This is a genomic window from Pseudomonas donghuensis (genome assembly GCF_000696345.2).
GTDB lineage: Bacteria > Pseudomonadota > Gammaproteobacteria > Pseudomonadales > Pseudomonadaceae > Aquipseudomonas > Aquipseudomonas donghuensis.
In genome coordinates this window covers 2,095,001-2,151,760 of the sequence record NZ_CP071706.1, presented here as the reverse complement: position 1 = coordinate 2,151,760, position 56,760 = coordinate 2,095,001, and the positions used below count along the sequence as shown (strand labels likewise).

Here is a 56,760-nt window from a genome sequence, read left to right as displayed (position 1 = left end):
ATTCCGGGCCGACCGTGAGCAGCTTGCTCAAGGTATCGGTGCCGGCGATTTCTTCGTTCTGGTAACCACCGGCAAAACGCAGTTTGTCGGTCAGCGGCGGGTCGAGCGGGATGTCGTACCACAGGCCGACGTTCTGCCGTGGCGCCGACAGTTCGGTTTCCCAGCCGTAGCTGTGACCTTGCGGGTTGACCCAGTGGCGAGTCCAGTTGGCCTTGCCGCGCGGCCCGACGTCGGTCGAAAAACCCAGGCCCAGGCCCATGGTCCGCGGTTTGCGGGTGTCGAGCTGAACGGCCACCGGGATGCTCTGCTCGATAGCGGCAGTGGGCGCGGCATCGACCCGTACGCCTTCGAAGTAGCCGCTCGACTGCAGGGCATTGTTGAGCTCGGCGATCAGCTCGGAGTCGTAGGGCGTGTCAGCCTTGAACGGCACCATGCGGTGCAGCAGGTCTTCATCGAGCGGCGTATCGCCAGCAAAGCTGACCTTGCCCAGGCGGTAGCGCGGACCACTGTCGTAGATCAGCTCGATATCGGCAACGCCAGCCTGGGGGTCGACCGCCAGGCGCTGGCGGACGAAGCGGCCACTGAAAAACCCGTAGCGCGAGGCCTGGTTCTGGATCAGGCGCTTGGCGTCTTCGTAGTGGCCATGGTTGAGCACCGCGCCTGAGCGCAACGCCTTGCTGTCGGGAATGCGGAAGGCCTTGAGTTCACTGGCCGGGCCATCGATGCGAATGGTCACATCACGCAAGTGCACCGGCTCGCCTGGGTCGATCGTCAATACCAGCTGCGGGCCCTTGTCGGCCTTGGCCGGCGGTTTGACCTCGCTGTCGATCTGCGCCTGGTAATAGCCCAGGGCCTGGGAGGCCTTGCGTGCCTGCTCGACTGCGCCGCGACTGAAGCGCAGCAGCGCCTCTTCATCGCGTTTACCAAGGCTGCCGATATAGCCTTCGACATTGGCCTTGAGTTCGTTATTGGCAGGTTTGACCCGGACAACCAGCTCGCTTTGCGCATACGCGCCGATGCTGGCAACCCATAGAATCAAACCGCAGGTAAATCGTCCTGAATACGTCATAGGCGCGGATGCTACCAGAGCTTGGCGGCAGCATGGAGCCCGAGGTTTTCCTCACTGCTACGCAATTCAGGCCGATACCTGCTGTGACGACTGCGGATTGGGGTGAAAGAACACGTGTTCGCGGACCGGGCCTACAGCGATCTCGCCAATTTCCTGGTAGCCCTGACGCTGGTAAAACGCCAGGTAGTGCTCGTTGCCGGTGTCCAGCACCACGCCTTGGGAATGCTCATCCACGGCACACCAGTCGTGCACAGCCTGTAACAACTGTTCGCCGTAGTGCTTGCCCTGAAACTGCGGGTGGATCCCCAGCAGCGGCAGTACATGCACCGCGTCACTGGGCAGACAGGCCGCCAGCGCAGCCTGGTAATCCAGGTAGCGGCGGGTACAGCGAAACCCGGTGCTGAGCACCATGCGCATGCGCCAGGCCCAGCTTTCGGTGATGCCCAGGCGCCGCTGCGGCGGGGCAATCAGGGCGATGCCGATCAAGCGGTCTTCAACCAGCAGGCCAATGGCGGGTAAATCCTGGAGAAAATGCTGCTTGACCCGCTCGCGCACGGTGGCGCGAATACGCTGGTCGAACCCGGGACGCTGGGCCTCGAACAGAAAGGCAAAGGTCGGTTCGTGGCGATAGGCGTGATACAACAGGGAGCGCGCCTCGCGGCTGTAGCCGCCATCGAGCAGACGGACTTCAGCCGGTGCGGCAGTCGATTCGGGCATGCTGGCAAACCTCCGGAAATGGGCATTCATTGCCTTTGAGGTGTGCGGGGTGCCAACGTTCACCTCGTGCCACAGGTTAGCAACCTCTCGAGTGGATCGCCATGCTGGCCGACGTCGCCGATGTCGGCTAGGATCCTGGGTTTTACCAGGATTGTGCTGCCCATGAAGATCGTCTCGTTCAACATCAATGGCCTGCGTGCCCGGCCCCACCAGTTGGCGGCGTTGATCGAAAAGCACCAGCCCGACGTCATCGGCCTGCAGGAAACCAAAGTCAGCGACGAGCAGTTCCCGCTCGCTGAGGTCCAGGCTCTGGGCTACCACGTGCACTTTCATGGCCAGAAGGGCCACTACGGCGTCGCCCTGCTCTCGCGCCAGGCGCCACTGAGCCTGCACAAGGGCTTCAGCACCGATGAAGAAGAAGCCCAGCGACGCTTCATCTGGGGCACCTTCGCTGATGCCGATGGCACCCCGATCACCATCATGAACGGCTACTTTCCCCAGGGCGAGAGCCGCGACCACCCAACCAAGTTCCCGGCCAAGCAGCGCTTTTACAGCGACCTGCAGACACTGCTCGAGACCCAGTTCCAGAACGACCAGCCGTTGCTGGTGATGGGGGATGTGAACATTTCGCCGGAAGACTGCGACATTGGCATCGGCGCCGACAACGCCAAGCGCTGGCTGAAGACCGGCAAATGCAGCTTCCTGCCGGAAGAGCGCGAGTGGATGGCGCGTCTGAAGAGCTGGGGCCTGGTCGACAGCTTCCGCCACCTGCACCCGGAAGTGGCTGACCGTTTCAGCTGGTTCGACTACCGCAGCCGCGGCTTTGAAGACGAGCCCAAACGCGGCCTGCGCATCGACCTGATCATGGCCTCCCAGGGGCTGCTGCCACGGATCAAGGATGCCGGGGTCGACTATGACCTGCGCGGGATGGAAAAACCTTCGGACCACGCGCCGATCTGGCTTGAGCTGGGCTAGTTCAGACGCAGCCCCTGTGGGAGCAGCTTGCCAGCGATGAGACCCGGCTGGCCAAGCACGGTATCAGCCGTGGAAAAGCATCGCCGGCAAGCCGGCTCCCACAGGATTGGGCGCAGGTTGGCAAAAACGCTGTCATCTTTTGGTCACCCTTCCGTCTTAATCTCCCGGCACACCCTTTGCCCATGAGTGCCAGACGGCATGTTGCGCCACCTCTCCCTGCTTGTGCTTTGCCTGTTCCCGCTGATTGGCGCCGCTGCCCCGCAGGCGCAATTGCGTATCCAGGGCTCCAACACCATCGGTGCCGCGTTGGCACCGGCGCTGGTCACAGGCTTGCTCGAGCAACAAGGCGCCAGTGCCATCAGCATCGTCAGTGGCGACGCCGCCAACGAACGCCAGGTCCGTGCCCGAGACAGTAACGGCCAGGCCTTGCGCATCGATATCGCCGCCCACGGATCCAGTACCGGTTTTACCGCACTCAAGTCCGGCCAGGCGGAACTGGCTGCCTCCTCCCGTCCGATCAAGCCGGTTGAGCTGAGCGAGCTGCAAGCCCTGGGTGACCTCAACAGTGCCGCCGCCGAGCAGGTCATTGCCCTGGATGGTGTCGCGGTGATCGTCCACCCCGACAACCCGTTGCCGCAGCTGACCACTGTCCAGCTGGCACAGGTTTTTTCCGGGCAAATCCGCAATTGGGAGCAATTGGGTATCGGCAGCGGCCCCATCAACCTGTACGCCCGCGATGACCGCTCCGGGACCTTCGAAACCTTCAAGGCCCTGGTGCTCGACCCGGCACAACACCCCCTGGCCGACACTGCCCGGCGCTTCGAATCGGCCGAGCAACTGGCCAGCCAGGTGCTCGGCGATCGCCAGGCCATCGGCTTCAGCAGCCTGGCCACGGTGCATGGCGCCAAGGTCGTGGCGATTGCCGACGGTGCGTCCCAGGCCATGCTGCCGACACCGGCCCTGGTGGCCAGCGAAGACTATCCGCTGTCGCGACGGTTGTTCTTTTATCTGCCGCCCGGTCAGGCCAATCCACTGGCCCGCGCCCTGGTCGAGTTCGCCCAAAGCGCCCAGGGCCAGGCCATCGTTACCCATAACGGCTTCGTCGGCCAGCAGGTGCAGAGCATCAAGGTACAGCCACGCAAGGAGATGCCCCGCCGCTACCTTGACCTGGCCAGCGATGCCCGGCGCCTGTCGGTGAATTTTCGCTTCCAGGAGGGCAACGCCAGCCTCGACAACAAGGCCCTGCGCGATGTGCAACGGGTGGTCCAGTACCTGCAGGCGCAGCACAAGCTGGCCAACAAGGTGGTGCTGGTGGGGTTTGGCGATGCCAAGGATGACCCGCAGCGCGCCGCCCTGCTCTCGCGGCTGCGAGCCATGGCGGTGCGTCGGGAACTGGCCCGCAGCGGCGTTGAACTGCGCGAGATCATCGGCCTGGGCGATGAACTGCCGGTGGCGGCCAACACCGCCGAACAAGGGCGGATCCGCAATCGCCGCGTCGAGGTGTGGGTCTACTGAGCTGCCGAAGGCTGGCCTGGGCAAACAATTGTTACAGGCTCGATTGGGCGCTCACCCTCCCCGGGGCTAGGCTTGTCCTTAGTGACGCCGGGCCCCTCTGACGGCTGCCAAGCCGCCATGTCGGAGTCACTGTTGCTCAGCAACGTCGACATCAAGGAGGGGCTCATGGCAGCTCTACAGGTATTTCTCGATAACGACTTCCTCGGCACCAGCCTGTGGTTCTGGCTGGCCTTTCTCGGCATCGTCCTGACCCTGCTGGTGCTGGACCTGGGCGTACTGCACCGCAAATTGCACGAAATCGAAATGCGCGAAAGCCTGCTGCTGTATGCCGGCTACTTCAGCGTTGGCGTGCTGTTCGGCGTATGGCTGTGGTTCGAGCTGGGCGCGCAGAAGGCCCTGGAATTCTATACCGGCTTTCTCATCGAGCAGTCGTTGTCGATGGACAACGTGTTCGTCATGGCAATGATCTTCAGCTTCTTCGCCATCCCCCGCCGCTACCAGCACCGGGTGCTGTTCTGGGGCATTCTCGGGGTAGTGGTGCTGCGGGCGATCATGATTGGCCTGGGCAGTGCGCTGGTGCAGGAGTTCGACTGGATCCTCTATGTGTTCGGTGCCTTCCTGCTGTGCACGGGAGTGAAAATGCTGTTCTCCGGCACAGAACCCCACCCGGACCTGGCGAACAATCCGGTGCTCAAATTCGTCCGCCGACACCTGCGGGTCACCGACGAGCTGCACGGCCCGCGTTTTTTCGTGCACATCACCCCGGCCGGGCAGAGCAAGGCGCTGCGCTATGCCACGCCGCTGTTCCTGGCCCTGGTACTGATCGAGCTGGCCGACCTGGTGTTCGCCGTCGACAGCGTGCCGGCAATCTTTGCCATCACCCAGGACCCGTTCATTGTCTACACCTCGAACATCTTCGCCATTCTCGGGTTGCGGGCGCTGTACTTTGCCCTGGCGGCGCTGATGCACCGCTTTATTTACCTCAAGTACGCCTTGGCGCTGGTGCTGGTGTTCATCGGCGGCAAGATTTTCTACCACGGCCTGATCGGTGCCGTGCCGCCGATGCTGTCGCTGGGGGTGACCATTGCCCTGCTTAGCGCTGGGGTGTTGTGTTCACTGTACTCGACCCGTTCGCGGGGCAAGCCCGCCCCAGGAAAAGAGACGGGCTTGCGCGGCAAGCATCAGTGACCGCTACGGAGCAGTTCCCTGGGCACGTACTTGCCGATCTCGTACTTGCCGATCGCCGCGCGGTGCACTTCGTCCGGGCCGTCGGCCAGGCGCAGGGTGCGCTGCATGGCGTACATGTAGGCCAGCGGGAAATCAGCCGAGACGCCGGCGCCGCCATGGATCTGGATTGCCCGGTCGATGACCTTGAGGGCCACGTTCGGTGCCACCACCTTGATCTGGGCGATTTCGCTGCGGGCGACCTTGTTGCCGACGGTGTCCATCATGTACGCGGCCTTGAGGGTCAGCAGCCGGGCCATGTCGATTTCCATCCTCGAGTCGGCAATCTTGTCGACGTTGCCACCCAGGCGCGCCAACGGCCGGCCGAAGGCGGTACGTTCCACCGAGCGCTTGCACATCAGTTCCAGGGCACGTTCCGCCATGCCGATCGAGCGCATGCAGTGGTGGATGCGCCCCGGGCCAAGGCGCCCCTGGGCGATCTCGAAACCGCGGCCCTCGCCGAGCAGCACGTTCTCGTAAGGCACGCGCACGTTCTCGAACAGCACTTCGGCATGGCCATGGGGCGCGTCGTCGTAGCCGAACACCGGCAGCGGGCGCACGATCTTCACCCCGGGAGTGTCGGTGGGCACCAGGATCATCGAATGCTGCTGGTGACGCGGGCCTTCCGGGTTGCTCAGGCCCATGAAGATCATGATCTTGCAGCGCGGATCGCAGGCCCCGGAAGTCCACCACTTACGACCATTGATCACCCACTCGTCACCGTCGCGCACGGCGCGGGCGGCCATATTGGTAGCATCGGATGAAGCCACATCGGGTTCGGTCATGGCGAACGCCGAGCGGATATCACCACGCAGCAGCGGCTCAAGCCATTGGCGCTTCTGTGCTTCATTGGCGTAACGCACCAGCACTTCCATGTTGCCGGTGTCCGGCGCCGAGCAGTTGAACGGCTCGGGGCCGAGCAGCGAGCGGCCCATGATTTCCGCCAGGGGGGCATACTCGAGGTTGGTCAGGCCCGCGCCCAGCTCCGACTCGGGCAGAAACAGGTTCCACAAGCCCTCGGCCTTGGCCTTGGCCTTGAGCTCTTCCATGATCGCCGTCGGCTGCCAGCGATCGCCTTCGGCAACCTGGCGCTCGAACACCGCTTCGGCGGGATAGACATAGGCCTCCATGAACGCCGTGACACGTTCACGCAGCGCCTGGACCTTGGGTGAATAGGCGAAATCCATGGGCAGTACCTTCAGTAGAAAAGGGATCTGATATCGATCCTAGATCAGCAGGCAAAATCCACCTAGTCTATTCTCAGCGTGTATAAACATTCATAACCGATATATGATCCACGAATAACACCAATAAGAGCAGCGCCCATGAACCTGAGCAAGGTCGACCTGAATCTGTTCATCGTCTTCGATGCCATCTACACCGAAGCCAACCTGACCCGGGCCGGGCAGATTGTCGGCATTACCCAGCCGGCGGTGTCCAACGCCCTGGCGCGCCTGCGCGAAACCTTCAATGACCCGCTGTTCGTGCGCACCGCCCAGGGCATGGTGCCCACGCCGATGGCGCAAAACATCATCGGCCCGGTGCGCAATGCCCTCTCGCTGCTGCGCGTGTCGGTGCAGGAGAGCCGCATCTTCAACCCGCTGCAGGCCAACAAGACCTTTCGCATCAGCATGACCGACCTCACCGAGGCGGTGATCTTGCCGCTGCTGTTCCAGCGCCTGCGCCGCCTGGCGCCGGCGGTGGCGATCGAAAGCTTTTTGTGCAAGCGCCGGGAAACCACCAAGGAACTGGCCGCCGGGCGCCTGGACTTTGCCGTCGATGCGCCGCTCAACACCGACCCGCAGGTGCGCCACGTCAAACTGATGCAGGACCGTTACGTCTGCGCCATGCGCCAGGGCCATCCGCTGTTCAAGGACCCGCTCAGCCTGGACGACTACCTGGGCATGACCCACATTCATATCTCCAGCCGGCGCAACGGCCTGGGTTATGTCGACCTGGCCCTGGGCAAGATGGGCGTGCAGCGCAAGATTGCCCTGCGCTCCCAGCATTACCTGATGGCTTCCCAGGTGCTGCAGCAGACCGACATGGTCATGACCGTTCCGGAGCGTTTCGCCCGTCGCCACCAGCTCAACCATGTCAGCCTGCCGGTGGATGTACCGCCACTGGAAACCCATCTGTATTGGCACGAAAGCACCGACCAGGACCCGGCCAACCGCTGGATGCGCGAACAGATCATCGAGCTGTGCCAGGGCGTGGTGGCGCAGGATGAGCGGGCGGCCAAGGCTGAGGTGCCGTTGCAGTGAACACAGAGCCATTGTGGGAGCCGGCGTTGCCGGCGATGCAGGGCATAGCCCTGCCAATCCCTGCTTGACGTATACGTCAACCTGCAATTAGCTTAGCTCCATGCCCTTTTACCGAGCCAAGCAATGAGCAGCCAGACCTACAGCATTTCCGACCTGTCCCGCGAGCTGGACATTACCACCCGGGCGATCCGCTTCTATGAAGAACAGGGCCTGCTCAGCCCGGAACGCCGAGGCCTGGAACGGGTCTACTCGGCCCGCGACAAGGTCAGCCTGAAGCTGATTCTGCGCGGCAAGCGCATTGGCTTTTCCCTGGCCGAATGCCGCGAGCTGATCGAGCTCTATGACCCTTCCAGCGGCAACCTGAAGCAGTTGCACAGCATGCTGGCGAAGATCGCCGAACGCCGTGCCCAACTCGAACAGCAACTGCTCGACATCCAGCAGATGCAACTGGAGCTGGATACAGCCGAGGAACGCTGCGAGCAAGCCCTGGCCGCGACCCTGAACAACCAGAAAAACAGCCATTGAGCCCTGAGGAACCCTGCCCATGTCATTGCCTGAAAAAGTCCGCCTGGTCGAAGTCGGCCCGCGCGACGGCCTGCAGAACGAAGCCCAGCCCATCAGCGTGGCCGACAAGGTCCGGCTGGTCGATGACCTGAGCGCCGCCGGCCTGTCGTACATCGAGGTGGGTAGCTTCGTTTCGCCCAAGTGGGTGCCGCAGATGGCCGGTTCCGCCGAGGTGTTCGCCAATATCCAGCAACACAGTGGCGTGACCTACGCAGCCCTGGCGCCGAACCTGCGCGGCTTCGAAGATGCGCTGGCAGCCGGGGTCAAGGAGGTGGCCGTGTTCGCGGCGGCGTCCGAGGCGTTTTCCCAGCGCAACATCAACTGCTCGATCAGCGACAGCCTGCAGCGCTTCGCGCCGATCATGGCAGCGGCGCGTCAACACGGGGTGCGGGTGCGCGGTTATGTGTCCTGCGTGCTGGGTTGCCCCTATGAAGGCACGATCAGCGCCGAGCAGGTCGCCCCGGTGGCCCGCGAGCTGCACGACATGGGCTGCTATGAAGTGTCGCTGGGCGACACCATCGGCACCGGTACCCCCGGGGCCACCCGGCGCCTGTTCGAAGTGGTCGGCGCCCAGGTGCCACGCGAGCAACTGGCCGGGCACTTTCATGACACCTATGGCCAGGCCCTGGCCAACGTCTATGCCAGCCTGCTCGAAGGCATCAGCGTGTTCGACAGCTCTGTTGCGGGCCTCGGCGGCTGCCCCTATGCCAAAGGCGCCAGCGGTAACGTTGCCAGCGAAGACGTGCTGTACATGCTCCAGGGCCTGGGCATCGACACCGGTATCGACCTGGAGCGCTTGATTGCCGCGGGCTTGCGTATCAGTGCGGTACTCGGCCGTACCACCGGTTCGCGGGTGGCACGCGCGCGGAACGCACGCTGAACACAGGCGGTAACAGCCCAATCACCCCCTGGGTGTTACCGCGCCCGCACTTTTCAGGGAAATTCCGGGTAACACGGAAACAAATCGACAGAATTTCCCGGGACCGTTTTTTGATAAAACCTTCAAACCATTGATTTTATTGGGTTTTAAAAAGTTGGCACGGCACCTGCTACATCTCAGGTACAAGAACAATAAAAAGTGCGACATACCCAATAAAAATAAGACGAAACGACTCTGACATAACAAGAACAACACGACAGAGGCGCAGCTAACAGATTTTTTTGGAGAGGATGTGCTTTCCAGGGGCTTGCCCCGCAACCGGACACAAAACAATAAAACTACCCCAAGGTAGCGCAGGTCACGGTTGGATCAGCAATGATGAAGGTAGATCAGCGCTCAAAAAAATACGTTTGCTCTTGATCCCGGATGGGGATCGCCAGTGATGCAGAGGCAACGGTCACCAAAAACAACAATAGGCCGCCCTCCAATAACAAAAATGAGAGCACGCAACAATCTTTGAGGGGAGCTTAGGCTCCCCTCAGTGCTTCCCGCCCTCACCGTTTTCGTCCTCGTCCTTCTCGAAGCGATTGACCACCAACGGCATCACCCCCAATACCAGCAAGGCCAGCACGGTGCTGATCACCGCCGTAGCTTCACGCCCCATGCCCGCTGCCACGCCGATCGCCGCTGTCATCCACAGGCCCGCCGCGGTGGTCAGGCCTTTGACATTGCTGACGTCCTGGTCGTGCCCCTTGAGAATGGTCCCGGCGCCAAGAAAACCGATCCCGGCGACGATCCCCTGCACCACCCGGCTCAATGCCGCATCGTCGGCCCCGGCCATGCGCGGCACCAGTACGAACAGCGCCGCGCCGAGGGCCACCAGCATATGGGTGCGTACCCCGGCGGCCTTGCCCTTGAGCTCGCGCTCAAAGCCGAGAATGGCACCCAGCAGCGCGGCCATGACCAGGCGCACTGTCACCTGGGTAAGCTGCTTGGCATCGGTGATGTCGGCAAACTCCGCCACCAGGGTAATCCAGACTTGATGCCACCAGGCGTCCATGGGCTTTGTCCGTGCAGGAGGGATTATTCGATGGACAACGGCCGCACCTGCAAGTGCGCCACTGACCGCTGATCGGTTGCCGCCAGCATCCCGTGCGCTCGCGCGGTCCCAAACATAGGACCCCAGCAACGAGGAAGCGGCCATGCCTATTGAAATTGACCAGACCAACCAGCGCTGCACCCTGATCGGCGATCACAACGCACGCATCGAGGGCGAAGCCACGCAGGTGCGGATCGTCACCGACGAAGCCCTGCGCATGTCGGTTGCCGAGCTCAACGGCGAACGCGTACCGATCACTGAACAAGAAGCCGACGCCCTGACTGTAGCGGGTGCGGTGGATGGTCGCAGGCACCTCAAGAGCACCGAGGAGGGCTCGATAATCTGAGGCCTGCAGGCTTTTTACGGAAAATCTGATACGGTTTTTATCGAAATAGCTGAGCCTGTTATGCAAACAGATGGGGCGCCATAGTGCTCTGGCCTGATCGAGGCCTGATGAGCGACGAACCATGAGCGATAGAATTCCCGTCCAGATCGTTGAAATTGCTGAGCCTTCCACTTTCAAGAAGAAGCCTGCCAGCAGCGACAGACAGATCCACACCCGTAGTTTCACCGGCTTGTTTCGTAACCTGCGCCTGGCGGGTGCGGGTTTTCTGTTTTTGCTGTTCTTCGGCACCGTCTGGTTGAACTGGGACGGTCGTCAGGCCGTGCTTTGGGACTTGGCCGACAGCAAGTTCCACATTTTCGGCGCCACTTTCTGGCCACAGGATTTCATCCTGCTCTCGGCCTTGCTGATCATCTGCGCCTTCGGCCTGTTTGCCATCACCGTGTTCGCCGGCCGAGTCTGGTGTGGCTATACCTGCCCACAGAGTTCCTGGACCTGGATCTTCATGTGGTGCGAAAAGGTCACCGAAGGTGAACGCAACCAGCGCATCAAGCTGGATGCCGCGCCGTGGAGCCTGAACAAACTGGCCCGGCGCTCGGCCAAGCACACCTTGTGGCTGGGCATCAGCCTGCTCACCGGGCTGACCTTCGTCGGCTATTTCACCCCGATCCGCCCGCTGGCCGAGGAACTGTTCACCCTGCAACTGGGCGGTGTCAGCCTGTTCTGGATTCTGTTCTTCACCGGCGCCACCTACATCAACGCCGGCTGGCTGCGTGAAGCGGTGTGCATGCACATGTGCCCGTATGCGCGTTTCCAGAGCGTGATGTTCGACAAGGACACCCTGACCGTCGCCTACGACCCGGCCCGTGGCGAGTCCCGCGGCCCGCGCAAAAAGGAAGTCGACCACAAGGCCAAAGGCCTGGGCGATTGCATCGATTGCCATATGTGCGTGCAGGTCTGCCCGACCGGTATCGACATCCGTGACGGCCTGCAGATGGAGTGCATCGGTTGCGCTGCCTGTATCGATGCCTGTGATTCGATCATGGACAAGATGGGCTACGCCCGCGGCCTGGTCGGCTACAAGTCCGAACACACCCTGCAAGGCGGGACCACCAACTGGCTGCGGCCGCGCCTGCTCGGTTACGTCACCGCCCTGGTGGTAATGATTGGCGCCCTGGTCATCGCCCTGCAGCAGCGGCCGATGGTGTCGATGGACGTGATCAAGGACCGTGGCCTGTTCCGCGAGAACAATGCCGGGCAAATCGAGAACATCTACACCCTCAAGGTCATCAACAAGACCCAGCAAGCCCAGCACTATCGCCTGCGCCTGCTCGATGCCGAAGGCTTCGAACTGCACGGCAAGACCGAGTTCAGCCTGGCAGCCGGGGAAATGAGCGACTTGCCGGTGTCGGTGGCGATGTTGGCCGACCGTCCGCAAAGCAGCTCCCAGGACATCAGCTTCGAACTGGTCGACACCGACGAACCGGGCATCCGCAGCGTCGCCCACAGCCGTTTTGTCGCGCCTTTGAACCGCTGATCCCATACACTGCCCGAGCATCCGAAACCTTTCGAGCCATGATGAAACGCTACGAGAAATTCGCCGACGACATTGCCGAACTGATTCGCTCCGGGGTCCTGGGCCCCGGCCAGCGCGTGCCGTCGGTGCGATACGCCAGCCAGACCCACGGCGTCAGCCCGTCCACGGTGTTCCAGGCCTATTACCTGCTGGAGCGCCGCGGGCTGATCCGCGCGCGGCCGCGCTCGGGCTACTTCGTCAACGCCCACGCGCCGCGTCAGTTCAGCGAGCCGCAGATCATCGAGCAAGCCAGCGAGTCCACCGAGGTGGATGTCAGCGAGCTGGTGTTCTCGATTCTCGACTCGATCAAGGACCCGCAAACCGTGGCCTTCGGCTCGGCGTTCCCCAGCCCCAACCTGTTCCCGCTGCCGCGCCTGGCCCGCTCCATGGCCAGCGCCAGCCGCGAGATGGACCCGCGCATGGTGGTCACCGACCTGTCGCCGGGCAACCCGCAGCTGCGCCGGCAGATTGCCCTGCGCTACATGGTCGGCGGCCTGATGCTGCCCATGGAAGAACTGCTGATCACCAACGGCGCACTGGAGGCCCTGAACCTGTGCCTGCAGGCGGTGACCGAGCCGGGCGACCTGGTGGCCATCGAGGCACCGGCTTTTTATGCCTGCCTGCAAATCCTCGAGCGGCTCAAGCTCAAGGCGGTGGAAATCCCCGTGCACCCGCGCGAAGGCATCGACCTCGGGGTGCTGGCCCAGACCCTGGCCAAGCACCCGGTCAAGGCCGTGTGGTGCATGACCAACTTCCAGAACCCGGTAGGCGCAAGCATGCCGGAGGAGAAGAAACAGCAGCTTGTGGAGCTCTTGCGCGAGCATCAGGTGCCGTTGATCGAAGACGACGTCTACGCCGAGCTGTACTACGCCCAGCAGGCACCGAAACCAGCCAAGGCCTTCGACACCGACGGCCTGGTGATGCACTGCGGCTCGTTCGCCAAGAGCCTGGCCCCCGGCTACCGGATCGGCTGGGTGGCCGCCGGGCGTTATGCGCAGAAGATCGAACGACTGAAGCTGATGACCTCGCTGTGCGCCTCGATGCCGGCCCAGGCAGCGATTGCCGACTACCTGCAGCACGGCGGCTACGACCGCCACCTGCGCAGGCTGCGCTACGCCCTGGAGGAACAACAGGCGGCGATGCTCGCGGCCATTGCCCGGTATTTCCCGCCACAGACCCGGGTCAGCCATCCAGCTGGCGGTTACTTCCTGTGGCTGGAGCTGCCCGAGCAAATGGACTCGCTCAAGCTGTTCCAGATGGCCCTGGCCCAGGGCATCAGCATCGCCCCGGGGCCGATTTTTTCGCCGACCCGGCGCTTTCGCAACTGCATCCGCCTCAACTATGGCAGCCCCTGGACCGAGCAATCGGAAAAGGCCATGGAGACCCTGGGCAAAATCGTCCGTTCGTTCTGAGCGGCGGTTGAACTTCGAGCGCGCTTGCTGCACCCTGCGCGCTCGAACGCCCAGGGATGGATGAGATGTACAAGCGACAGCATTTTCTTACGCCGCAGCGTTACCAACGCTTCCTGGAAAACTACCAGGAGTCCCGGGCATTCTTGCAGGACAATCGCCTGCAGGCCAACTCCGATGAACAGGAAGCAGTGTTCCGCGCCCGGCATACGAAAGGCTGGGCCTTTGACCACGTGCTGATCAGCTACACCGCTGGCGTCTCTATCGACACCCTGCCCGCCTTGCTTGCGGTGCTGATCGATGAGTACCAACAGCTGCAACACAAGATGGCCGTCTACACCGAGGCGCCAGACGTCGCCCCGCTGAATCTGGACGATGTCGAAGAGCATCACGAATGCATGCAGGTCATCAGCCTGTGCATCCTGCTCGGCCGCCACGACCTGCTCGAACGCTTCGTCGCGCTGATGGACAACGGCGGCTACGCCGAACAAGACACCCTCTATGAAGACCTGCTGAGCCGGGTACTGCCCGACCGTTACGATGTCGATGAGTGGTACCAGGATTACGCCACGCCGTTGGTGCAAACCATCTATGCCACCAGCCCCGAGCAAGCGGCCAGCCGCCTGCAGGGCTACTGCGAGCAATGGTACGAACACTTCCTGCACGCCAGCTGGTACGACACCCATGGCGACGATATAAGCGGCTACGTTGGCTACTGGTCGTTCGAGGCCGCAGCCGTGGCCCTGCTTTACAGCATCGATACCCGCGCACTGCTGCACGTGATCTTCCCCCATGACTTGCTCGAACACGCCCGCAAACTGCCGGTTTACCAAGCCATACGCTGGGAGTGCCTGGGCGACGCTGAAGACCCGCAGGAGGACGAAGAAGTTATCGACGAAGAGGACGACGAAGACAGCGACGATGACTTCGCCTACGACATCAAGGCTGCCGGCGTGACCCTGTCCGATGCCATCGACGCCGGCAACATCCCGCACCTGGCCCAGGCCCTTAACACCTATGACACGGTCGAGGCGATCCTGGCCCTGAACCTTGCTGGCAACGCTCAGGAGCAGGACGACGCCTATTTCGACCTGGCCCTGGCCCTGCTCGGCTGGGTACCCGGCCCCGGCCACGGGCTCAAGCGGGTGCTGCGCCTGGTCAATCGCGACCCGCAAAAACACGCCGAGCAGCTTTACGATTTGCTGCGCCATGTGCTGCTCAACTGCAAACTGAAGACCAGCCCGGATGCCCTGCTTGAAGAAAGCCTGAATGCCGAGGTGCTGCGTGCAGAGCTTGCGCAGATCATCATGGCGGTATGTGCCAGTGCGACCTTCCTGGCACTCGATGAGCAACGCCAGGCGCTGGTGCTGAGCGACCTGGAGCAGGCCGGCGAACACCTGGACGATCTGATCGAACGCATCGACGAACGCCTGATGCCGTGGCTTGCGGTGCAACGTAATAGCTCTGCCGAGGCTTCGGGCAGCAGCCTGCGCATCCCGGCGCAAACCAGCAAACCGCAGTCGCGGCGCGTCGACAGCCTGCGCGAGCACGGTACGGTCAGTACCCATCCGGCGGCCACCGATGCCGGCAAACTCAGCCGGGAGCAGATCAACCCGGCGGCCACCAGCAACTGGCTGGAGCTGAGCCTGGACGACGGCAAGCTGGGCGGGGTTCCCGGCGCGGCCTACAAGGTGATCTTCGCCGACGGCAGCATTGCTGAAGGCCATTTGAACAACCTCGGTCATATCCGCCTTGAGGGCGTACCCTTCGGCCCGGCCAAGGTGTATTACGGTGAAGACCCGCGCCCCTACCAACGCCAGCCGATCAAGGCGCTGGACAGCAGTGCAGCGCTGATCGACCGAGACCTGCGCAGCCTGGGTTTCATCCCCTCGAAACTCGACCGGGATGACCTGTATGCCGAAACCACCGGGCGGATTGCACCGTACTGCGAACTGAACGCCCTCTGGTGGGAATGGGCCAGCGCTCGCTACCACGGCCATTGATCCGCCCGACCTGCAGCCGCGCAGTTGTTGAGTGCTGCGCGGGACGCTACATTTGCCGCAGTCCCCAGGTCGGAACACGCGCATGCCGTCGAGCGAACTGCAGTCCCTGCGTCAGCAACTTGAGCAGTCAAAGCAGCAAAATAACCTGCTCAAAGCCCGGCTCGCCAAACGCAATGGCGCAGCCCCTGCACCTGTCGAGCAAGCCGAGGCCGATACCCAGCAGCGCTACCGCTTTCTGTTCGAGGCCATGGACGAAGGCTTTTGCATCATCGAGTTCTTCGACGGCCCCCACGGCCCGCTCAGCGACTACGTCCACATCGAAGCCAACGCCGCCTACGCCATGCATGCCGGGATCGACAACGTGGTAGGCCAAACCCTGCGGCAGCTGGTCCCCGATGAGGCCGAAGGCTGGATTGCCCGCTACGGTCCGGTGCTGCACAGCGGCAACCCGATCCGCTTTGAGCAAGAACTGGTGGCCACCGGCCGCCACTTGGATATCTGCGCCTTTCGCATGGAGCCGGCCAGTCGCAAGCAGGTCGCAGTGCTGTTCCAGGATGTGACTGCACGCAAGCGCGCCGAATCCGCCCTCAGGCGTCTCAACCAGGAGCTGGAACAACGGGTTGCCCAGGCGGTGGCAGAACGCAAGATCCTCACCGATGTGGTCGAAGCCACCCTGGCGCAGATCCAGGTGGTGGATCTGGACATGCGCTGGCTGGCTATCAACCGCGCTGCCCGCGATGAGTTCCAGCGGCTTTTCGGCCTGACGCCGAGCGTCGGCGACAGCTTGCCTGATCAAATGGCCAAGCATCCCGAGGACTGCGCCCGCGGCCTGCTGCTCTGGACACGGGCGCTCAAAGGTGAAGCGTTCGTCGAGATTGCCGAGTTTGGCGCAGGCGACCAGCACCGCCACTACGAACTGCGTTTCAGCCCGCTGCATGACCCGCACGGGCAGTTGATCGGCGCTTACCTGTTCGCCTACGACATCAGCGAGCGGATCCGTGAGCAAAAACGCCTGCGCAAGACCGAAGAGGCCTTGCGCCAGGCGCAGAAAATGGAAGCGGTAGGCCAGCTCACCGGCGGCATCGCCCATGACTTCAACAACCTGCTGACCGGTATCAGCGGTTCCCTGGAGCTGTCGCGCAACCTGATCGGGCGCGGCCGTCACCAGCATATCGATCCCTACCTGCGCACCGCCCAGGACGTGTGCAACCGCGCAGCGTCCCTGGTCCACCGGTTGCTGGCCTTCTCCCGGCGCCAGACCCTGGAACCGCGCACCATCGATGTCAACCGCCTGGTCAGCGGCATGACCGAACTGATCCGCCGTAGCGTCGGCCCGCATATCGAGATCGAGTTGTTTACCGCCAGCGCTACCTGCCGGGCCAGCATCGATTCATCGCAACTGGAAAACGCCCTGCTCAACCTCTGTATCAATGCCCGCGACGCCATGCCGGGCGGTGGCCGGATCACCATCGAAACCCGCCATCTGCAGGCCGATGACCAGATCGCCGCGCACCTGGACCTGCCCCCCGGTGACTACCTGGCCCTGAGCGTCAGCGATAACGGCAGAGGCATGTCGCCGCAAGTGCTGGCACGCGCCTTCGACCCGTTCTTCACCACCAAGCCGGTGGGCCAGGGTACGGGCCTGGGGCTGTCGATGGTCTATGGTTTCGTGCGTCAGTCCGGTGGCCAGGTGCGGGTCTATTCGGAGCCTGGCCAGGGCACCAGCGTGCACCTGTACCTGCCGCGCCTGGACAGCGCCAGTTTACCCGCCAGCGAGCCGCTGCCGGCTGCCCGCACGCCGCGTGGACTGCGCGACATGACGGTGATGCTGGTCGATGATGAAGCAACCATTCGCATGCTGGTGGGCGAGGTACTCAGCGACCTGGGTTACACCAAAATCGAATTCGGCGACGGCCACAGCGCCTTGGCGGCACTGCAAAACGGCGCGGCCATTGACCTGTTGATCAGTGATGTCGGCATGCCCGGCGGTATGAACGGCCAACAACTGGTGGCGGCCGCCCGCCAGTTGCGGCCCGGGTTGAAAGTGCTGTTCATCACCGGCTACGCCGAACAGGCGGTGCTGGGCGGCGGTGTGTTCGAGCCGACTACCCGGGTGCTGAGCAAGCCGTTCAGCCTCGATACCCTGGCCCAGCGTATCGAGGAGATGATCGGCTGATCAGCGCCCACCCCCCAGGTCAAGGAAACTGCCAGTGGAGTAAGAGGCTTTGTCTGACAGCAGCCAAAGAATCGCCTCGGCCACTTCTTCTGCCTGCCCGCCCCGGCCCATGGGAATGCCCGGCGCCAGCTTGCTGACCCGATCCGGGTCGCCGCTGAGCGCATGGAAGTCGGTGAAGATGTAACCCGGGCGCACGGCATTGACCCGCACACCTTCACCCGCAACTTCCTTGGCCAGGCCCAGCGTGAAGGTGTCCAGCGCCCCCTTGGAGGCGGCATAGTCGACGTACTCGTTGGGCGAACCCAGCCGTGCCGCTACCGATGAAACGTTGACGATGCTGCCGCCCTGCCCGCCATGGCGGGTCGACATGCGCTGCAGCGCATGCTTGGCGCACAGCATCGGCCCGACCACGTTGGTTTTCATCAGCTTGAGCAGGCGAAACTCCGACACTTCCTCGACCCGGCTCTTCTGGCCGATGGTGCCGGCATTGTTGACCAGTGCGGTGACCGGCCCGAGCTCGGCATCCACGCGCAGAAACAGCTGGATGATCTCATCCTCGACACTGACATCGGCCTTGACCGCGATGGCTTCGGCGCCCAGCTCGCGGACCTCGGCCAGCACCCGCTGGGCAGCCTCGTCATCGGTCAGGTAGTTGATGCAGATACGGTAACCGGCGCGTGCGGCCAGGCGCGCGGTGGCGGCGCCAATGCCGCGGCTGGCGCCAGTGATCACGATAACCTTGTCCATGGATACTCCTTGCGTTGACCCCTCAAGGCTAACGCAGTCAGGGGCCGGGCACAAAGCCGCTTCAGGCAGCCGGTGGCGGTGGCGGCGCCTTGGGCTCGGCCTTGCGTAGTGGGTACAGGTGCTGGCTAACGATGCCGTCTGGCAGGTCCTTGCCGAACACACCATAACGCGCCGGCCATTCCTTGGGTGGCAGCTTGAAGGTGCCGAACAGCATGTCCACCAGCGGTGTGTGGATCGCGTAGTTCTTGTAAATGTAATCCTTGTGCCGGGCGTGGTGCCAGTGGTGATAACGCGGCAACACCAGCAAGTAGTTGAGCCAGCCGCCATCGATACGCACGTTGGCGTGGGCCAGTACCGCCTGCACGCCGACCAGGATCACATAGGCGTTCATCGCCTGGGGCGAGAAGCCCAGCAGGATCAAGGGCGCCAGCACCCCGGTGCGGGTCAGGAGAATCTCGCAGAAGTGGATACGCGAACCGGCCAGCCAGTCCATGTGCGTGCTCGAGTGGTGCACCGCATGAAAGCGCCACATCCACGGCACCACGTGATACAGGCGGTGCAGCCAGTACTGGCCGAGGTCGGCGACAAACACCGCGAGCAGAAACTGCACCACGATCGGCAGGCTTTGCACCTTGGCCTGCAGGGTATCGGACACTACCCAGGCGGCCAGCCAGCTGGATGAGGCGGTGACGAAAATAAGGATGAACTGCACCAGCATGTGGCTGACGAAAAAGTAACTGAGGTCGGTGCGCCAGTGCGGGCGCAGGATGTTCTGCTGCGGGTCCTTGGCGTAGAGCTTTTCCAGCGGGATGAAGATCACCGCCGACACCAGCAGCGCCAGCACGAACCAGTCCAGGCCCAGCGAGTACGGGGTCTGGCCAATGACTTCGGTCTGGATGTTGGTACCGCCCAGAAACATCGCCAGCCCCGCTGCGCTGATGCCGGTGAAGCCCAGGCGCTTGCGCTTGTTGAGGAGGATGTTCAGGGTGCCCAGGGCAAAGGCCAGGATCAGCCCGATCAGCAGTACGGTGCGGGCGAAGTGCACGCTGTAGACCTTGCGGAACTCGGCAAAGGTCAGCCACTGCGGAAACAGGAAACACAGCACCGCCAGCAGGCTGAGCAGCCCCAGGGCAGCCGAGATGTAACCACTGATGCGCCCTTCGCCAAGCTTGAAGGGGTCGTGGCCGTGGCGTTTGAAATAGGCCTTGATTGCCTGCATGAATCGCTGTTCCTTGATGGTGATGGGCTCCGTGCGGCGCGGAGTATACCGACCTGCGGCCGCCAGTGAACCGCCACCTGCACCAGCAACTGACAAATCTGTAATCCACTGCTCAGTTTACTGACAGTCAGCGCTGGCTAAGGTCGTGTCATCCCCGCCCCTGGAATGGCACCCTATGCTTCGACACCCGACCCGCCGAACCTTCGTCAAGGGCTTTGCCGCCGGCAGCGCCCTGGCCGGCCTCGGCCTCTGGCGCCTGCCGGCGTTTGCCGCACCTGCGGTGTTCAGCAATGAACTGAGCGGCCAGCACTTCGAGCTGTTCATCGGTCAGACGCCGGTGAACATCACTGGCCGCTCGCGTACGGCCCTGACCATCAACAACAGCCTGCCCGGCCCGACCCTGCGTTGGCGACAAGGCGACACGGTGACCCTGCGGGTGCGCAACCGCCTGGGCGAGCCGACCTCGCTGCACTGGCACGGGATCATCCTCCCGGCCAACATGGATGGCGTGCCGGGCCTGAGCTTTGCCGGCATCGAGCCCGGTGGCGAGTACCTGTACCGCTTTACCCTGGAGCAGAGCGGTACCTACTGGTACCACAGCCATTCCGGCTTGCAGGAGCAGGCCGGAGTCTATGGCGCCATTGTCATCGAGCCCAAGGTGCCCGAACCCCATCGCTATCAGCGCGACTACGTGCTGTTGCTCAGCGACTGGAGCGACCAGGCCCCCGGTGAGCTGATGGCGACCCTGAAAAAGCAGTCGGATGCCTTCAATTACCACAAGCGCACCGTTGGCGACTTCATCGACGATGTCGCCAGCAACGGCTGGCAGCAAACCGTCACCGAGCGCAAGGCCTGGGCAGCCATGCGCATGAGCCCTACCGACCTTGCCGACATCAGCGCCGCCACCTACACCTACCTGCTCAACGGCCAGCCGCCAGACGGCAACTTCACCTGCCTGTTCGAGCCCGGCGACACCGTGCGCCTGCGCCTGATCAACGGTTCGGCCATGAGCTACTTCGACTTTCGCATTCCGGGCCTGAAGCTCACCGTGATTGCCGCCGACGGCCAACCGGTGCAACCGGTCGAGGTCGACGAGTTGCGCATCGCCGTGGCCGAGACCTACGACGTGCTGGTGCGGGTCGGTGACCTGCCCGCCTACACCCTCTATGCCCAGAGCATGGACCGCAGCGGCTATGCCCGTGGCACCCTGGCCCGCCGCAACGGCCTCAGCGCCGAAGTACCGGAACCGGACCCGCGGCCGATCCTGTCGATGGCCGATATGGGCCACGGCGCCATGGCGGACATGGGCGCCATGGACCACAGCCAGATGGCCGGCATGGACCACTCGATGATGGGCATGCAACAGCACCCGGCCAGCGAAAGCGGCAACCCGCTGGTCGACATGCAGACCATGAGCCCCAAGCCCAACCTCGCCGACCCGGGCATCGGCCTGCGCAACAACGGCCGTCGGGTGCTGACCTACGCCGACCTGAAGAGCACTTTCGCCGACCCCGATGGCCGCGAGCCGTCACGGGAGATCGAACTGCACCTGACCGGGCACATGGAACGCTTTGCCTGGTCGTTCAATGGCATCAAGTTCTCCGACGCCGAGCCGCTGCGCCTGACCTATGGCGAGCGCCTGCGCATCACTCTGGTCAACGACACGATGATGGCCCACCCGATCCACCTGCATGGCCTGTGGAGCGACCTGGAGGACGAACACGGGCGCTTCCAGGTGCGCAAGCACACCCTCGACATCCCCCCGGGCAGCCGGCGCAGCTACCGGGTCAGCGCCGACGCCCTGGGGCGCTGGGCCTATCACTGCCACCTGCTCTATCACATGGAGATGGGCATGTTCCGCGAGGTACGCGTCGATGAATGAGCCGATCTTGCGACCGCTGCTCGGCGGCTTCGCCCTGCTGGCCTTGCTGGCCAGTGAAGAGGCGCGCGCCGAGGCCATGGATCACGCCGCCATGGGCCACGGCGCCATGAACCATCAAGGCATGCCCGCGCAGAACATGAACCACCAGGGTATGAACCACGGCATGATGCCGCAGACGCCACGTACACCACTAAGGCCGATTACCGACGCCGACCGCCAGGCCGCCTTCCCGCCCCTGCCCGGCCATCAGGTCCACGACCGGCAGAGCAACTGGGCAGTGATTGTCGAGCAACTGGAATACCAGAACTTTGACAGCAGCAGTGCCCTGAACTGGAACGCCAACGCCTGGATCGGCGGCGACATCGACCGCCTGTGGCTGCGCACTGAAGGCGAACGCGAACAGGGCGTGACCCACAAGGCCGAGCTGCAGGCGCTCTCGGGCCATGCCATCAGCCCTTGGTGGGAACTGGTCGGCGGCCTGCGCCAGGACTTCAAACCGGCCAGTGGCCAGACCTGGGCCGCCTTCGGCATCCAGGGCACGCCACTGTACGGCCTGGAGCTGGAAGCCACCTTGTACGCTGGCGAGCGCCAGCAAACCGCGCTGCGCCTGGAGAGCAGTTACGCTATCCTGCTGAGCAATCGCTGGATCCTCGAACCGTCGCTTGAGGCCAACTTCTATGGCCGCAACGACGCGACACGGGACCAGGGCAGCGGCCTTGCCGACAGCGAGATCGGCCTGCGCCTGCGCTACGAAATCACCCGCGGCTTTGCCCCGTACCTGGGCATCAGCTTCAACCGGGCCTACGGCAACAACGCCGAACAGATCCGTGATGAGCACGGCGATATCGGCCAGACCCGCCTGGTCGCCGGGGTTCGCCTGCGTTTCTAGAAGTGGAGAAGTACATGCTGAGCAAAAAAATTGTCGCCTTCGGCCTGCTGGCCTTGAGCACCCTGGCCCAGGCCGGGCAAACCATCGACGTGTACCGCGACCCCAACTGCGGCTGCTGCAAGCAATGGATCAAGCACCTGCAGGACAACGGCTACACGGTCAACGACCATATCGAGCCAAACATGAGCGCGGTCAAGCAGCGCCTGGGCGTCGAGCCGCGCCTGGCTTCCTGCCATACCGGGGTGATCGACGGCAAATTCGTCGAAGGCCATGTACCGGCCGAACAGATCAAGCTGTTGGCCAAGCGCCCGGACCTCAAGGGCCTGGCCGTACCGGGCATGCCCATGGGCTCGCCGGGCATGGAAATGGGTGACCACAAGGACGCCTACCAGGTCATCGGCCTGACCGCCGAGGGCAAGGACGAAGTGGTCGCCAACTACTGATCCGGCCCTGATGCTCAGTTACTGGGCGCTGTTTCTCAGCGCCTTCGGCGCCGCGACCTTGCTGCCGCTGCAATCGGAAGCCGTGCTGGTCGGCCTGCTGCTGCGCGAGCCCGAGGCGCTGGTCAGCCTGCTGCTGATCGCCACCGCCGGTAATGTCCTCGGTTCAATCGTCAACTGGCTGCTGGGCCGTGGCATCGAACACCTGCGTGACAAGCGCTGGTTTGCGTTCAAGCCCGAGCAGCTGGAAAAGGCCCAGCAACGCTACCAGCGCTACGGCCAGTGGTCCCTGCTGCTGAGCTGGATGCCGGTGATCGGCGACCCCCTGACGCTGATTGCCGGGATCATGCGCGAGCCGTTCTGGCGCTTTGTCATGCTCGTCACTGTCGCCAAAGCCGGCCGTTACCTGGTCCTGGCGCTGCTGACCCTGGGCTGGATGCAGCACTAGCGCCCCCAGATCTGCGCCTCGGTCCAGCCCAGCTCGGCGAAGTCCTGGGCGCGCAGGTGCGCTTCATCCTCACAAAAAAACTCGTCCAGCTGCGGCGGTCGCACCGAGGTGTCGTACAGCATCGCGTGCACCTGGCCACGGTGGTGGATCTGGTGCTCGAACAGGTGCGACAGCAGGCGCAGGCGTTGCTCGCGCTGCACCCAGTCGGGGCGCACGATGTTCACGTAGCGGTGTAACTGGTCGTCACGCAACTGGCGGCAGTAGGCGATCAGCCGGTGGTCGGCCTGCACCTGCTCGGCGTGCAGCTCCAGGCAGGTGGCATAGGGTTCCTCGGGCTCGAAGAAGCGCTGGCTGTCCGGTTCGGGCGCTTCGCCGCGCTGCTCGCACTCCAGGGCCTGCAGGTAAAACCAGTCGACGGTGAGGAGGTGGTTGAGGGTGGCCTTGATCGACGGGAAGAAACTCGCCCGCGGGGCGACGAACTCATCCTGGCTCAGTTGCCTGCAGGCCTTGTACACCCTGTGGTTGGCCCAGCCATTCTGGTAAGCCATGGTCAGCAGGTGATGCGAGAGAGGCTCGGTCATTATCGATTCCTCAGCAGAAGCGTTGCAGTTGCATCTCCCGCAAGCGGCTGAGCGTACGCCGGAACGGGAACTCCAGATACCCTTGAGTGTAGAGCGCTTCAAGCGCTACTTCGGCTTCCAGGTACAAGGCGATGCGCCGGTCATAGCATTCATCGACCAGGGCGATGAAGCGCCGTACGCTGTCGTCATGCACCGACAGTTGCGGCAGTTCGCGGTCCCCGGCCACCACCCGCTGGGCGCCGTCTTCGGTGCCGCGGGCAATCTTCGCCGGGCGCTGACGGGCGCCGAGGGTCGGCACCTCACCGAGCACAATGGCTTGAAAACGGTCGCACAGGGCCATGAAATCCATGGCGGCAAAGGGTTGCTCGCAGAGGTCGGCGTAGCGGCACCAGAGCACACGGTCGCAGCGTTGCACCACGTTCAAGCTGCGCGAGCCGATCTGCAGCGGCTGATCGCTGCTCGCTTGCTCACCGCGTAACCGGGCGAAGACCTGCGCAAGCGCGCCGGGCCGGCCGCTCTCGCGTACCCAGTAACGTTGCTGCGCCGCGCCGGGGTGCAGGCGATGGTCCTGCTCGCCGGTGACGGCGACCACCTGCATATGCTGCTCGATGGCGGCAATCGCCGGCAGGAAACGCTCGCGGTTGAAACCGTCGCTGTAGAGCTGCTCGGGCGGCTGGTTGGACGTGGCCACGATCACCACCCCGGCCTCGAACAGGACCTGGAACAGACCACCGAGAATGATCGCATCGCCGATGTCATTGACGAACAGCTCGTCAAAACACAGCACGCGGATCTCTTCGGCCAGGGACAAGGCCAGGGCCCGCAACGGCTCGGCCGTGCCGTTGAGCTGGAACAGGCGTTGATGCACCCAGCGCATGAAGTGGTGAAAGTGCTGGCGCCTGGCCGGTACCTGCAGGCAGGCGTGGAACTGATCCATGAGCCAGGTTTTGCCGCGCCCGACCGGCCCCCAGAGGTAGACCCCCTGCGGGGTCTCGCCACGCTGCAGGGCCGCGAAGCAGGTTTGCAGGGCGCTGGCGGCCTGCAACTGGGCCGGGTCGCTGACAAAGCCCTGGCTGGCTATGGCCTGCTGGTAGAGGGTCAGTGGGGACTGTTCGGTGAAGCAGGACATGCGTGGCGTCCATCGCAAAAGGGGGCATTCTGCGGCTGCAGCGCAGTATGGGGCAAGCCTGCATCCTGTGGGCGCTGGCTTGCCAGCGATGGGGCCAGTACAGCCTGCACATCAGCAGGCGCCTGGATTACGACCGCTGCGCGCTCGATCTCAGGCAAGCCAGCTCCCACAGGGTTCGGGCAAACCGTTCTACAAATCCAGCCCGACTTTGAGCAAAGCCCCATCACGCTCATCGGTCAGCAGATACAGGTATCCATCCGGCCCCACCCGCACATCACGAATGCGCGCCTTGAGCTCACCCAGCAGGCGCTCCTCATGCACCACCTTGTCACCCTTGAGCTCCAGGCGAATCAGCTCCTGGGCCGCCAGCGCGCCGATGAACAGGCTGTGATCCCAGGGTTTGAAACGCGGGTTGTCGTAAAACGCCATGCCGCTGATGGCCGGGGACTTTTCCCAGACATGGTGCGGGTCGACCATGCCATCGACGTGCTCGCCCTTGGCCTCCGGAATCGGCATCAGCGAATAGTTGATGCCGTGGGTGGCGATCGGCCAGCCATAGTTCTTGCCGGGTTTGGGGATGTTGATTTCATCGCCGCCACGGGGCCCGTGCTCGTGGGTCCACAGCTCGCCGGTCCAGGGGTTGAGCGCTGCGCCCTGCTGGTTGCGGTGGCCGAACGACCAGATTTCCGGGCGCACGTTGTCGCGACCGACAAACGGGTTGTCCTTGGGCACCGTACCATCCGGCAGGATGCGCACCACCTTGCCTTGCAGTTTGTCCAGGTCCTGCGAGGTCGGCCGCTGGTTGTTCTCGCCCAGGGCAATGAACAGGTAGCCATCGCGGTCGAACACCAGGCGCGAGCCAAAATGGTTACCGCTGGAGAGCTTGGGTTGCTGGCGGAAGATCACGTTGAAGTCTTCAAGCTTGGCGTTGTCGCGGGACAAGCGCCCGCGGCCCACCGCGGTGCCGGCCGTGCCGCCGTCCCCGCCACCTTCGGCATAGGACAGGTAGACCATGCGGTCCTGCTTGAAGGTCGGCGACAGCAGCACATCGAGCAAGCCGCCCTGGCCCTCGGCCCACACCTCGGGGACCCCGCCCAGAGGGGGCCCGACCTTGCCTTCGGGGCTGACCATGCGCAGGTTGCCGGCCCGCTCGCTCACCAGGATGCCCTGGCCGTCCGGCAAGAACGCCATGGCCCAGGGGTTGCGCAGGCCCTCGGCGAGGGTGCTGACCTTGACGCTGCCCTCCTCGCTGTTGAAATCGCGCTCGGGCGCGGCATGGGCCAGCAGCGGCAACAGCGCCGCGGTCATCAGGGTGGGTAGCCAGGTGCGTGGGGACATCAGCGATTCCTTCCAGGGAGGGCCTGTGATTCAGGGCGCACGCGCAGGTTCGCGCGGCGGCCGGCTGGGCTCCAGGCGCGGGGTGGTCTGTTCGCGGCGGATGTTCTCGCCATTGCCGATACCGCGGTTCTCCAGGGTCGGCGGGCGCGGATTGGGCTGGGTCGAAGGGCCGCGCACGGGCGGCGTGGCTGGCACGCTGCCCTGGCGGCTGTTGGGGTTGGCGCGCATGATCGGGCTGTTGTAGGGGTTGTTGCTGCTGGCCGCCAGCTGCAACGGCCCGGCAACGGGCGCCGCCTGCAGCGGCGAGCTCAAGAGCAGGGCCATTGCCAGGCCCGACAGGGATCGGTTCACGCTATTCACCTCCGGCACCACGCGGCGCCGAAAACCAGCGCGCCCAAGCGTTGGATAGCCTAAGGCGCGACAGGTTCGCCGGGAAACCTCAATTTGCCCCGCAGGTGATTCATTTTGTTACCGGATCAGCCATCGACCTTATGCCGGGCGGCATACAGGCAGAGCATCTCCATGGCCAGGGTCGCGCCGGCCAGGGCGGTGATATCGGCATGATCGTAGGCCGGCGCGACTTCCACCAGGTCCATGCCCACCAGATTGATACCGCGCAGCCCGCCGAGGATTTCCAGGGCCTGCACCGTGGTCAGACCGCCACACACCGGAGTGCCGGTACCTGGGGCATACGCAGGGTCCAGGCAGTCAATGTCAAAGGTCAGGTACACCGGCTGATCGCCGACCCGCTGGCGGATCGCCTCGATGATCGCCTGGGTACCGCGTTGATGCACCTGACGGGCGTTGAGCACGGCAAAGCCCTGGGTCTCGTCATTGGTGGTGCGCAGGCCGATCTGCACCGAGCGCGCCGGGTCCACCAGGCCTTCGCGGGCGGCATGCCAGAACATGGTGCCGTGATCGACACGCTGGCCCTCCTCGTCCGGCCAGGTGTCGCTGTGGGCATCGAAGTGGATCAGCGCCAGCGGCCCGTGCTTGCGAGCATGAGCCTTGAGCAACGGGTAGCTGATGAAGTGATCACCGCCCAGGGTGAGCATGGCACAGCCGGCTTCGAGCATCTGCTCGGCATGGGCCTGGATGCTGTGCGGCACGGTATGCGGGCTGCCGTAATCGAAGTTGCAGTCGCCGTAGTCGATCACGGCCAGGTGATCGAACGGGTCGAACTCCCACGGCCAGTGCCGGGCCCAGGCCTGCTGCACCGATGCGGCCCGAATCGCCCGTGGCCCGAAGCGCGCGCCCGGGCGGTTGCTGGTGGCGGTGTCGAATGGCACGCCGCTGACCACCACATCGACACCGCGCAGGTCGCGGCTGTAGCGACGGCGGGAGAAACTGGTGATACCGGCAAAGGTGTTTTCGGCGATGGTGCCGTACAGGCTGTCGCGGGTGATGGCCTGGTCGTTGTCGGGGGCGAGGTCCATGGTCGGGCTCCTGGTCTGTTGTTACTGGCGGCTACGGAAGGTGGTCCACAGGCGGGTGCGCTGGCGCATGTCGGCCAGGCTCATGCTGCGGTCGGCAAACAGCCGCGCGCGCACTTCGGCCGAGGGGTAAATGTCCGGGTCGCTGCGCACCGCCTCGTCCACCAGGGGCGTGGCCGCCTGGTTTGCATTGGCGAAGAACAGCGTGTTGGTCAACGGCGCCACCGAGTCGGGACGCAACATGAAGGCGATGAAGGCGCGGGCGGCGTCCGGGTGCGGGGCGTCCTTGGGCATGACCAGGTTGTCCTGCCAGATCAGCGTGCCTTCGCGGGGAATGCGATAGATCACCTGGTACGGCTTGCCGGCCTTTTGCGCCTGATCGGCAGCCATGGCGGCATCACCGTTGTAGGTCAGGGCCAGGCACACGCTGCCGTTGGCCAGGTCGTTGATCTGCCGGCCGTTGGCGACATAGCTGATCGATGGCTGCAATTGCTTGAGCAGCGCCTGGGCGGCCGCCAGGTCGTTTTTGTCGCGACTGTAGGGATCCTTGCCCAGGTAATTCAAGGCTACGCCAATCACCTCCTGGGGCGAGTCGGACATGGCAATCCCGCAATCCTTGAGCTTGCTGGCGTACTCGGGCTTGAACAGCAGGTCGAGGCTGTCCAGCGGTGCATCGCCCAGCCGCTGGCGCACCGCTTCAAGGTTCATGCCCAGGCCCAGGGTGCCCCAGGTGTAAGGCACGGCGTACCGGTTACCGGGGTCAACCTCGGCGAGCTTGGCCAGCAGGTCCTGGTCGAGGTTGCTGTAACCGGGCATGGCCTGGGCTTGTAGCGGCTGCAAGGCGCCTGCAGCCAGGGCGCGGGCCAGCAGGCTGGCGGACGGCACGACAACGTCATAACCACTGCCACCGGTGAGCAACCTGGTTTCCAGCACTTCGGTAGTGTCGAAGGTGTCGTAGCGCACCTTGTAGCCGGTTTCCTGCTCGAAACGCTGCAAGGTCTCGGGGGCGACGTAATCGGCCCAGCTGTACAGGTTGAGGACTTTTTCCTCGGCCTGCACCGGCAAGGCCAAAGCCAGGGACAACAACCACAGGGATGTACGCATGTCGGGCACCTTTGTCAGTGGATGCCGCCAGCATGCCTGCCGGGTTACATTACTAAAATGGCAAGTCAATTAACCTGACATTCATCAGGAGCAATGTTTGATGTTGGGACAACTGCACGACCTCGACCTGCACCTGCTGCGGCTGTTCGTCACTGTAGTCGAGGCCGGTGGCTTCAGCGCCGCCCAGGGCGTGCTGGGCCTGAGCCAGCCGAGTATCAGCCAGCAGATGGCGCGCCTGGAAACCCGCCTGGGGTATCGCTTGTGCAGTCGCGGCAAGGGCGGCTTTGGCCTGACCGCCAAGGGTGAAGTGCTGCTCAAGGCCACCCGCGAACTGCTGGTGCAGATCGACGCGTTTCGCCATCAGGCCAATGGCGTGGCTGGGCGTTTGCTCGGCGAGGTGCGCATCGGCATTTCCGAAGCCCAGGAGAGCAGCGTGACCTTGCGCCTGGCGCGGGCCATCGAGCGTTTTCGCCAGCGTGACGAGTCGGTGCGCCTGGAGCTGGTCAGCGCCATGCCGGCAGACCTTGAGCGCCAGCTTTTGCAGCAGCGCCTGGACCTGGCCATCGGCTATTTTTCCGGCAAGCAGGCAGCGTTCGATTACACCCCGTTATTCGAGGAAAACCAGCGCCTGTATTGCGCCAGCCATCATCCGCTGGCTGGCCAGCTTGACGTGAGCCTGGAGGCGCTGCAACAGGCCGACCAGGTCGAACACCCCTACCGTTTCCAGAGTCGCCAGGAGCCCTTTGACGGCACCAGTGGCACCGCTCGTTCCGAACAGGTCGAGGGCGCGCTGACCTTCATCCTCTCCGGCCGGCACATCGGTTACCTGCCCTGCCACTATGCCGACCCCTGGGTCGCGCGTGGCCTGCTGCAGGGCCTGGACCCGGCGCTGGATTTCGCCGTGCCGTTCGTGCTGGTGCGCCACCGCGCCCAGGTGCCCAGCGATGCCCAGCAGGCCTTTGCCGCCGACCTGTTGGCCGCCTTCGCCTGACTCAGTAGGCCAGCGACCAGGTCAGGGTGTAGGTGCGGCCACGGCCTTGATAATCGTAGAGGTAGGCCGGGCCATAGGTCGGCGAGTAGAACAGCGTCGCACGCTGGCCCCAGACGGTGCTGTACTGCTTGTCGAGCAGGTTCTGGATACCGGCGCTGAAGGTCCCGAAACCAGTGTCCTGGCTACCCAGCAGGTCGAAGGTGGTGTAGCCGCTGATCTTGTGCTCGGCATCGTCCTTGAGGGTGAAGGCGTGGTTGGCCTGCAAGCGGGCACTTTGGCCATCGCCCTTCCAGCCAACGAAGGCGGTGGACTTGGACAGCGAAGCATAACGGGCATCGCGCTTGATCCAGTCGCCCTCCTTGTCTTGCTCTTCCGAGCGCACCAGGTGCAGGGTGCTGCCGGCTTCCCAGCCGCTTTCGAAGTGGCGGGTCAGCGCGCCTTCAAAACCGAAGTCACGGCTTTTCTGGTCTTCGACGTTGATGGTCAAAGTGGCCATGTCGGTGGTGATGATCTTGTCCGACCAGATGTAGTACACCGCCGCCTGGGCATCCCAGTCCAGGTCGGCGTAGCGCCAGCCCAGTTCCACCTGGCGGCTCTTGATCCCGGCCAGCGGGTTGTCTTCAACGCTCAGGCCAGGCTTGCCGTAGTACTTGGCCGGGTCTGGCAGGTCGAAACCTTCGCCGTAGTTGCTCCAGAGCTGGTGACCGTTCTTGAAGTCGTAGATGGCGCCAAGGTTGAACAGGTTGACCTGGTAGTCGTTGTTACCGCCGGGGACGTTCTTGAAGTCGCCGACATCGACGTCCATCTGCTGGCGACGGGCGCCGCCGGAAACGCTCAGGTTGTCGGTTGCCTTCCAGTCCAGCTGGGCGTAGGCCGAGAGGCCATCGACCCGGTAGCTGGGGTAGCGCGCCGCCTTGCTGGCTTGATCCAGGTCCAGACCGCCGCTTGCGGAGGAGGTCCGGGCATCGAAGGTGGTCTGCTCGGCGTTGAAGCGCTCGCGGTCCAGGTCCACACCGTAGGTCAGCTTGAGGCTGTCCCACTGCTTGGCAAACAGCGCCTTGAGGCTGCTGACCTCGAAGTTCTGCTGCGAGGCGGCAAAGTACACGCCCTTGGAACCTGCCGGCTTGCCGGCGTTGTAATACGGGAACGGATAGAAGTTGTCGTCTTCCTTGCGGTACGAGGCCTGCAGGTAGAAGTCCTGGCCGAGCACATCGCTGTGGTGGTAATTGGCGTTGAACAGCAGGCGCTTGGTGCGCGGCTCAAGGTCGGTTGAGTAACCACCGCGCAGCTCGGCGTCTTCCAGGTCCGAAGGGCCGTTGTAGTTGAGGTTGGGGAAGTAGATACCGGTGCTGCCATGGTTGCCCGAGTCGTAGTACTGGGCCAGCAGGTCGAGGCTCTGCTCGTCGTTGAGCCTAAGACCCAGGCTGCCGAGCACGTCGATGGTGCGGTTGTACTGCAAGTCGGTCTGGGTGTTGTCAATGAAGATCTGCTCGCCGGCGCCATCGTAGAACGCCTCGTTCTGCTCGGCGGATACGCCCAGGCGCGCATTGATACGCTCGTTGCCGCCGCTGATCGACTGGGCGATGCGGGTCGACAGGTCGTCGCTGTTGTTGAAGCCGCTGCTGGCGCCCAACCGGGTTTCAAAGCGCGCCGCGCCCGCCTCGCCCTTCTTGGTGACGATGTTGATGATCCCGCCGGTGGCGCCGCCGCCGTAGAGGGCGCTGGCGCCGGAGAGCACCTCGACGCGCTCGACGTTGAACGGCGAGATGCTGTCGAACTGGCGCGACAGGCCACGTGAGCTGTTCTGGCTGACGCCGTCGATCATCACCAGCACGTTGCGCCCGCGCATGTTCTGGCCGTAGTTGGTCCGCCCTTCCGGCGCCAGGTCCAGGCCCGGGACCAGCTTGCCGATGGCTTCCTTGAGGCTGACGCCGCTGTCGATCTGCTCGCGCAGTTGCTGCTGGTCGACCACCCAGACGGTACCGGGGATTTCGCTGATCGAGGTGCTGGTACGCGAGGCGACGCTGACTTCGATAGGCTTGAGGCTGACACTTTGCGCCGCCGCGCTCTTGCGCAGAATCACCGTGTTCTGCTCGCTGAACTGCCAGCTCATGCCGCTGCCGGCCAGCAGGCTTTGCAGGGCCTGGGCGATGCTGTAGTGCCCCTTGAGTGCCGGGCTTTGGCGGCCGGCCACGTCCTGGCTGGTGAACAGCAAATGCAGGCCGGCCTGGTCGGCGAAGGCCGTCAGGGCCTGGTCGAGGTTCTGCGCTGGCAGGTCCAGGGATACTTCACGTTCCTGCTGGGTGCCGGCAGCTTTTAGCACTTCGCCGGCGTGCACCTGCAGGGTGCCGAGCAACGCGGCAACGGCGGTCGAGGCCAACAGGGTATGTTTGAAATAACCGGTGCAACGGGCGATTGGTTTGAGCGGACCCTTCACTGTTTTCTTCCAGGCAAATGGTTGTAAATGAGAATGGATTGCTGATCAGTCTCACTACGACGATTGGGCGGGGAAGAACTTGCAGTGGGAATTTGAAAATATTTTTTGCGCAGTTACGACCCTATCGCTGGCAAGCCAGCTCCCACAGGTACGGTGCATGCAATACCTGTGGGAGCTGGCTTGCCAGCGATGAGGCCCGTCAGTACACCACCGCCAGCCAAGGCAGGTAGGTAACTTTCAGCGCATAGCGCTGCTCCAGGGTGCGCAACAACCCTTCAGGGTCATTCAGGTCAAACACCCCGCTGACCTGCAGCGCCGCCAGCTGCTGGTCAGACAGCACGATGCGCCCGTGCTGATAGCGTTCAAGCTCGGCCAACACTTCCCGCAGCGGCTTGCCGTTGAAGATCAACTTGCCGCGCTGCCAGGCAGTTTGCGCGCGAGCATCGGGCGAGGTTTCCAGCCACTGCCCGCCGACCCGCGCCTGCCCCTGGGCAACCACCACGCGGTTGCGCACACCGTCACGGCGCACGCTGAATACCGCCGCACTGCCCTGCACGGGTTCAGCCCCGGCATCGACCACGAACGGCCGTGGATCGGCGGCCGGTTCGAACAAGGCCTCACCGGCCTTGAGCACAACGCGACGCTCGCCACTGCTGAAGTCCACCGACAAGGCACTGCCACTATTGAGCGTGACCTGCGAGCCATCGACCAGGGTGATCCGCTGCTGCTGGCCAACCCCGGTGTGGTAGTCGGCAAGCAAGGCCGGCGCCTGTTGCAGGCCGCCGTATCCGAGCAGCGCCAGCACCAGCGAGGCGGCAAGTTTCGAGCCCCAGCGCCGCCGGCCTGGCGCCGTCACCATGACCTCAGCCGCCGCTCGGGTCTGCCCGAGGTCCGCCCACAACGCCTCGGCTTCACTCGCGGCCTCGGCATGAGCCGGGCTCAGCGCGCACCAGCGCCGGTAGCGTTGTTGGTCGCTGGCGCTGGCGTTGCCCGAATGCAGCAGCACCTGCCAGTCGAGGGCATCATCGGACAAATCGCTGATCGGCTGCGGCGCGGGCATATGAGCATCAGTCATGATTGTGTTTGAGCCAGTCGCGGCAATGGCGCAGGGCCTGGCCGATGTATTTTGCCACCATGCTCTCGGAAACGCCCAGCCGTTGTGCGATCTGCGCCTGGGTCAGGCCTTCGACGCGGTTGAGCAACAAGGCCTGACGGGCGTTGGGCGACAGTTGCAGCAAGGCTTCATCGAGCTGCTCCAGGCGTTCACTGGCCAGCAACGCCGCCTCCGGCGCTGGCGCCGGGCACGGCACCTGGCGCGCCACTTCGCTGTCGTCGAGACTGCTGCTCATGCGTTGCTCGCGGCGCAGGGTATCGATCGCCAGGTTGCCGGCCACGCGAAAGATGAAACGGCGTGCATGCAGCACCGGCAGGTCCTGCTGCTCGATCTTCACCAGTTTCAGGTAGGTTTCCTGGGCGACGTCGGCGGCCCGCTGCCGATCGCTCATACGCCGGGTCAGGAACTGCAACAGGTCATCGTAATGTTCCTGGAAGCTCGCTAGCAGCCCGGACACGGGAGACGTCAACATGAAGGACTCGATGGGCCAGTAAGAGAAATTATCGGGCGTTAATGAGAACAAGTATCTTTCATAACTCACACTACTTTCAACGCCGCTGTGCATTTGCCACACTCGGGGCTGTTCTCCTGTTCTGGAGCTGTGCCCGTGACCCGATGCCTACGCTTGTGCCTGGCCCTGTTGTTGATCGGCGGCCTGAATGCCTGCGCCCTGTTCCAGCCCCGCGACCCGGTGAACATCAGCGTGATTGGTATCGATCCCCTGCCCGGCCAGGACCTGGAACTGCGCATGGCGGTGAAGATCCGCGTGCAGAACCCCAATGAAACCGCGATCGACTACAACGGCATCGCCCTTAACCTTGAGGTCAATGGCCAGCCGTTGGCGGCAGGCGTCAGCGACCAAAGCGGTCGCATCGGCCGCTTCAGCGAAGGCGTGCTGGTGGTGCCAGTGAGCATCACCGCGTTCTCGGTGCTGCGCCAGGCCGTGGGCCTGAGCCAGGTGCGCAGCCTCGATGGCCTGCCGTACACCGTGCGCGGCAAGCTGGCCGGCGGCGCGTTCGGTACCCGGCGCTTCAGCGACAGTGGCCGGCTCAACCTGCCGCAACCGGCCAGTGCGCCCTGGTAACCCTCAATCCTGATTGATGAAGCGCACGCCGGGTTTGCTGCGCTCATCCACGCTCAGTTCGAAGATATCCGGCCGTGCATAGTGGCCGACGACGTCGAAGTCATAGCGGGCGCGCACCAGCTCTGCGGTGTCGATCTGGGCACACAGCAGACCGCGCTCACCGACCAATGGCCCGGCCAGCACTTCACCCAGCGGCCCGACGATCACGCTGCCCCCGGCAATCAGCTGGCGCTCGCCCGGCCAGTCGGCGACCTCGATGCCCAGCGCGTTGGGCGAGTCCTGCACCTGGCAGGCACTGATCACGAAGCAACGGCCTTCGGCAGCAATATGGCGCATGCTCATCTGCCACAGCTCGCGCTCGTCCACCGTCGGTGCACACCAGAGCTCCACGCCCTTGGCGTACATCGCCGTGCGCAGCAACGGCATGTAGTTTTCCCAGCACACCGCGGCGCCGATGCGCCCGGCACGACCTTCGATCACCGGCAGGGTCGAGCCGTCGCCACGGCCCCAGATCAGCCGCTCGGTGCCGGTGGGCATCAGCTTGCGGTGCACCGCCACCAGGCCCTGCTCGGGCTCGAAGAACAGCACGCTGCAATACAGGGTATGGCCGCTGCGCTCGATCACCCCGAGCACCAGGCTGGCGCCGGTGCGCGCCGACAAGCCAGCGAGGGCGTCGGTCTCGCTGCCGGGCACCTCGATGGCATTGGCAAAGTAGCGGGCGAAGGCTTCGCGGCCTTCGGGCAGGCGGTAGCCCAGGCGCGTGCCGAAGATCTCACCTTTGGGGTAACCCCCCAGCAGCGCTTCGGGCATCACCACCAGGCTGGCGCCCGCCTCACTGATGGCCTGCTCGTAGGCAAGGATCTGTTCCAGGGTATGGGCTTTGCCTTCAGGCGATGAACCGATCTGCAAGGCGGCGACGACGGACGTGGTCATTAGCGGGTGCTCCGGATGGGCGATGGGTGTTGCAGATTGTCGGCGCCGGGCCAATCATGAATAAAGCCCACTTCGTTTCTGAATGATATGAATCCTGCGAATATCACCGATATCGACCTCAACCTGCTCAAGGTCTTCGAAGCCCTGCATGACGAAGTCAGCGCCAGCCGCGCCGCCGTGCGCCTGGGCTTGACCCAGTCGGCCGTCAGCGCCGCGTTACGGCGTTTGCGCGAGGTGTATGGCGACCCGCTGTTCATGCGCACCGGGCGCGGCCTGGCGCCGACCCTGCGTGCCAACCAGCTCAAGCCGCTGATCAGCGAAGCGCTGAACAAATGCCGGCAAAGCCTGGCCCTGCTCGACCCGCAGGCCGAACAGTTCGAAGGCCGGGCGGTGACCCTGGGCTTGTCCGATGATTTCGAGATCGCCTACGGCCGAGCCCTGATCGAGCAGGTGCAACAGCTGGCGCCGGGCCTGCGCCTGATCTTTCGCCAGACCCACAGCCAGATTGTCGCCCGCGCGTTACTGGATCGCAGCCTTGATCTGGCACTGACCTCGGGCGGGTTTTCCGCCCGCCTGCTCAGCCGCCGGGTGCTCGATGAAGGGGATTACCTGTGCCTGGTCGATCCGCATAGCCTGATGCCCGGGCAACGCGGCTTAAGCCTGGAAGCGTTCGTGGCGCGCGAGCAGATCCTGGTGTCGTCGGGAGGCTTCATCGGTATCGTCGACGAAGCGTTGGCCGAGCTGGGCTTGAGTCGCCGGGTGGCGGCCTCGACCAGCCATTTTGCCGCCCTGGCCTATCTGCTCAAAGGCAGCGAGCGCCTGGCCACCCTGCCCGGCCATGCCGCCCGGGCCATTGCCGACACCGCTGGCCTGGTGGTGCTGCCTTGCCCGCTGGCCTTGCCGCAGTATCCGGTGGAACTGGGCTGGCGCACCGGCGGGCAACCGGACCCGGCGCTGGAGAAGGTGCGTGAAGCGGTACTGGCGGTGTTTGCCTGAAACTTACTTGGCGGCGGCCATCAGCTTGTTGACTTCACTGCGGACCATATTGGCGTATTCGGGCGGCGACATGCCGTCCAGCTCTGCCCGTACCCATTCAGCCCATTTGCCCTTGCGCCGCGGCTTCTCGGCGATCAGCCGGGCGGCATCGGCCTTGGCCTTGCCCAGGTTGGTCTGCCAGAGCTCGAACAGTCGTGCTTTCTCGTCCTCGATCTGCGCCCGTTCGGCGAAGCTCTTGTTGGCCAGATTGAAACTCATGAGGGGTGTCCTGCCGCTGGAAAATAGGCGCTATCTTACACTGTAGCCGCCAGCGCTCGGCAAACTGCTGCAACTTTCCATGCCCGCTGGCATCCACTGTTCAATGCCATCAACTGACGAGGAAGCGCTCATGGCCAGGAGAACCACCGTGCAAAACGATGCCGAGCAAATCAAGGATCAGGCGTTCAGCGAACTGCAAGCGTTGATCGAAGAATCGGAAAAATTGCTCAGCGACAGCGCAGCGCTAGTTGGCGAAGAAGCCGAAACCCTGCGCGCCCAGGTCGGGCTGAAATTGAAGCAGGCCCGCAAGGCGGTCAACGGCGTGCGTAGCAAGGCGCGGCCGGTGGTGGATGCCACCGAGGACTACATCGGCGGCCATCCGTGGCAGACGGTGGCGATTTCGGCGGGGTTTGGCCTAGTGGTCGGTTTGCTGCTGGGGCGCAGGCCTTAAAAGCATCGCAGGTCCGGCTCGCTCCTGTGGGAGCGGGCTTGCCCCGCGATCAATTCAACGCAAGTTCAACGGCTGCACCAACCCACAGGCGATCGCCATCCCCACCAGCGCCGGCAAGTGCTCGGCCTGCATGCGCTTCATCACCCGCGAGCGATACAGGTCGACCGTCTTGACGCTGACCTCGAGCTGCTCGGCAATTTCCCGATTGGTATAGCCCTGCACCAGCGGCAGGAGCACGTCCCGCTCACGGGGCGTGAGGCTATCGATGCGCGCCTGCACGGCCTCCAGCGGCCCGGCATGGCGCGCTCGCCCGAGGGCATCCTGAACGCTGTCGAGCAGCAACTGATCGTTGTAGGGCTTTTCGATGAAATCGCAGGCCCCGGCCTTGAAGGCCCGCACCACGATCGGCACATCGGCATGGCCGCTGACGAAGATCACCGGCAAATCGATACCGCGGGCGCGTAACGCTTCCTGCACACTCAGGCCGCCCATGCCCGGCATGCGTACATCCAGCAGCACACAGGCCGGCAAGTCACCGTCGCAGGCGTCGAGAAACGCCTGGCCGCTGGTGAACGGCAGCGCTTGCAAGCCCACCGATTCGAGCAGCCACACGGTCGAATCGAGCATGCCCTGATCGTCATCGACTACATACACCCGCGGTTCCTGCATATCACTCCCCACTGTTGGCCACCGGCGCCAGCCGACAGCACAAGATCAATCCGCCCACCTCGCCTGGCTGGGCATGCAAAGTGCCACCAAAGCCTTCGACGATACTGCGACTCATGCTCAGGCCCAAACCCAGGCCATCCGCCTTGCTGGTGGTGAACGGGGTGAAGATGCCGTCCAGGCGCTCGGCCGCCACCCCCGGCCCTTGATCGCTGACCCGGATCATTAGCCAGCCCGCCTCAAGCGCTGCGCTGAGCAGGATACGCGAGGCCTGGCCTTTATGTTGCTCGCGGTTGGCGTCGATGGCATTGCGCAACAGGTTGAGCAGCACCTGCTCAAGCAGCACCCGGTCGGCATAGACCGACGGCAGCCCCTCAGCCACCCGCTGCTCGATCCTGACCTGGTCACGGCTGGCTTCCCAATCGCACAGGCGCACCGCTTCATCGACGACATCGACAATCGCCAAGGCCTGCAAGCGCCGCGGCTCCTTGCGCAAAAAGGCGCGCAAGCGTTTGATCACTTCGGCGGCATGGGTGGCTTGTTCGTTGATGCGTTGCAAGCCATGGGCAATGCGCTGCGCAGCCTGCGGATCGCGATCCAGCGCCTGCAGGTAGCGTTGACTGGCACTGGCGTAGTTGACCACCGCCGCCAGTGGCTGGTTGATTTCATGGGCAATCCCCGAGGCCAGCTCGCCCAGGGTGATCAGCCGGGCACTGTGGGCCAGTTCGTCCTGATGGCGACGTTGCTGGCTTTCGCGCAACTCACGCTCGGTCATGTCGCGGGCCACCAGCGAGTAGTAGCGCTCACCGCCAGTCGCGCGATGGGCCAGCAGCACCAGCGACACCGGGAACGCCGTGCCGCCCTGATGCGCGATCAGCCGCGCCTCGGCCTGCCAGACCCCGTGTTGCTCGGCACGCTGCCACCCTTCGTTGTGCAGGCGCTGCTGCAGTGCCGGGTCGAGCAACGCTTGCAGCCTGGGCAGCGGTTCTACGCCCAGCAAGCCCAGCGCCCGGCGCGCCGACTGGTTGAGGTAGCTGAGCTGGCCGTCGCGGTCGCTGAACAACACCAGGTCGGTATTGGCTTCCACCACCTCGGCGAGGCGCCGGCGGTTTTCCTGCGCCTCGATGCGCACGCTGATGTCCCGCGAGACACTGACAATCTCGACCACGGCGCCGGTGTAGGTCTCGCGGATCGCGCGGCTGGCGATCTCGAACCAGCGGTAGCGCCCATCGCGGTGCCGCACCCGGCAGGTCATGGTCTGGTAGCCGTCCTGCTCCAGCGCCTGGGACGCTTGCAGCAGTGATTGCTGGCGATCCTGGGGGTGAAACAGCGTCTGCACCGGCACCCCGCGCAACGCTTCCGGCCAGTAGCCGAGCAGGCGGTACGCGGCGGGCGAGGCATCGATAAAGCTGCCGTCAGGCGTATGCCGGGAAATCAGGTCGGTGGTGTTCTCGGTGATCAGCCGGTACAGGCGCCGGGCCCGGCTGGCCTCACGTTCACCCTGGCGCTCCAGGGTGGCATCCCGACAACGCGCCAGGACCTGTTGGCCGGCGTCATCGGGGATGAAGGTCCAGAGCAGGATCTGCCCAGCCACTTGCGCCTCGACCTCACTGATCGCCCGCGCTTGCTCCAGACAGGCCTGCACCAGTGCCTGATAGTTGCTCGGCAAGCAGAAGTCGGCGTCACGCTGCGGCCAGGGCCCGAGCATGGCCCGCAAGGCCGGGTTGCTGGCCAGCACGCTGGCCGCAGCATCCAGCAACAGACTGGGCTGTGGATCCTTGGCCAGCAGCAGGGAGAAAGGAGTATCCAAAGCGGTGCCTCAGGGCTTTTATAGTATTTATACCATATTGCTATAGTCTATCTTCCAGCTACCATAGCAATTCACGTAAAACTGCGATACCGGAAGGGCCTGCTCCTTCCCGAAACCTGATCAGAGCTAACAATCAGCCATCGGAGGTTTCAGTTCGCCACAGGCGGCTGCCTCCTGCACAGGACGACCTCATGTCGATTTTCTCCCAGGGCCTGGCGCCCGCCCCTGTCAATCATGTTGCCTTGAGCCCCTTGAGTTTCATCGAGCGCACCGCCGCCGTCTACGGCCAGTACCCGGCGGTGATCCACGGCGCCATCCGGCGCAACTGGCAGCAAACCTACGAACGTTGCCGGCGCCTGGCCAGCGCCCTGGCCGGGCGCGGCATCGGCCAGGGCGATACGGTGGCGGTGATGCTGCCGAACATTCCGGCGATGCTCGAAGCGCACTTTGGCGTGCCGATGATCGGCGCGGTGCTCAATGCCCTCAACGTGCGCCTGGACGCCGAAGCCATCGCCTTCATGCTCGAGCACGGCGAAGCCAAGGTGCTGATCACCGACCGCGAGTTCCACAAGGTCGTAGAAGCGGCCCTGGCGCTGATGAAATACCCGCCGCTGGTGATCGATGTCGATGACCCGGAGTACGGCGAAGGCCAGGCGGTCAGCGACCTGGACTACGAAGCGTTTCTCGCCGAAGGCGACCCCGCGTTCGCCTGGCACTGGCCCGAAGACGAATGGCAGGCCATCTCGCTGAACTACACCTCCGGCACCACCGGCAACCCCAAGGGCGTGGTCTATCACCACCGTGGCGCCTACCTCAACGCCCTGGGCAACCAGATGACCTGGGCCATGGGCAATCACCCGGTGTACCTGTGGACCTTGCCGATGTTCCACTGCAACGGCTGGTGCTATCCCTGGACGGTCACCGCCCTGGCCGGTACCCATGTGTTCTTGCGCCGGGTCGATCCGCAGAAGATTCTCACCCTGATCCGCGAACATCAGGTCAGCCACCTGTGCGGCGCGCCGATCGTGCTCAATGCGCTGATCAACATGCCCGACTCGGCCAAGGCGGCCATCGATCACCCGGTCAATGCCATGGTCGCCGGTGCGGCGCCACCGGCCAAGGTCATCGGCGCGGTGGAAGAGATGGGCATCAAGGTCACTCACGTCTATGGCCTGACCGAAGTCTATGGCCCGGTGACCGTCTGCGCCTGGCATGCCGAGTGGGATGAACAACCGCTGGCCGAGCGTGCCCGGATCAAGTCACGCCAGGGCGTGCGCTACCCGACCCTCGAAGGCCTGATGGTCGCCGACCCGCAGACCCTTGAGCCAGTGCAACGCGACGGCAACACCCTGGGCGAGATCTTTATGCGCGGCAACACGGTGATGAAGGGCTACCTGAAAAATCCCGAAGCCACCGCTGAAGCCTTCCGTGGCGGCTGGTTCCACACCGGCGACCTGGCGGTCTGGCATGCCGACGGCTACGTGGAGATCAAGGACCGGCTCAAAGACATCATCATTTCCGGTGGCGAGAACATCTCCACCATCGAAGTCGAGGACACCCTCTACAAGCACCCGGCAGTACTCGAAGCCGCCGTGGTCGCCCGCCCCGACGAGAAATGGGGTGAAACCCCCTGCGCCTATATCACCCTCAAGGCCGGCTGCGAGGGCACCCGAGAAGCCGAGATCATCGCCTTCTGCCGCGAGCACCTGGCCGGCTTCAAACTGCCGAAAACCGTGGTATTCAGCGAACTGCCGAAGACGTCCACCGGCAAGATCCAGAAGTACCTGTTGCGCGACTGGGCCAAGGCGCTCTGACCCCTATTGACTGCGAGAACGGCCATGCCTGAATTCAATGCTCCCCTGCGCGACATGCGCTTTGTCCTTCATGAAGTATTCCACGGCCCGGCCTTGTGGGCACGCCTGCCAGCCCTGGCCGAACGGGTCGATGCCGACACCGCCGACGCCATCCTTGAAGAGGCGGCGAAAATCACCGGCCAGTTGATCGCCCCGCTCAACCGCAGCGGCGATGAACAGGGCGTGGCCTTCGAGGCGGGCGCCGTGCGCACCCCGGACGGCTTTCGCCAGGCCTGGCAGACCTACCGCGACGGCGGCTGGGTGGGCCTGGCCGGTAACCCGGCGTTTGGCGGCCTGGGCATGCCGAAGATGCTCGCGGTGCAATTCGAAGAGATGCTCTACGCCGCCAACTGCAGCTTCAGCCTGTACTCGGCGCTGAGCGCCGGTTGCTGCCTGGCTATCGACGCCCACGCCAGCGCAGCGCTCAAGGCCACTTACCTGCCGGCGCTGTACAGCGGCCAATGGGCCGGCACCATGTGCCTGACCGAGCCCCACGCCGGTACTGACCTTGGCATCATCCGCAGCAAGGCCGAGCCCCAGGCCGATGGCAGCTACAAGGTCAGCGGCACCAAGATCTTCATCACTGGCGGCGACCAGGACCTGACCGAGAACATCATCCACCTGGTGCTGGCCAAACTGCCGGATGCGCCGGCCGGGCCCAAGGGCATTTCGCTGTTTCTGGTGCCCAAGTACCTGGTCAATGCCGACGGCAGCCTTGGCCAAGGCAACGCGGTCAGCTGTGGTTCGCTCGAGCACAAGATGGGCATCAAGGCCTCGGCCACCTGCGTAATGAACTTCGATGGCGCCACCGGCTACCTGATCGGTGAACAGAACCGTGGACTGGCGGCGATGTTCACGATGATGAACTACGAGCGCCTGTCGATCGGCATTCAGGGCATTGGTTGCGCCGAGGCCTCCTACCAGAATGCCGCGCGCTATGCCTGCGAACGCCTGCAGAGCCGGGCGCCCACCGGCGCCCAGGACCCGCAGCGGATTGCCGACCCGATCATCGTCCACCCGGATGTACGGCGCATGTTGCTGACCATGCGCGCCCTGACCGAAGGCGGACGCGCCTTCGCCACCTACGTCGGCCAGCAACTGGATATTGCCAAGTACGCTGAAGACGCCGAGGAGCGCGACGCGGCGCAACACCAGGTGGCGCTACTGACACCTGTGGCCAAGGCCTTCTTCACCGACAATGGCCTGGAGAGCTGCGTACTTGGCCAGCAGGTGTTTGGCGGCCACGGCTATATTCGCGAATGGGGTCAGGAGCAATTGGTGCGCGATGTGCGCATTGCGCAGATCTACGAGGGCACCAACGGCATCCAGGCGCTGGACTTGCTCGGCCGTAAAGTGGTGGCCGATGGCGGCAAGGCGCTGGCTGCCTTTGCCGCGCAGATTCGCGAGTTTGCCCAGGCACAACCGCCTTTTTGCCAGCCGCTGCTTAACGCCCTGAACGAGCTGGAAGACCTGAGCCAGTGGCTATGCACGCAAGCGAGCCGCGACCCGAACGCCATTGGCGCAGCCTCAGTGGAGTACCTGCAGTTGTTCGGCTACGTCGCCTACGCCTACATGTGGTCACGCATGGCCGCCGTCGCCCGCGACGCGCTGGTGCACGACCCGGCGTTCTACGGCGCCAAGCTGGCCAGCGCCGGGTTCTTCTTCGAACGCCTGCTGCCACGCACGCTGTCGCTGCAAGCCAGTATCCGCGCCGGCAGTGCCCCGTTGTTCGAGTTGGATGCCGCGCAGTTCTGAAACCTGGCCTGCGACGCTGAACAGGCGTCGCAGGCTTACCTTCCGTCCGTGATTTTGTAAGCAATCATTGTCAGATCCGCGGTTTTACGCGGGTTTGACGGTAAAAAAGCCTACAACTGATAGTCATTCGCCATTATCTCGGTTCTCGCCCACCTACCCTGCAAGGTAGAATGGACAAAACCGGGAGTTTCAATGAATCACACCAGTCTCAGCGCCGCCGAATACGATGCCATCACCGATGCCGCCGCGCAGTGGTGCCTGCGCTTGCAAGCTGAAGACTGCACAGCCGCCGAGCGGCGCGCGTTTGAGCAATGGCTGAGTGCCAACCCGCTGCACCTGCAGGAATATCAGGCGATGCTGGAAATCTGGCAGACCGCCGACCATCTGCCCCGCAGCGTCCCGGACAACGTGGTGCCCCTGCCACAGCGCCAGCGCAACCACTGGCAGCGTTTCGCCACGGCGGCAGCCATCGCCCTGGTGGCGCTGCCAGCCGGCGCCTGGGTCGGTTGGGAGCAAGGCTGGTTGCCCAATAGCTATCAGCACCTGGAAAGCAACGGCCAGCTCAGCCGCGTTGTGCTCGGCGACGGCAGCGAGGTCGAACTGAACCTCAATACCGAGCTGCGCTTTAGCAACTACAAGGATGAGCGCCGGGTCACCCTGATCAAGGGTGAAGCCTTCTTCAAGGTCAGCCATGACAGCCAGCATCCCTTCGTGGTGCATGCGGCCAATGGCTGGACGCGGGTCACCGGTACCCAGTTCAACGTGTGGAAGTACGATGATCAGGTCAAGGTGACCCTGGTCGAAGGTTCAGTGCTGGTCAGCAGCGATGGCCAGGCCAGCGACAGCAGCTATCGTCTGGGCCCGGGCATGCAGGCCAGCTACAAGGCCGGCGACTACGAGCCACGCCTGAGCCAGACCTACAACCAGGACAACAGCCTGGCCTGGCGCAGCGGCAAGCTGATCCTCGACAACCAGAGCCTGGCCCAGGCCTTGCCAATGATCAACCGCTACCTGGACAAACCGCTGCTGCTGGCCGATGCCAGCACTGGCAGCATCCGCATCAGCGGTATCTACAACACCAGCGAAATCAAGCGCCTGGTCAGCGCCTTGCCCAAGGTGTTGCCGGTCTACCTGACCCGGAACAAAAACGGCAACATGGTGCTCAACCGCATCTCGCCACCTGCCAAAGGCTGAGCCTTGCGCTCAGCCCGTCGCCTGCGTCAGAGCATCATCGCCGCCAGCCAACCGAATGCCAGCAATGGCAGGTTGTAATGGATAAAGGTCGGTACCACGGTGTCCCAGATATGGTGATGCTGACCATCGACGTTCAGGCCCGAGGTCGGCCCCAGGGTCGAGTCCGACGCCGGTGAACCGGCATCCCCCAAGGCTCCAGCGGTACCGACGATGCACACTGTCGCCACAGGATCGAAGCCCAGTTGCACGCACAGCGGCACGAAGATCGCCGCCAGGATCGGCACGGTGGAGAACGAGGAGCCGATGCCCATGGTCACCAGCAGGCCGACCAGCAGCATCAACAGCGCACCAATGCCCTTGCTGTGATTGATCCAGGCCGCCGAGGCCTCGACCAGGGACTTGACCTCGCCGGTGGCCTTCATCACGTCGGCGAAGCCTGATGCGGCGATCATGATGAAGCCGATCATGGCCATCATCTTCATGCCTTCGGTGAACAGGTCATCGGTGTCTTTCCAGCGCACGATGCCCGAGACCGAGAAAATCAGAAAACCGGCCATGGCGCCGATGATCATCGAGTCCAGCCACAGCTGGATGATGAACGCCGCCGCAATGGCAACACCGGCCACCAGCAGGGTCAGCGGGTTGTAGCGCACCGTGACCTGCTCGACCTGCTCGATTTTCTCCAGGTCATACTCACGCTTCTTGCGATAGCTGATGAACACCGCCACCAGCAGGCCAAAGAGCATGCCCGCGGCCGGGATGGCCATGGCGTGGGTAACGTTGACGCCGCTGACATCCACGCCGCTGCGGCTGACACTGCCCAGCAGGATCTGGTTAAGGAAGATGTTGCCAAAGCCCACCGGCAGGAAGATATACGGGGTGATCAGGCCGAAGGTCATCACGCAGGCCACCAGGCGCCGGTCGATCTGCAGCTTGGTCAATACATACAGCAGCGGCGGCACCAGCAACGGAATGAAGGCGATATGGATCGGCAGAATGTTCTGCGACGAAATCGCCACCACCAGCAGCAGAGCGATCAACAGCCATTTGACCTTGCCGCCGTTGCTATGCCCCTGCCGGTCGATCATGGCCAGAGCGCGATCCGCCAAGGCATGGGCCATGCCCGACTTGGCAATGGCTACGGCGAAAGCGCCAAGCAACGCGTACGACAACGCCACCGTGGCACCGCCACCCAGCCCGCCATTGAAGGCCTTGAGCGTGCCTTCGATGCCCAGGCCACCGACCAGGCCACCCACCAGGGCGCCGACGATCAGGGCGATCACCACATGCACGCGGGACAGGCTCAATATCAGCATGATGCCGACCGCGGCAATTACTGCATTCATTCTGTGACCTCTAGAAACCAGACAAAAAGCGACCGATCCGGCGACAGACTGCTCGCAAGCAGTGGCCGAACGACAGGTATTTTTATGGAGGGCGCACACTCTGAAGCAGACCCCCGCGCTTGTCAAAAAAACGGAGTGTTGCGCCTGCGACAATAAGTCGCCTCAGCGACCGAAAACGACGCATTTAAATTGAACGTTTGAATAAAGAAAACGGCCTCGCGGCCGACATAGTCGGCAGCCTCAATCTTTCAGGATCTAAGGACTTCGCCATGTCGTTCAGACAACTTTCCATACAGTGGAAGATCACCCTGCTGGCCGGCCTGTGCCTGGCTGGCATCGTTACCCTGCTGGTGGGCCTCTCGCTGTATCGCATGGAGCACAGTACGCAACTGGTCAAGGCCAGCAGCATGCAGATGCTCACCGAAGCGGCCCAGGGGCGCATCGAATCCCAGGGCGAAGTCCAGGCCTTGAACATCCGTCGCCAGTTCATGGATGCCTACCAGTACGGTGCCGGTTTCGCCCGCCAGGTGCTGTTCCTGCGCGAACAGGCTGAGAAGCGCTTTCTCGATGCCTTCGACCTGCGCGAGGACATGACCCGCCAGGTACGCGCGGCGCTGCAGGCCAACCCCGACCTGCTCGGCCTGTCGCTGGTGTTCGAACCCAACGCGCTGGACAACAAGGACGCACTGTTCGTCAACCAGAAAGAACTGGGCAGCAACGAGAAAGGCCGCTTTGCCCTGTACTGGTCGCAACCGACCCCGGGCCAACTGACCTCCATGGCGCTGCCTGAGCGCGACATGAACGACACCAGCATCGGCCCCAGCGGCGAGCCGGCCAACACCTGGTCGGTGTGCCCGCGCACGACCCGCAAGGTCTGTGTGATCGAGCCCTACTTCTATGAGATCAACGGCCAGCAGGTGCTGATGACCAGCATCGTGTTCCCGCTGATGGCCGCCGACAAGGTGATCGCCACCCTGTCCATCGACATCAATCTCAACAGCCTGCAGGCCTTGAGCCAACAGGCCAGCCGCAATCTTTACCAGGGCCAGACCCAGGTCGGTATCCTCAGCCCGGTAGGCCTGCTGGCCGGCTACAGCCCGGATGCCGGCAAGCTGGCCCAACGTTTCGACCAGGTCGACGCGGAAAAAGGCGCCGAGCTGATCCGCCTGCTGGGCGACAGCACGCCGCTGCACAGCCTCCACCACAACCAGCGCCTGAAGGTGCTGGCCTCGTTCGCGCCGATCCCTGGCGGCAAGCCTTGGGGCGTGTTGCTCGACGTACCGGAAAGCGCCCTGACCGGCCCGGCCGAAGCCCTCAAGCAAGAGCTCGACCAACGCAACACCAGCGGCACCCTGATGGAACTGGGCCTGGGCCTGCTGGCGGCCATCGTCGGCCTGCTGCTGATCTGGCTGATGGCGCGCACCGTGACCCGGCCGATCCTCGGCGTGGCGGCCATGCTCAAGGACATCGCCAGCGGCGAAGGCGACCTGACCCGCCGCCTGACCTACGACAAGCGCGACGAACTGGGTGAACTGGCCGGCTGGTTCAACCGCTTCCTCGACAAGCTGCAGCCGACCATTGCCGAGGTCAAGCGCTCGGTCCAGGCCGCCCGCGATACCGCCGACCAGTCCTCGGCGATCGCCAGCCAGACCAGCGCCGGTATGGAACAGCAGTATCGCCAGGTCGATCAGGTGGCCACCGCTTCCCACGAGATGAGTGCCACCGCCCAGGACGTCGCCCGTAGCGCCGCGCAAGCCGCCCAGGCTGCCCGCGACGCCGACCAGGCCACCCGCCAGGGCCTGGCCGTGATCGACCGCACTACCAGCAGCATCGACACCCTCGCCGCCGACATGAGCACCGCCATGGGCCAGGTCGAAGGACTGGCCGAGAACAGCGAAAAGATCGGCTCGGTGCTGGAAGTGATCCGCTCGATCGCCGAGCAGACCAACCTCTTGGCGCTGAACGCCGCCATCGAGGCCGCCCGCGCCGGTGAAGCCGGTCGAGGGTTTGCCGTGGTCGCCGACGAGGTGCGCAACCTGGCCCGGCGCACCCAGGAATCGGTGGAAGAAACCCGCCAGGTGATCGAAGAGCTGCAGGCCGGCACCCGCGAAGTGGTCGGCGCCATGGACAGCAGCCATCGCCAGGCCCAGGGCAGCGTCGAGCAGGTCGGCCAGGCGGTCACCGCCCTGCAGCAGATCGGCAATGCGGTCACGGTGATCAGCGACATGAACCTGCAGATCGCCAGCGCCGCCGAAGAGCAAAGTGCGGTGGCTGAAGAGATCAACAGCAACGTGGCTACCATTCGTGACGTCACCGAATCGCTGTCGGAACAGGCCAACGAATCGGCGCGGGTCAGCCAGTCGCTCAACAGCCTGGCCAACCAGCAGCAGGGGCTGATGGATCAGTTCCGGGTGTAACCCCGTGGGAGCTGGCTTGCCAGCGATCGAGCGCAAAGCGCTCGCAGGTGGAGCCTCATGCAGGCCTCATCGCTGGCAAGCCAGCTCCCACAAAAACCTGCCGGCTCTCCTCTACTACACTTGCCAGACTCCCTACCTTGCGAGCGAGGCACAATGAAGCCGATCACCACCCTGCTGACCAGCGCACTCCTTGCGCTGGGGCTGATTACCTGCAGCCACGCCGCCGACAAATCCATGCCCATCCACTTCGGTGACATCACCTGGGAAAGCGGCAGCCTCACCACCGAGATCCTGCGGCTGATCGTCGAGAAAGGCTACGGTTACCCCACCGACACCCTGCCCGGCAGCACCGTGAGCATGGAAGTCGCGCTGGCACGCAACGACATCCAGGTCATCGGCGAAGAATGGGCCGGGCGCAGCCCGGCCTGGGTAAAGGCCGAGCAGGCCGGCCAGGTATTCAGCATCGGCGATACGGTGAAGAATGCCGATGAAGGCTGGTATGTGCCGGCGTACGTAATCAAGGATCTGGCGCCGCACCTGCGTTCGGTGGCCGACCTCAAGCAGTACAAGGCCGTGTTCAAGGACCCGGAGTCCCCCGACAAGGGCCGCTTCCTCAACAGCCCCAGCGGCTGGACCTCCGAGACCGTCAATAGCCAGAAGCTCAAGGCCTATGGCCTGGACAACGACTACGTGAACTTTCGCAGCGGCTCGGGTGCCGCCCTCGATGCCGAAATCACTTCAGCCATCCGCCGCGGCAAACCGGTGCTGTTCTACTACTGGAGCCCTACCCCGCTCATGGGCCGCTACGACCTGGTACGCCTTGAGGAGCCGCCGTTCAACGCCGAGGCCTGGCAGACCCTGACCGATGCCAGCCATCCAAACCCGCAAGGCACGCGCTCACTGCCGGCAAAATTGTCCATTGGTGTTTCTGCGCCATTCAAAAAGGATTATCCGCAACTGGTCGAGTTCTTCGCCAAGGTCGACCTGCCCATCGACACCCTCAACAAGACCCTGGCGCAGATGAGCGAAAAGCGCGAGTCGCCCAAGGAGGCAGCACTCAGGTTCATGCGTGATAACCCGAACATCTGGAAAGCCTGGCTACCCGCCGAGATCGCGGGCAAGGTCGAGGCGAGCCTGTGAGTGGAGGCTTTCCCGAAACGTTGCACTTCTCCTTTGCCGACGCCGTTAACCGCTTCGTTGATTGGCTGGTACTGGCTTACGGCGATCAATTGCGCAATGTCTCCGATGGCCTGCTGCAGGTACTGGTCGGCCTGGAAAACCTGCTACGCCTGACGCCTTGGTGGCTGTTGCTGGTGATCGTCGCACTGATGACCTGGCACGCCAGCCGCAGTGTCGTCCGTGCCCTGGTGCTCAGCGGCCTGTTGTTTCTGATCGGCGTGGTCGGCCTGTGGGACAAGCTCCTGCAAACCTGTGCGCTGGTGCTGGTGAGCACCGGCCTGTGCGTACTGATCGGCATCCCGGTGGGCGTCCTGCTGGCCAGCCGGCCCTTGGCGCGCAAGCTGCTGATGCCGGTGCTCGACGTCATGCAGACCCTGCCCAGCTTCGTCTACCTGATCCCGGTGTTGATGCTGTTCGGCCTGGGCAAGGTGCCGGCCATCTTCGCCACCCTGATCTATGCCCTGCCGCCCCTGATCCGCCTGACCGAACTGGGCCTGAGCCAGATCGACCCGAGCCTGACCCAGGCGGCTCACGGCCTGGGGGCCAGTCGCTGGCAGCGACTGCGGCGGGTGCAACTGCCGCTGGCGATGCCGAGCATCATGGCCGGGCTCAACCAGTCGGTGATGATGGCCCTGTCGATGGTGGTGGTCGCCTCGATGATTGGCGCGCGCGGGCTGGGAGAAGATGTGCTGGCGGGGATTCAGACGCTCAATGTTGGCAAAGGCGTGGAGGCCGGCTTGGCGATTGTGGCGCTGGCGATGGTGATTGACCGGATCACCCAGGCGTATGGCCAGCCGCGTCATAGTTAGCGATTGAGGGCCTCATCGCGGGTCAAGTCGGATCGCCGCACCGCAGCTCCTACATGACCCGCGATGCTATCTGACCTTGCGCGGCAGCTCGATGCTGACCCGCAATCCACCCAACGGGCTTTCCAGCAAACGCATCTGCCCACCCCAGGCCTCGACGATGTCGCGCACGATGCCCAGACCCAGGCCGTGACCATCGACCTGCTCATCAAGCCGGGTCCCGCGCTCAAGGACTTGCTCGCGCGCCTTCTCCGGGATGCCCGGGCCGTCATCATCGATCCACAGGCAATAGTGTTGCGCTTGTTCTTCGATGCTCAGCCGCACTTCGCTGTCAGCCCATTTGCAGGCGTTGTCCAGCAGGTTGCCCAGCAGTTCGAGCAGGTCTTCACGATCCCAGGGCAGCAACAAACCTGCGGGTACCTGCTTGCTCAGTTCCAGGCCTTCACCATGGATCATGCCCAGGGTCGACAGCAACCCCGGCAGCTCTGCATCGCAATCAAACAGGGCGCCCGGCAATGCGTCACCGGCCAAACGTGCGCGGTTGAGTTCGCGACTCAGGCGCTGCTGGATCTGCTCGAGCTGGTCTCGCAACTGGGCACGGACTTCCGGCAGGTCCCTGAGGCGTTCGCTGGAGGCCAGGCTGAGCAGCACCGCCAGAGGCGTCTTCAGCGCATGCCCAAGGTTGCCCAGGGCATTGCGTGAACGACGCAAGCTGTCTTCAGTGTGGGCCAGCAAGTGGTTGATCTGTGCGACCAGGGGCTCGAGCTCTGTCGGCACCTGGGTATCGAGCTGTGACCGCTGGCCCTGCTGCAACTGGGCGATCTGTTCGCGGGCACGTTCCAGCGGGCGCAATGAACGGGTCACGGTGATGCGTTGCAGCACCAGGATCAGCAACAGCGCGACCAGGCCCAGGCCCAGGCCGATCTGCTGCATGCGCCTGAAGCCATCGCGCACCGGGGTATAGTCCTGGGCGACACTGATGGAAATCGCCTGGCCCAGTCGCCGGTAGTCGGCTCGCAGGACCAACAGTTGCTGGCCCTCGGGTCCAAGCTGCAGCCCGGTGTGCAGGCCCGGTGTTGCCGGAGCCGGCATGTCCATGTCCCACAACGAACGCGAGCGCCAGTTGCCGCCGTCGAAGTCGATGCGAAAGTAATAGCCCGAGAACGGCCGCTTGTAGGCCGAGGAGATCCGTCGCTCGTCCAGTTCCAGCCCAGTCTGGCCGCGCACCAGGGCAACCAGCAGGTTTTCACTCTCCTTGCGCAGCCCCGTCTCCAGGTAGCGTTGCAGCCCGGCTTCGAACAGCCACAGGCTGAGCTGGGCCAGGACCAGCCCGACCAGCACCAGTACCGCAATCAGGCCAAGGCTCAAGCGTGCCTGGATCGACTTCACTCGCTGCTCCCGGCATAGCGGTAGCCCTGGCCGCGGCGGGTCTCGATCACACTGCGGCCAAGCTTGCGGCGCAGGTGGTTGACGTGTACTTCCAGGACGTTGGAATCCCGTTCGGTTTCACCGTCATAGAGGTGTTCGGCCAGGTGACTTTTCGACAGGATCTGTTGCGGGTGCAGCATAAAATATCGCAGCAGGCGAAACTCGGCAGCGGTGAGCTGGATGTCGACGCCGGCACGGGTCACACACTGGCGGCCTTCGTCCAGCTGCAGGCCGGCGGCGTCCAGGGTCGGCTGGTTGGCAAGCCCACGCGCACGGCGCAGCAGCGACTGGATACGCAGCTGCAGTTCTTCCGGGTGAAAGGGCTTGCTCAGGTAGTCGTCGGCGCCGGCCTTCAAGCCCTCGATACGCTCGGCCCAGGAGCCGCGCGCGGTGAGGATCAACACCGGTGTCGCCAGGCCAGATGCGCGCCACTGGGCCAGCACCTCGAGGCCCGGCAAGCCGGGCAGCCCGAGGTCGAGAATGATCAGGTCATAGGGTTCGCTGCTGCCCTGGTAGACCGCATCCCTGCCGTCGGCCAGCCAGTCGACCGCATAACCCTGGCGTTGCAGGCTCTGGGTCAGTTCATCTGCCAGCGGCACGTTGTCCTCGACCAGTAACAGGCGCATCAGTCATCTTCCTCGTCTTTGAGCAGCGCTCCATTGGTAGCGTCGAGCTTGATCTCGCGCACCACGCCTTCAGGGGTCAGCAATTCGACCTCGTACTCGTACCTGTCGTGTTTCTGTTCCAGCTCCGCCTCCAGCAATGTCGCCCCGGGATAGCGTCCCAGGGCGTCTTTGAGCAGTTGCTCCAACGGCAGGATGATGCCCCGCTCGCGCAGTTGCAGGGCTTCGTCCTGATCGAGGTCGCGGGCCGAAGCCAGCGAGCAGAGGGCCAACAGCGCAATGAGAACGGTCTGTGCTGCTCGCATGCAAGGGCTCATCAGGTATCCTGAGCGTCCTTGAGGACTTCGCCGGTCTTGGCATCGAGATCAACGTCCCACTCGACGTTCTGGGCGTCACGCAGTTCGACCTTGTAGATATAGCGACCGTACTCGTCTTCCAGTTCGGAATCGGTGACGGTTGCGCCTGGGTGCTTGGCGATGGCGGCGGCCTTGAGTTCGTCCAGCGACTTGATGCTCTTGGCGTTGACCAGTTTTACCACTTCATCAGGCTGTACATCTTTAGCCAGCGCGACGTTGGCGCTCAGGGCAAGGGCAGCAGTGGCGAACAGGGCAGTCAAAGTTTTCATCGTGTCTCTCCGTTGAGATCAAAAATGTTTCTACGGGGCCTAGAGTACCCAACCGAACTTAATTGAAGCTGAAAACAACTGGCGACATGATAGCGCAGCCCTGCCCCACATCTGGACCGCTGTTCTTTATAATTACCGGCTCAAGACCGCGAGGCCCGTATGAGCGCAATCCATATCAAGTACCCGGCCCTGACCCTCAAGGCCGGCAGCCGTGCCCTGCAACGCATACGCGAAGGTGGCTTGCAGGCAGCGGATGTGGGTGTGTTGCCAGGCGCTGCGGGCGGCCCCAAGGCTTTGGGCATCCAAGGGCTGGACCTGGCATTGTTCGGCCAGTGGTTACCCGGCACACCGCGTGAACGGGCGCTGATCGGTGCCTCGATCGGCTCCTGGCGCTTCGCCAGTGCCTGCCTGCCCAACCCGGCCCAGGCCCTGCAGCGCTTGGGGCAGCTGTACACCGAACAGGACTTTGCCAAGGGTGTGACCCAGGCTGAAGTCAGCCGCAGCTGCGAGCGCATGCTCGATGAATTGCTCGAAGGGCGCGACGCGCAGGTCCTCGAAAGTTCGGACTATCGCCTGAACATCATGGTGGTAAGAAGCCACGGGCTGCTTGCCCATGATCATCGCGGGCGCCTGGGCATGGGCCTGTCATCGGTGATCGCCGACAACCTGATCGGCCGCCCGCGCCTGGCCCGGCACTTCGAACGGATCATTCTTCACGATGCCCGTAGCGGTCCGCCGTTGCAGGCACTGACCGACTTCCCGTCGCGCTACCTGGCGCTGGATATCAACAACCTGCGGCATGCCCTCCTGGCTTCCGGGTCGATCCCCATGGTCATGCAAGGCGTGCGCGATATCCCCGGCGCAGGCCAGGGGACCTACCGTGATGGCGGGCTGCTCGACTATCACCTGGACCTGCCCTACGCCGGTGACGATATCGTGCTTTACCCGCACTTCACCGACAAGGTCATCCCCGGCTGGTTCGACAAGGCCCTGCCCTGGCGCCGCGGTGACGCCCAACGCTTACGTAATGTCCTGCTGCTGGCACCCTCGCCGCAGTACCTGGCCAGCCTGCCCTACGGCAAGCTGCCGGACCGCAGCGACTTCAAGCGTTTCATGGGGGATGCCGGTAGCCGCCAGCGTTATTGGCACAAGGCAATGGCCGAAAGCCAGCGCTTGGGCGACGAGCTGCTTGAGCTGATAGAAACCGGCAAGCTGCACACGCATCTGCAACCACTGAAGTGACCATGCTGGTAAACTGACAGCCAGCATTGGTTTACAGAGTCAAGACATCGTGGAAATTTTCAAAGAGTTTACATTCGAATCGGCACACCGCCTGCCCCACGTCCCTGAAGGGCACAAGTGTGGTCGCCTGCATGGTCACTCGTTCAAGGTTGCCCTGCACCTGACCGGCCCGCTCGACCCGCATACTGGCTGGATTCGCGATTTCTCCGAGATCAAGGCGATCTTCAAGCCACTGTACGAGCAACTGGATCACAATTACCTGAACGACATTCCTGGCCTGGAGAACCCGACCAGCGAAGTGATCGCCAAATGGATCTGGGATCAGGTCAAGCCGCTGCTGCCGGAGCTGTCCAAGGTACGGATTCATGAGACCTGCACCAGTGGTTGCGAGTACTACGGCGACTGAATCGGTAAATGGATGTGAAGAGACCACCCTGCGGGGTGGTTTTTTTCGGCTGGTTTTCACTCATGTGCGGCGGTGCGACGCTCCCACAGACGCCATAAAGACAAAACCCCTACCTGCGTACGCAGATAGGGGTTTCGGAATTTAATCTTGACGATGACCTACTCTCACATGGGGAAACCCCACACTACCATCGGCGATGCATCGTTTCACTGCTGAGTTCGGGATGGGATCAGGTGGTTCCAATGCTCTATGGTCGTCAAGAAATTCTGTTGCCAGAAGGTCTTGTTTAAGACACTCCAGCGAATCGGGTATGTGATGTTTTGTGAGTTACAAATTCTCGGCTTTGCAGTCTTCACAACACCGCAATCTGGTCATTCGACGCAAATTGCTTGGGTGTTATATGGTCAAGCCTCACGGGCAATTAGTATTGGTTAGCTCAACGCCTCACAGCGCTTACACACCCAACCTATCAACGTCGTAGTCTTCGACGGCCCTTCAGGGAGCTCAAGGCTCCAGTGAGATCTCATCTTGAGGCAAGTTTCCCGCTTAGATGCTTTCAGCGGTTATCTCTTCCGAACATAGCTACCCGGCAATGCCACTGGCGTGACAACCGGAACACCAGAGGTTCGTCCACTCCGGTCCTCTCGTACTAGGAGCAGCCCCTCTCAAATCTCAAACGTCCACGGCAGATAGGGACCGAACTGTCTCACGACGTTCTAAACCCAGCTCGCGTACCACTTTAAATGGCGAACAGCCATACCCTTGGGACCGGCTTCAGCCCCAGGATGTGATGAGCCGACATCGAGGTGCCAAACACCGCCGTCGATATGAACTCTTGGGCGGTATCAGCCTGTTATCCCCGGAGTACCTTTTATCCGTTGAGCGATGGCCCTTCCATACAGAACCACCGGATCACTAAGACCTACTTTCGTACCTGCTCGACGTGTCTGTCTCGCAGTCAAGCGCGCTTTTGCCTTTATACTCTACGACCGATTTCCGACCGGTCTGAGCGCACCTTCGTACTCCTCCGTTACTCTTTAGGAGGAGACCGCCCCAGTCAAACTACCCACCATACACTGTCCTCGATCCGGATAACGGACCTGAGTTAGAACCTCAAAGTTGCCAGGGTGGTATTTCAAGGATGGCTCCACGCGAACTGGCGTCCACGCTTCAAAGCCTCCCACCTATCCTACACAAGCAAATTCAAAGTCCAGTGCAAAGCTATAGTAAAGGTTCACGGGGTCTTTCCGTCTAGCCGCGGATACACTGCATCTTCACAGCGATTTCAATTTCACTGAGTCTCGGGTGGAGACAGCGCCGCCATCGTTACGCCATTCGTGCAGGTCGGAACTTACCCGACAAGGAATTTCGCTACCTTAGGACCGTTATAGTTACGGCCGCCGTTTACCGGGGCTTCGATCAAGAGCTTCGCGTTAGCTAACCCCATCAATTAACCTTCCGGCACCGGGCAGGCGTCACACCCTATACGTCCACTTTCGTGTTTGCAGAGTGCTGTGTTTTTAATAAACAGTCGCAGCGGCCTGGTATCTTCGACCGGCATGGGCTTACGGAGCAAGTCCTTCACCCTCACCGGCGCACCTTCTCCCGAAGTTACGGTGCCATTTTGCCTAGTTCCTTCACCCGAGTTCTCTCAAGCGCCTTGGTATTCTCTACCCAACCACCTGTGTCGGTTTGGGGTACGGTTCCTAGTTATCTGAAGCTTAGAAGCTTTTCTTGGAAGCATGGCATCAACCACTTCGTCGCCTAAAGGCAACTCGTCATCAGCTCTCGGCCTTAAGATCCCGGATTTACCTAAGATCTCAGCCTACCACCTTAAACTTGGACAACCAACGCCAAGCTGGCCTAGCCTTCTCCGTCCCTCCATCGCAATAACTAGAAGTACAGGAATATTAACCTGTTTTCCATCGACTACGCTTTTCAGCCTCGCCTTAGGGACCGACTAACCCTGCGTCGATTAACGTTGCGCAGGAAACCTTGGTCTTTCGGCGTGGGAGTTTTTCACTCCCATTGTCGTTACTCATGTCAGCATTCGCACTTCTGATACCTCCAGCAAGCTTCTCAACTCACCTTCACAGGCTTACAGAACGCTCCTCTACCGCAT

At 63.2% G+C, this 56,760-nt stretch carries 50 protein-coding genes, 2 rRNA genes and 2 pseudogenes (2 of these 54 only partly in view); 28 read left to right on the top strand and 26 right to left on the bottom strand.

Annotated features, from left to right (window positions below):
- Positions 1 to 1,069, bottom strand: the 5' portion of a protein-coding gene (locus BV82_RS09855; protein ID WP_010220425.1) for an autotransporter assembly complex protein TamA. Its footprint begins 674 nt before the window's first position; the window shows 1,069 of its 1,743 coding nt (coding positions 1-1,069); its start codon is at positions 1,067 to 1,069; the stop codon falls past the left edge of the window.
- Between the two features lie 66 nt (positions 1,070 to 1,135).
- Positions 1,136 to 1,786 carry a GNAT family N-acetyltransferase gene (locus BV82_RS09850; protein ID WP_010220426.1) on the bottom strand — a complete coding sequence of 217 codons (651 nt, stop codon included), beginning with the start codon at positions 1,784 to 1,786 and terminating at the stop codon, positions 1,136 to 1,138.
- 162 nt (positions 1,787 to 1,948) lie between these two features.
- Between BV82_RS09850 and xthA the strand changes: the two genes are divergently transcribed.
- From xthA to BV82_RS09835, 3 genes are all read left to right on the top strand, one after another.
- Positions 1,949 to 2,761, top strand: a complete 813-nt coding sequence (gene xthA, locus BV82_RS09845) for an exodeoxyribonuclease III (RefSeq protein WP_010220427.1) — start codon at positions 1,949 to 1,951, stop codon at positions 2,759 to 2,761.
- Between the two features lie 198 nt (positions 2,762 to 2,959).
- Complete coding sequence (locus BV82_RS09840; RefSeq protein ID WP_010220428.1) at positions 2,960 to 4,276, top strand: substrate-binding domain-containing protein; 1,317 nt, start codon at positions 2,960 to 2,962, stop codon at positions 4,274 to 4,276.
- 165 nt (positions 4,277 to 4,441) lie between these two features.
- Positions 4,442 to 5,464: a TerC family protein gene (locus BV82_RS09835; RefSeq protein ID WP_036994516.1), complete on the top strand. Its 1,023-nt coding sequence runs from the start codon at positions 4,442 to 4,444 to the stop codon at positions 5,462 to 5,464.
- Here the strand turns inward: BV82_RS09835 and BV82_RS09830 are convergent.
- Complete coding sequence (locus BV82_RS09830) at positions 5,458 to 6,687, bottom strand: acyl-CoA dehydrogenase (protein ID WP_010220430.1); 1,230 nt, start codon at positions 6,685 to 6,687, stop codon at positions 5,458 to 5,460. The two genes, BV82_RS09835 and BV82_RS09830, sit on opposite strands and share 7 nt — an antisense overlap.
- Before the next feature lie 138 nt (positions 6,688 to 6,825).
- Here BV82_RS09830 and BV82_RS09825 point away from each other — a divergent pair, with 138 nt between their 5' ends.
- The 3 genes from BV82_RS09825 (at position 6,826) to BV82_RS09815 (ending at position 9,208) form a co-directional block, all read left to right on the top strand.
- Positions 6,826 to 7,764, top strand: a complete 939-nt coding sequence (locus BV82_RS09825) for a LysR family transcriptional regulator (RefSeq protein ID WP_036994511.1) — start codon at positions 6,826 to 6,828, stop codon at positions 7,762 to 7,764.
- A gap of 123 nt (positions 7,765 to 7,887) precedes the next feature.
- Positions 7,888 to 8,289: a MerR family transcriptional regulator gene (locus BV82_RS09820; RefSeq protein ID WP_010226535.1), complete on the top strand. Its 402-nt coding sequence runs from the start codon at positions 7,888 to 7,890 to the stop codon at positions 8,287 to 8,289.
- Positions 8,290 to 8,308: 19 nt separating this feature from the next.
- Positions 8,309 to 9,208: a hydroxymethylglutaryl-CoA lyase gene (locus BV82_RS09815; protein ID WP_010226536.1), complete on the top strand. Its 900-nt coding sequence runs from the start codon at positions 8,309 to 8,311 to the stop codon at positions 9,206 to 9,208.
- Between the two features lie 538 nt (positions 9,209 to 9,746).
- Here the strand turns inward: BV82_RS09815 and BV82_RS09810 are convergent.
- On the bottom strand, positions 9,747 to 10,268 hold the full coding sequence (locus BV82_RS09810) for an MgtC/SapB family protein (protein WP_010226538.1): 522 nt from the start codon (positions 10,266 to 10,268) through the stop codon (positions 9,747 to 9,749).
- Positions 10,269 to 10,410: 142 nt separating this feature from the next.
- Between BV82_RS09810 and BV82_RS09805 the strand changes: the two genes are divergently transcribed.
- The 5 genes from BV82_RS09805 (at position 10,411) to BV82_RS09785 (ending at position 17,814) form a co-directional block, all read left to right on the top strand.
- Positions 10,411 to 10,653 (top strand): DUF3203 family protein, encoded by a 243-nt coding sequence (locus tag BV82_RS09805; RefSeq protein ID WP_010226539.1) that lies wholly within the window; start codon positions 10,411 to 10,413, stop codon positions 10,651 to 10,653.
- Positions 10,654 to 10,774: 121 nt separating this feature from the next.
- The gene (ccoG, locus tag BV82_RS09800; RefSeq protein WP_010226540.1) at positions 10,775 to 12,187 is read left to right on the top strand and encodes a cytochrome c oxidase accessory protein CcoG; all 1,413 of its coding nucleotides are present in this window, start codon (positions 10,775 to 10,777) and stop codon (positions 12,185 to 12,187) included.
- A 41-nt stretch (positions 12,188 to 12,228) separates the two neighbouring features.
- On the top strand, positions 12,229 to 13,638 hold the full coding sequence (gene mapR, locus BV82_RS09795) for a GntR family transcriptional regulator MpaR (RefSeq protein WP_010226541.1): 1,410 nt from the start codon (positions 12,229 to 12,231) through the stop codon (positions 13,636 to 13,638).
- A gap of 65 nt (positions 13,639 to 13,703) precedes the next feature.
- Positions 13,704 to 15,638 (top strand): PoNe immunity protein domain-containing protein, encoded by a 1,935-nt coding sequence (locus BV82_RS09790; protein ID WP_244993536.1) that lies wholly within the window; start codon positions 13,704 to 13,706, stop codon positions 15,636 to 15,638.
- An 82-nt stretch (positions 15,639 to 15,720) separates the two neighbouring features.
- A complete protein-coding gene (locus BV82_RS09785; RefSeq protein WP_036994510.1) occupies positions 15,721 to 17,814 on the top strand; it encodes a hybrid sensor histidine kinase/response regulator in 2,094 nt (697 codons plus the stop codon).
- Here the strand turns inward: BV82_RS09785 and BV82_RS09780 are convergent, their stop codons facing one another.
- Entirely contained in the window at positions 17,815 to 18,561 is a 747-nt protein-coding gene (locus BV82_RS09780) for an SDR family oxidoreductase (protein ID WP_036994508.1), read from the bottom strand.
- Between the two features lie 61 nt (positions 18,562 to 18,622).
- Positions 18,623 to 19,780, bottom strand: coding sequence for a sterol desaturase family protein (locus tag BV82_RS09775; protein WP_010226549.1), 1,158 nt, complete (start codon positions 19,778 to 19,780; stop codon positions 18,623 to 18,625).
- A 175-nt stretch (positions 19,781 to 19,955) separates the two neighbouring features.
- Here BV82_RS09775 and BV82_RS09770 point away from each other — a divergent pair, with 175 nt between their 5' ends.
- The 4 genes from BV82_RS09770 to BV82_RS09755 are packed head-to-tail and all read left to right on the top strand — an operon-like array spanning position 19,956 to position 23,439.
- Complete coding sequence (locus tag BV82_RS09770) at positions 19,956 to 21,662, top strand: copper resistance system multicopper oxidase (RefSeq protein WP_036994506.1); 1,707 nt, start codon at positions 19,956 to 19,958, stop codon at positions 21,660 to 21,662.
- The gene (locus BV82_RS09765) at positions 21,655 to 22,551 is read left to right on the top strand and encodes a copper resistance protein B (RefSeq protein WP_036994505.1); all 897 of its coding nucleotides are present in this window, start codon (positions 21,655 to 21,657) and stop codon (positions 22,549 to 22,551) included. The genes BV82_RS09770 and BV82_RS09765 overlap by 8 nt, the downstream gene beginning before the upstream one ends.
- Positions 22,552 to 22,565: 14 nt before the next feature.
- A complete protein-coding gene (locus BV82_RS09760) occupies positions 22,566 to 22,994 on the top strand; it encodes a DUF411 domain-containing protein (protein ID WP_036994504.1) in 429 nt (142 codons plus the stop codon).
- Between the two features lie 10 nt (positions 22,995 to 23,004).
- Positions 23,005 to 23,439 carry a YqaA family protein gene (locus BV82_RS09755; RefSeq protein ID WP_010226557.1) on the top strand — a complete coding sequence of 145 codons (435 nt, stop codon included), beginning with the start codon at positions 23,005 to 23,007 and terminating at the stop codon, positions 23,437 to 23,439.
- Here BV82_RS09755 and BV82_RS09750 read toward each other — a convergent pair.
- From BV82_RS09750 to BV82_RS09725, 6 genes are all read right to left on the bottom strand, one after another.
- On the bottom strand, positions 23,436 to 24,020 hold the full coding sequence (locus BV82_RS09750; RefSeq protein WP_036994502.1) for a DinB family protein: 585 nt from the start codon (positions 24,018 to 24,020) through the stop codon (positions 23,436 to 23,438). The genes BV82_RS09755 and BV82_RS09750 overlap by 4 nt on opposite strands.
- Positions 24,021 to 24,030: 10 nt before the next feature.
- Positions 24,031 to 25,149: a cell division protein ZapE gene (gene zapE, locus BV82_RS09745; RefSeq protein WP_036994501.1), complete on the bottom strand. Its 1,119-nt coding sequence runs from the start codon at positions 25,147 to 25,149 to the stop codon at positions 24,031 to 24,033.
- Between the two features lie 189 nt (positions 25,150 to 25,338).
- Positions 25,339 to 26,487, bottom strand: a complete 1,149-nt coding sequence (locus BV82_RS09740) for a PQQ-dependent sugar dehydrogenase (RefSeq protein ID WP_010226563.1) — start codon at positions 26,485 to 26,487, stop codon at positions 25,339 to 25,341.
- 30 nt (positions 26,488 to 26,517) lie between these two features.
- Positions 26,518 to 26,838: a hypothetical protein gene (locus BV82_RS09735; protein ID WP_036994500.1), complete on the bottom strand. Its 321-nt coding sequence runs from the start codon at positions 26,836 to 26,838 to the stop codon at positions 26,518 to 26,520.
- Between the two features lie 125 nt (positions 26,839 to 26,963).
- On the bottom strand, positions 26,964 to 27,923 hold the full coding sequence (gene speB, locus BV82_RS09730) for an agmatinase (protein ID WP_036994499.1): 960 nt from the start codon (positions 27,921 to 27,923) through the stop codon (positions 26,964 to 26,966).
- A gap of 21 nt (positions 27,924 to 27,944) precedes the next feature.
- A complete protein-coding gene (locus BV82_RS09725) occupies positions 27,945 to 29,024 on the bottom strand; it encodes an extracellular solute-binding protein (protein ID WP_010226569.1) in 1,080 nt (359 codons plus the stop codon).
- Positions 29,025 to 29,124: 100 nt separating this feature from the next.
- Here BV82_RS09725 and BV82_RS09720 point away from each other — a divergent pair, with 100 nt between their 5' ends.
- On the top strand, positions 29,125 to 30,015 hold the full coding sequence (locus BV82_RS09720; RefSeq protein ID WP_036994498.1) for a LysR family transcriptional regulator: 891 nt from the start codon (positions 29,125 to 29,127) through the stop codon (positions 30,013 to 30,015).
- A gap of 1 nt (position 30,016) precedes the next feature.
- On the opposite strand, the gene BV82_RS09715 is transcribed toward BV82_RS09720, so the two are convergent.
- The 3 genes and pseudogenes from BV82_RS09715 to BV82_RS09705 all read right to left on the bottom strand — a co-directional run.
- Positions 30,017 to 32,452: a TonB-dependent receptor gene (locus BV82_RS09715; protein ID WP_036994496.1), complete on the bottom strand. Its 2,436-nt coding sequence runs from the start codon at positions 32,450 to 32,452 to the stop codon at positions 30,017 to 30,019.
- 199 nt (positions 32,453 to 32,651) lie between these two features.
- Positions 32,652 to 33,527: a FecR family protein gene (locus BV82_RS09710; protein WP_036994495.1), complete on the bottom strand. Its 876-nt coding sequence runs from the start codon at positions 33,525 to 33,527 to the stop codon at positions 32,652 to 32,654.
- Between the two features lie 4 nt (positions 33,528 to 33,531).
- A pseudogene (locus BV82_RS09705) lies at positions 33,532 to 34,038 on the bottom strand (RNA polymerase sigma factor); the annotation flags it as partial.
- Between the two features lie 135 nt (positions 34,039 to 34,173).
- Here BV82_RS09705 and BV82_RS09700 point away from each other — a divergent pair.
- A complete protein-coding gene (locus tag BV82_RS09700) occupies positions 34,174 to 34,650 on the top strand; it encodes an LEA/WHy family protein (protein ID WP_036994493.1) in 477 nt (158 codons plus the stop codon).
- Between the two features lie 3 nt (positions 34,651 to 34,653).
- Here BV82_RS09700 and BV82_RS09695 read toward each other — a convergent pair whose 3' ends face one another.
- Positions 34,654 to 35,583: a carbon-nitrogen hydrolase family protein gene (locus BV82_RS09695; RefSeq protein ID WP_010226576.1), complete on the bottom strand. Its 930-nt coding sequence runs from the start codon at positions 35,581 to 35,583 to the stop codon at positions 34,654 to 34,656.
- A gap of 87 nt (positions 35,584 to 35,670) precedes the next feature.
- Between BV82_RS09695 and BV82_RS09690 the strand changes: the two genes are divergently transcribed.
- Positions 35,671 to 36,579 carry a LysR family transcriptional regulator gene (locus BV82_RS09690; RefSeq protein ID WP_010226578.1) on the top strand — a complete coding sequence of 303 codons (909 nt, stop codon included), beginning with the start codon at positions 35,671 to 35,673 and terminating at the stop codon, positions 36,577 to 36,579.
- Positions 36,580 to 36,582: 3 nt separating this feature from the next.
- Here BV82_RS09690 and BV82_RS09685 read toward each other — a convergent pair whose 3' ends face one another.
- Positions 36,583 to 36,837 carry a hypothetical protein gene (locus BV82_RS09685; RefSeq protein ID WP_010226580.1) on the bottom strand — a complete coding sequence of 85 codons (255 nt, stop codon included), beginning with the start codon at positions 36,835 to 36,837 and terminating at the stop codon, positions 36,583 to 36,585.
- Positions 36,838 to 36,967: 130 nt separating this feature from the next.
- On the opposite strand from BV82_RS09685, the gene BV82_RS09680 reads away from it, so the two are divergent.
- The gene (locus BV82_RS09680) at positions 36,968 to 37,288 is read left to right on the top strand and encodes an ElaB/YgaM/YqjD family protein (protein ID WP_036994490.1); all 321 of its coding nucleotides are present in this window, start codon (positions 36,968 to 36,970) and stop codon (positions 37,286 to 37,288) included.
- A 54-nt stretch (positions 37,289 to 37,342) separates the two neighbouring features.
- Here the strand turns inward: BV82_RS09680 and BV82_RS09675 are convergent, their stop codons facing one another.
- Positions 37,343 to 37,957 (bottom strand): response regulator transcription factor, encoded by a 615-nt coding sequence (locus tag BV82_RS09675; protein ID WP_010226584.1) that lies wholly within the window; start codon positions 37,955 to 37,957, stop codon positions 37,343 to 37,345.
- A 1-nt stretch (position 37,958) separates the two neighbouring features.
- A complete protein-coding gene (locus BV82_RS09670) occupies positions 37,959 to 39,764 on the bottom strand; it encodes a PAS domain-containing sensor histidine kinase (RefSeq protein ID WP_036994488.1) in 1,806 nt (601 codons plus the stop codon).
- A gap of 191 nt (positions 39,765 to 39,955) precedes the next feature.
- Between BV82_RS09670 and BV82_RS09665 the strand changes: the two genes are divergently transcribed.
- From BV82_RS09665 to BV82_RS09655, 3 genes are all read left to right on the top strand, one after another.
- The gene (locus BV82_RS09665) at positions 39,956 to 41,578 is read left to right on the top strand and encodes an acyl-CoA synthetase (RefSeq protein ID WP_010226591.1); all 1,623 of its coding nucleotides are present in this window, start codon (positions 39,956 to 39,958) and stop codon (positions 41,576 to 41,578) included.
- Positions 41,579 to 41,602: 24 nt separating this feature from the next.
- Positions 41,603 to 43,372, top strand: coding sequence for an acyl-CoA dehydrogenase C-terminal domain-containing protein (locus tag BV82_RS09660; protein WP_036994486.1), 1,770 nt, complete (start codon positions 41,603 to 41,605; stop codon positions 43,370 to 43,372).
- A gap of 192 nt (positions 43,373 to 43,564) precedes the next feature.
- Complete coding sequence (locus tag BV82_RS09655) at positions 43,565 to 44,566, top strand: FecR family protein (protein ID WP_010226595.1); 1,002 nt, start codon at positions 43,565 to 43,567, stop codon at positions 44,564 to 44,566.
- A 26-nt stretch (positions 44,567 to 44,592) separates the two neighbouring features.
- Here the strand turns inward: BV82_RS09655 and BV82_RS09650 are convergent, their stop codons facing one another.
- Positions 44,593 to 45,912, bottom strand: coding sequence for a Na+/H+ antiporter family protein (locus BV82_RS09650; protein ID WP_010226597.1), 1,320 nt, complete (start codon positions 45,910 to 45,912; stop codon positions 44,593 to 44,595).
- Positions 45,913 to 46,181: 269 nt separating this feature from the next.
- Here BV82_RS09650 and BV82_RS26700 point away from each other — a divergent pair.
- The 4 genes and pseudogenes from BV82_RS26700 to BV82_RS09635 form a co-directional block, all read left to right on the top strand.
- Positions 46,182 to 47,471: pseudogene (locus BV82_RS26700) on the top strand (methyl-accepting chemotaxis protein); the annotation flags it as partial.
- A gap of 102 nt (positions 47,472 to 47,573) precedes the next feature.
- Positions 47,574 to 48,329, top strand: a complete 756-nt coding sequence (locus BV82_RS26695; RefSeq protein ID WP_374045273.1) for a methyl-accepting chemotaxis protein — start codon at positions 47,574 to 47,576, stop codon at positions 48,327 to 48,329.
- Between the two features lie 153 nt (positions 48,330 to 48,482).
- Positions 48,483 to 49,469, top strand: coding sequence for an ABC transporter substrate-binding protein (locus BV82_RS09640; RefSeq protein ID WP_036994483.1), 987 nt, complete (start codon positions 48,483 to 48,485; stop codon positions 49,467 to 49,469).
- Positions 49,466 to 50,317: an ABC transporter permease gene (locus BV82_RS09635; RefSeq protein ID WP_026001520.1), complete on the top strand. Its 852-nt coding sequence runs from the start codon at positions 49,466 to 49,468 to the stop codon at positions 50,315 to 50,317. Before BV82_RS09640 ends, BV82_RS09635 begins: the two co-directional genes overlap by 4 nt.
- A 66-nt stretch (positions 50,318 to 50,383) precedes the next feature.
- Here BV82_RS09635 and BV82_RS09630 read toward each other — a convergent pair whose 3' ends face one another.
- From BV82_RS09630 to BV82_RS09615, 4 genes are read right to left on the bottom strand one after another with little or no spacing between them, the layout of a single operon-like run.
- On the bottom strand, positions 50,384 to 51,703 hold the full coding sequence (locus tag BV82_RS09630) for a sensor histidine kinase (protein ID WP_010226605.1): 1,320 nt from the start codon (positions 51,701 to 51,703) through the stop codon (positions 50,384 to 50,386).
- Positions 51,700 to 52,368 (bottom strand): response regulator transcription factor, encoded by a 669-nt coding sequence (locus tag BV82_RS09625; protein ID WP_010226607.1) that lies wholly within the window; start codon positions 52,366 to 52,368, stop codon positions 51,700 to 51,702. Before BV82_RS09625 ends, BV82_RS09630 begins: the two co-directional genes overlap by 4 nt.
- Positions 52,368 to 52,670 carry a PepSY domain-containing protein gene (locus tag BV82_RS09620; protein WP_010226609.1) on the bottom strand — a complete coding sequence of 101 codons (303 nt, stop codon included), beginning with the start codon at positions 52,668 to 52,670 and terminating at the stop codon, positions 52,368 to 52,370. The genes BV82_RS09625 and BV82_RS09620 overlap by 1 nt, the downstream gene beginning before the upstream one ends.
- Positions 52,671 to 52,681: 11 nt before the next feature.
- Complete coding sequence (locus tag BV82_RS09615; RefSeq protein WP_010226611.1) at positions 52,682 to 52,990, bottom strand: PepSY domain-containing protein; 309 nt, start codon at positions 52,988 to 52,990, stop codon at positions 52,682 to 52,684.
- A 159-nt stretch (positions 52,991 to 53,149) separates the two neighbouring features.
- Between BV82_RS09615 and BV82_RS09610 the strand changes: the two genes are divergently transcribed.
- Together BV82_RS09610 and queD are read left to right on the top strand one after the other, a co-directional pair.
- Positions 53,150 to 54,232, top strand: a complete 1,083-nt coding sequence (locus BV82_RS09610) for a patatin-like phospholipase domain-containing protein (protein ID WP_036994482.1) — start codon at positions 53,150 to 53,152, stop codon at positions 54,230 to 54,232.
- A gap of 49 nt (positions 54,233 to 54,281) precedes the next feature.
- Positions 54,282 to 54,638 carry a 6-carboxytetrahydropterin synthase QueD gene (queD, locus tag BV82_RS09605; RefSeq protein WP_010226613.1) on the top strand — a complete coding sequence of 119 codons (357 nt, stop codon included), beginning with the start codon at positions 54,282 to 54,284 and terminating at the stop codon, positions 54,636 to 54,638.
- A gap of 145 nt (positions 54,639 to 54,783) precedes the next feature.
- On the opposite strand, the gene rrf is transcribed toward queD, so the two are convergent.
- Positions 54,784 to 54,899 (bottom strand): 5S ribosomal RNA (gene rrf / locus BV82_RS09600).
- A 139-nt stretch (positions 54,900 to 55,038) separates the two neighbouring features.
- Positions 55,039 to 56,760: ribosomal RNA gene (locus BV82_RS09595) — 23S ribosomal RNA — on the bottom strand; it runs 1,168 nt beyond the window's last position.

Bases quoted from the DNA above. Each gene is read 5' to 3' on its own strand.
- BV82_RS09850 (WP_010220426.1), bottom strand. From the start codon at position 1,786: ATGCCCGAATCGACTGCCGCACCGGCTGAAGTCCGTCTGCTCGATGGC.
- xthA (WP_010220427.1), top strand. From the start codon at position 1,949: ATGAAGATCGTCTCGTTCAACATCAATGGCCTGCGTGCCCGGCCCCAC.
- BV82_RS09840 (WP_010220428.1), top strand. From the start codon at position 2,960: ATGTTGCGCCACCTCTCCCTGCTTGTGCTTTGCCTGTTCCCGCTGATT.
- BV82_RS09835 (WP_036994516.1), top strand. From the start codon at position 4,442: ATGGCAGCTCTACAGGTATTTCTCGATAACGACTTCCTCGGCACCAGC.
- BV82_RS09830 (WP_010220430.1), bottom strand. From the start codon at position 6,687: ATGGATTTCGCCTATTCACCCAAGGTCCAGGCGCTGCGTGAACGTGTC.
- BV82_RS09825 (WP_036994511.1), top strand. From the start codon at position 6,826: ATGAACCTGAGCAAGGTCGACCTGAATCTGTTCATCGTCTTCGATGCC.
- BV82_RS09820 (WP_010226535.1), top strand. From the start codon at position 7,888: ATGAGCAGCCAGACCTACAGCATTTCCGACCTGTCCCGCGAGCTGGAC.
- BV82_RS09815 (WP_010226536.1), top strand. From the start codon at position 8,309: ATGTCATTGCCTGAAAAAGTCCGCCTGGTCGAAGTCGGCCCGCGCGAC.
- BV82_RS09810 (WP_010226538.1), bottom strand. From the start codon at position 10,268: ATGGACGCCTGGTGGCATCAAGTCTGGATTACCCTGGTGGCGGAGTTT.
- BV82_RS09805 (WP_010226539.1), top strand. From the start codon at position 10,411: ATGCCTATTGAAATTGACCAGACCAACCAGCGCTGCACCCTGATCGGC.
- ccoG (WP_010226540.1), top strand. From the start codon at position 10,775: ATGAGCGATAGAATTCCCGTCCAGATCGTTGAAATTGCTGAGCCTTCC.
- mapR (WP_010226541.1), top strand. From the start codon at position 12,229: ATGAAACGCTACGAGAAATTCGCCGACGACATTGCCGAACTGATTCGC.
- BV82_RS09790 (WP_244993536.1), top strand. From the start codon at position 13,704: ATGTACAAGCGACAGCATTTTCTTACGCCGCAGCGTTACCAACGCTTC.
- BV82_RS09785 (WP_036994510.1), top strand. From the start codon at position 15,721: ATGCCGTCGAGCGAACTGCAGTCCCTGCGTCAGCAACTTGAGCAGTCA.
- BV82_RS09780 (WP_036994508.1), bottom strand. From the start codon at position 18,561: ATGGACAAGGTTATCGTGATCACTGGCGCCAGCCGCGGCATTGGCGCC.
- BV82_RS09775 (WP_010226549.1), bottom strand. From the start codon at position 19,780: ATGCAGGCAATCAAGGCCTATTTCAAACGCCACGGCCACGACCCCTTC.
- BV82_RS09770 (WP_036994506.1), top strand. From the start codon at position 19,956: ATGCTTCGACACCCGACCCGCCGAACCTTCGTCAAGGGCTTTGCCGCC.
- BV82_RS09765 (WP_036994505.1), top strand. From the start codon at position 21,655: ATGAATGAGCCGATCTTGCGACCGCTGCTCGGCGGCTTCGCCCTGCTG.
- BV82_RS09760 (WP_036994504.1), top strand. From the start codon at position 22,566: ATGCTGAGCAAAAAAATTGTCGCCTTCGGCCTGCTGGCCTTGAGCACC.
- BV82_RS09755 (WP_010226557.1), top strand. From the start codon at position 23,005: ATGCTCAGTTACTGGGCGCTGTTTCTCAGCGCCTTCGGCGCCGCGACC.
- BV82_RS09750 (WP_036994502.1), bottom strand. From the start codon at position 24,020: ATGACCGAGCCTCTCTCGCATCACCTGCTGACCATGGCTTACCAGAAT.
- zapE (WP_036994501.1), bottom strand. From the start codon at position 25,149: ATGTCCTGCTTCACCGAACAGTCCCCACTGACCCTCTACCAGCAGGCC.
- BV82_RS09740 (WP_010226563.1), bottom strand. From the start codon at position 26,487: ATGTCCCCACGCACCTGGCTACCCACCCTGATGACCGCGGCGCTGTTG.
- speB (WP_036994499.1), bottom strand. From the start codon at position 27,923: ATGGACCTCGCCCCCGACAACGACCAGGCCATCACCCGCGACAGCCTG.
- BV82_RS09725 (WP_010226569.1), bottom strand. From the start codon at position 29,024: ATGCGTACATCCCTGTGGTTGTTGTCCCTGGCTTTGGCCTTGCCGGTG.
- BV82_RS09720 (WP_036994498.1), top strand. From the start codon at position 29,125: ATGTTGGGACAACTGCACGACCTCGACCTGCACCTGCTGCGGCTGTTC.
- BV82_RS09710 (WP_036994495.1), bottom strand. From the start codon at position 33,527: ATGACTGATGCTCATATGCCCGCGCCGCAGCCGATCAGCGATTTGTCC.
- BV82_RS09695 (WP_010226576.1), bottom strand. From the start codon at position 35,583: ATGACCACGTCCGTCGTCGCCGCCTTGCAGATCGGTTCATCGCCTGAA.
- BV82_RS09690 (WP_010226578.1), top strand. From the start codon at position 35,671: ATGAATCCTGCGAATATCACCGATATCGACCTCAACCTGCTCAAGGTC.
- BV82_RS09685 (WP_010226580.1), bottom strand. From the start codon at position 36,837: ATGAGTTTCAATCTGGCCAACAAGAGCTTCGCCGAACGGGCGCAGATC.
- BV82_RS09680 (WP_036994490.1), top strand. From the start codon at position 36,968: ATGGCCAGGAGAACCACCGTGCAAAACGATGCCGAGCAAATCAAGGAT.
- BV82_RS09675 (WP_010226584.1), bottom strand. From the start codon at position 37,957: ATGCAGGAACCGCGGGTGTATGTAGTCGATGACGATCAGGGCATGCTC.
- BV82_RS09665 (WP_010226591.1), top strand. From the start codon at position 39,956: ATGTCGATTTTCTCCCAGGGCCTGGCGCCCGCCCCTGTCAATCATGTT.
- BV82_RS09660 (WP_036994486.1), top strand. From the start codon at position 41,603: ATGCCTGAATTCAATGCTCCCCTGCGCGACATGCGCTTTGTCCTTCAT.
- BV82_RS09655 (WP_010226595.1), top strand. From the start codon at position 43,565: ATGAATCACACCAGTCTCAGCGCCGCCGAATACGATGCCATCACCGAT.
- BV82_RS09650 (WP_010226597.1), bottom strand. From the start codon at position 45,912: ATGAATGCAGTAATTGCCGCGGTCGGCATCATGCTGATATTGAGCCTG.
- BV82_RS26695 (WP_374045273.1), top strand. From the start codon at position 47,574: ATGGAACAGCAGTATCGCCAGGTCGATCAGGTGGCCACCGCTTCCCAC.
- BV82_RS09640 (WP_036994483.1), top strand. From the start codon at position 48,483: ATGAAGCCGATCACCACCCTGCTGACCAGCGCACTCCTTGCGCTGGGG.
- BV82_RS09625 (WP_010226607.1), bottom strand. From the start codon at position 52,368: ATGCGCCTGTTACTGGTCGAGGACAACGTGCCGCTGGCAGATGAACTG.
- BV82_RS09620 (WP_010226609.1), bottom strand. From the start codon at position 52,670: ATGCGAGCAGCACAGACCGTTCTCATTGCGCTGTTGGCCCTCTGCTCG.
- BV82_RS09615 (WP_010226611.1), bottom strand. From the start codon at position 52,990: ATGAAAACTTTGACTGCCCTGTTCGCCACTGCTGCCCTTGCCCTGAGC.
- BV82_RS09610 (WP_036994482.1), top strand. From the start codon at position 53,150: ATGAGCGCAATCCATATCAAGTACCCGGCCCTGACCCTCAAGGCCGGC.